Source organism: Embleya sp. NPDC005971 (genome assembly GCF_040629175.1).
Taxonomy (GTDB): Bacteria; Actinomycetota; Actinomycetes; order Streptomycetales; family Streptomycetaceae; genus Embleya.
In genome coordinates this window covers 1-56,360 of the sequence record NZ_JBEXUX010000014.1, presented here as the reverse complement: position 1 = coordinate 56,360, position 56,360 = coordinate 1, and the positions used below count along the sequence as shown (strand labels likewise).

The window sequence follows — 56,360 nt, the reverse complement described above, 5'->3', positions numbered from 1 at the left end:
GCGCGACGAAATCGAATCCGTCCGCCACGAACGCGCCGGCACCCTGCTCCGCGAAACCGACCTCCCCGTCCAATCCATAGCCGGCCGCCTCGGCTACACCGACGCCCGAGCCCTACGCCGAGCCTTCCACCGCTGGACCGGCCAAACCCCCGACGCCTACCGCCGCACCCCTACCCCACACACGTGACACTCCCTTTTCCATATGAAAAGTTCCACCATTCGAATACCGGCTTCACCAAGGGAAGTCCCCACGCAGGTGGAGGTGGGCGGATGGAGACGAGACACGATGAATGGAGCAGTCCGATGCCCCTGCCGTGAAGGTCGCCAGGTTCTCGCGCGACGGTTGGCCCGCAGCGGTCCAGGAGTTGCCGGCGGACCGATGGCAGGTCCGGCTCGGGTAGGTCACACCGGCCGCGAGGGGGCCGTACTGGCGCTGTACATCTCGTCGGCCGGTGCGATGTGGGTTTCCCGTGCTGCTCGGCTCCAGCCGCGGGTGTACTCGACCATCCATCGGCCGTCGGTGTCCTGCCAGACGCGGGTGATGGTGCCGAAGTGGTGGTTGCCGTCGCCGAGTTTGCGCCACAGGTTGTCGCCGATGGTCCACGGGGACGAGTGGGGCATGACCTCTCCAAGCCTGGGTGTGAGTGATGGTGGTCCTCGCCCGGCCGCCGTCGGGGGTACCTGCGGCCGGGCGAGGGAAGGCGGGCCCGGCGGTGATTCGCGCACCGCCGGGCCTGGTCACCCGACCCAGGGTGGGTGGCCGGGGCCGACCGGGCGGTGCGGCAGGACGCGCGGGCCTGGCCGGAGGCCGCGTGCGGTCCCGTACCGCTGCGGCCATGGGGCGGCTCCTCAGCCGCCCGAGTTCGAGATCCGGCCGAGCGGCGGAGCTGGGACCCGGTACAGCAGGTACGCCCGGATCTCGTGCTGGAGCGCGACCAGTTCGTCGGTTGTCATGTCCACTGGCTCGCGATCCGGGAACTTCACCCGCACCGGACGGTGGGAGTCGCCGGATGGGCCCACATGAACTCGATCGGGGGGATCTGTTGCCGCCATTTCCGTACTCCTTGGTCGCCGCAAGCGTGGTGACCAGGGAATCGCTTCCACCCCGGTTCGGTGAGGAGCCTGTATGTGGGCCTCTGAGTGGGCCAGACTGTTGGCCGGCAGCACGACATGTGCACTATGTCGGGGGCAACCATGCACCAGCACGAAACCGTCGGAACGCTCATCGCACGCGTGCGACGCGAGCAGGGCAGGACCCAGCAGCGTCTCGCCGATCTCCTGTGCCAGGCGTCCGGCGACGCCACGGTGACCAGGCACGAGGTCTCCCGGTGGGAGCGCGGCGTCCGGCTCCCCACCCGGTGGCTGCCGTGGATCTCGACCGTCCTCGGGATCAGCCTCGACGAACTCGAAGCCGCCGCCGCCCCGCTGCGAGGACGCCGTGGCCAAGCCGCGCCCCCGGTCCCGGGCTCGGCAACACCGTGGTGCACCGACGAGTGGAGCCGGGCCGATGCGGAAGCCGTGGCGCATGCCCTCACCGACAACCACGCCGACGCACTCGCCGCCCGGGTCGCCCACGAGTGGCTGCTCGCCGACACGCCGCAGGTGTACGAGATGCGCTCCGGCCGCCGCGTCGGAGCCGCCCTCGCCGACACCATCCGCCGGCGTGGTGACCATCTCCGACGCATGGACGACATCGTCGGCGGCACCGACCTCTACCCCGCCATCGCAGGCGAACTCGCCGACACCGTTCGCGTCCTCCGCGAGGGCTCCTACACGGAAGAGACCGGCCGCGCGTTGCTGACCGTCGGCGCCGAACTCGCCCAGCTCGCAGGCTGGGTGGCGTCCGACCTCGGCCTACACGCCCAGGCGGAACGCGACTACCTCGCCGGCGTCCGGCTCGCCCACGGGGCCGGCGACCGACCTCTCGCCGCGAACCTGCTGTCCACGCTGTCGTACCAGATGGCCAACACCGGCCGGGAAACCGAGGCCGTGCTGGTCGCCCGGTCCGCAGCGGCCGGAGGCAGGGGGGAGGCGACGGCCAGTGTGCGCGCGCTCCTCCTCGAACGGGTCGCGTGGGCGCACGCCCGAGCAGACCAGCCCCGCGAGTGCGACCGGGCGCTCGGAGCCGCCGACGACGCCTTCGAGCGCAGCGGGCCGGGCGAGGATCCCGAGTGGGTGTACTGGCTGAACCGCGACGAGATGAACGTCATGGCCGGCCGCTGCTACACCGAGTTGCGCAGGCCGCTACGTGCCGAGCCGCTGCTGCGGACCGCCGTCGACCGGTACGACACCACGCATATCAGGGAGATGTCCCTCTATCTGTCGTGGCTGGCGGAGGCGTACCTCCAGGCCCGCGAGGTCGACGAGGCGGCTCGCGTCGCGACGCGGGTACTCGACATCGCGGTCGGCATCGACTCGGCGCGCAGCAACGCCCGGCTGTCATTACTGGCCGGGCAACTCGCCTCGCACGAGTCCGCACCGGTGGTGCGCGAGTTCCGCGAGCGATTTGCAGAGAGCGTCGCGTAGTCGATCCGCCACACAGCGCCCGAACTGCCGAACGGCGGACGGCGGACGGCAGCAGTTCTTCACATCGGTTCGCCGAACCGCCGAGACCGCGAACGGCCCCCCAGACATCCTGACCCGCCATCAGGCGCTCTATCTCGTCGGCTACGACCCGGCGCCGGACGCCACGCCGTGGATACAGCATCAGCAGCGAGGCCGCCGTGCCAGGGATGGCTTGTCGACTGGCTCGACGCGCGCTCTGTGGCCTCCGTCGCCGTCCGTCAGGGCAATCCCGAGAGGAGGACCAACTTCATCGAACACACCCTCGTGGACAGCGACCCCGGGGAAACCGCGAATCTGAACTACCGGGCCTACTGGGTCGGTGAGTTGCCGCAACTGCACGGGGACGACGCGTTCCTGGCGGCGCCGGTGACCCCAGGGGCCTGGAGCGGGCGGCGCCTCCTCGCGCCCCTCGCCGGCCACCTCACACCAGGGTTGGGGTTCTCCGAGCTGTGCGTCCACACCCTGTGGTCGCTGTTCACCGTCCGCCCTCACCTCCTCCAGGCGGCGGGCGTCGACACGGACGTCCTGCGGGAACGGGTCGATGTCCTGTCGGATGGCGCGACGCTGTCCACACAGGCACGGCGCGAGCTGGACGCAGGTCCGGTACGCCATCCGCCTGTCGAAGACGTAGACCACAGGCAAGGGGCATGGGGTGGCTGACGAAGACCGCGCGGTGGCGAACTTCCTCTTCGAGGCGGGCACGTTGAAGCTGCACAAACGGACCGGGTGGTGGATCGCCGGCGTCAAGGATCCGGAGTCCGTGGCCGAGCACTCCTGGCGGGCCGCGCTCCTGGCCTCGATCATCGCCGAGTTGGAGGGTGCCGACCCGGCGAAGGCCGCACTCCTGTCGGTGTGGCACGACACCGGGGAGACGCGCACCGGCGACCTCGCGCACATCAGCCAGAAGTACGTCGGCAAAGGCGACGCCGAGCGGATCGCGGCCGACCAGTCCCAGGGCATGCCCGCCGGTCTGGGCGCGCTGATGCGGTCGATCATCGGCGAATACGAGGCCCGCGAAACGCCCGAGGCGATTTGCGCGGGCGACGCGGACAAGCTGGAGTGCCTGATCCAGGCCCTGGAATACCAGGACCAGGGACACAAGAACGTGGACCGGTGGATCGTGAACTCCCAGAAGCGAATCCGTACCGAGTCGGCGAGGCGCTTGGCCGAGGAATTGCTGAAGACCGGGACTCTCACCTGGCTTCGTGAGGCCATGGGCGAGTCGAAGTAGAGCGCGTGGCCGGCGCGCGCTCCGCCTGTGTGCGCGCCGGCTACCAGTCACGCCCACCGCGATGCCACCCTGGCGGCATGAACGAGCAGACCACCGACCCTCGCCGGCCCCAACACACCATCGGCTTCGGCGGCACCCACCACGCCACCCCCGCCGAGATCCGCGCCGAACTCCCGGACGACCTCCGCATGGACTTCGAAGAGGAGTACCAGGCCGCACTCGCCGCCGCGAACGCCGACGGCGACCTCCAGCCCCTCGCCGACATGCTCGGCCCCTGGCAGGCCGAGATCCGCATGCGACGCAGCCCCGACCGGCCGGAGACCGAATAGGCGCTCCGGCGGATCAACGTCGGCCCGGCCGTCGACACCCCGTCCCGGCCGACCTCGCGCAGGGCGAGGCCACCCGTGAGCCACGGCGACGAGTCCACCTGCACCGGCGGGCGCCGACTGCACGGACGAAGCCGGCCCACGTGAACAGCGCCCATGGCGACGTGGGCCCGCGCGACCTTGCCCCATCCTGCCTTCTGCGGCGTCTCCCGTTCACATCTCGGCGATCCGGTCGAGGAGTTGGCGGGCCCGCGGCTTGCCTGGTGCGAGTCGGCTCCGCATGAGCGGCGTGGCGCCGAGCGGCGGCGGGAGGCCGGCGCCTGACCGAAGTGCGACCTGGTCTTCACCGACCGGGTGCCGGTCCTTGCGCACCTGCGCCCCGGGCTCCCGTACGCCGCGCCGGCCAAGCCGTACGGGCCGGCTCGCTCCATGGTTTCCCGCGCCATCGGCGAGATCCTGCCGCTGCCGGCGGCGCGTGGCCTCGCCGTCCCCGACCGCCCAGGGCGCGGTTGTGCACCTTGGCGGGCGCGTTCGCCTGCGCGGAAGCCGAAGGGATCACCCTGCGGATCGACGGGACCGAGACCCAGGTCCGCCGGCCCAAGGCCAACCGGCCCGGACGGCGGGCCTTCGTCTCCGGCAAGAAGAAGCAGCACACCATCAAGGCCGACACCGTCAGCGACAGGCAGGGCCTGCCACGGCGATCTCCGCAGGGGTGGCGGGGCATCCGAAGCTCCGGCCAGGACAAGTTGATCCAGGGTCGCCCGTACACCCGGAGCCTCACTCATCCCGGTGCCGGCGCCCACCCTGAACCGACCCCGCGCAGCCCGACCTTGCCCTATCCGGGTCCATCCAGTGGGGTGAGCAGGACGATCGGGATCTCGCGGTCGGTCTTCCGCGCGTATTCGTCGTAGAGCGGGAAGATGTCCACCATCTGCGCCCAGAGAGACGCCCGCTCCGCCGAGGACGCGACGCGGGCGCGTGCGGTGAACCGGCGAGTGCCGACCTGCACGCCGACACTCGGTTCCGCCTCGAGGTTCATCAACCATGCCGGGTTCTCTGCGGCACCGCCCTTGGAGGCGACAACGACGTACTCGCCGCCCGAGGTGCCGTAGATCAGGCAGGTGCGGCGAGGCGTACCGGTCCGGCGTCCGGTCGTGGCGAGCACGAGAGTGTGCACGCCGTTGCTCTCGTGACCTTCGGTGCCGCCCGAGGCGAGATACGTGCGGGTGTGCTCGGCGACCCAGTCCCACTGCGAGTCGGTAGCACGGTCGAGGTCCTCGGCAATGGCCATGAGTGCTGTCCTTCCCCTACACGGAACGGTGCGGCCACACCGGCCACATCGCATCTGCCCCTGGGACGGAGCAGCCACGCCGATCTCGACATCCCAGCCACATCTTCCGTCGAGAACTTCCGGCCCGGCCCGGCGGCACCCGGGCCAAGGCCGTCCAACCGCCGATCCTCGCCGACCGACACGAGGTCGGACAACCCTCCCTGCCACAAACGACACGCACAGAAACCACCACCGTGCTCACCCCCGCAGCCGACCACCCTCCTGGCCGCACCTCGCTCCCGACGCGCCATCACCGCGCAACAGGAACCCGCCACGGGAACCGCGCAGATCGATGCGGGAGTTACCCCACAAAGTCGTTCCACGAGACCCGCCCGCTGAACATGCCCGCACAAAAACCGACCGACGCGGGCTCCGCCCTCGACTCGGATACGCCCGCGACAAGAACGCAATCGTGGTATCCCACCCTGGGCCGCCTCGACCGCACAGTGCGCGACCCCCGGAATGTGAGCCACGACCTGTCCGGCGCACGGAGCCTGGGTACGAGATCCGGCCCACCCGATCCGCATCGACTCGTCCGACCCCGATGACCGATGCGCAGCCGGCCGTTGTGCTGTCGGCCTCGTTCGGGGCAGATGGAACGCACCACCCCTGAAGCGTGCCGCAGCCGCCGGACGGACAACCATTGCCCGCCCGCGCCGCCGCAACCACAACGGGCTCGCGGCCGGGGACACCACCACCCAAGGCAGCCTCTCCCGCCACCTCCCGCCCGTCGAACAGCGTGCAGTCGGCCGTGGCCACCGAGGCGGCGCTGCCGCCGACAACGCACCCACCGAACCCACCAGGTCGGTCCCAAAACCAGCTACCGCAGATCAGCCCTGGCCGTCGTACTGGTCTGCGTCCGGGCCGCCTTCGACGTCGAACGTGCGCCTCGGGACGAACGTCTGGGATCGGAGCCGTTGGCGGGGTCTGGCTTGCGTTCGCCGATCCGGTCCTGCGGCCCGTGCTGCTGCCGACCGCCGTCGCGGCTGCGTTCCTGTTGCCGGTGGTGGCCCTGTTGGGCCCTGTCGACGCGCCGGCACGGTGGGACCGGGCCGCCGGGCTGGTGGCCGGAGCCTCGGGATGATCGCGGTCGCGTTGCTGATCACCCGCCGGGGCCAGGCCCGTCGTATCGGTGTGGGCGCGGCCCTGGGTTGTGCGTCGCCGCCGGCGGGATCGCCCTCGCCCCGACCGTCACCGTCGCCACGATCGGCGGGGTCGTCGTCCTCGGCGTCGGCTCCGGGATGTTCGCCTGCCATATCGGCCTGTTGGTCCTGACCGGCGTACCGGGCACCCACCTGTCCCGGATGCAGGCGCTGCTCACCCTCGTCCAGAGCGCGGCGCTGCTCGTGGCCAACAATGCCCTTGGCGCGCTCGCCGACGAGGCCGGCCCCACGACCGCGACCACACTGTCTGCCGTCATGGTCGGCGTCGCAGGCATCGTGGCCTCGCTCAATCGCCCGATGCGGCGCGCCCGCAACCGCCGCGACCGGGAGCAGAGTCGCCCGCCGGATGGCCGGCGCGCGGCACACCGAACACGCGGCCACACCTCGACCGCCGCCCCCTTGAGCGCCCTCACCGACAAGGCCGACCCGACCACCGCAGCGTCGCGGCGTCCGATACGGCGTGCCCGCTACCTGGTCGGTGTCGGCTCCGGCCAGGAGATGGCGTAGTGCTTGAGGTCGGGGTCCTCCTTGGTCAGTTGCATGCCGACGGCCGTCATCACGTATTGGGAGGCGACGTTGTCGCGTGCGGTGTCGCCTCGGACGCAGGTGACGCCCGCCTCCCGGGCGAAGCGCAGGAGTTCGCGCAGGGCCTCGGTCGCGTAGCCGTGGCCGCGCGCTTCCGGGGCCAAGCCGTAGCCGATGGTGACCGCGCCGCTCGCGTCGGGCGCCCCGTGGAAGCCGAGCCCACCGATCGCCCGCCCGTCGGTGCGGCGGCGAATCTCGTAATTGCCGAACGCGCCCGGATCACCGTCGTTCGCGCAGGTGTCCAGGAACCGCCGGCCGCCGGCCACGTCGCCGGGCGAGGGATAGCCGGCCGCCCAGCACGCGTCGTCGACCGGTGTGCCGGCCACCAGCCGCTCCACCTCCGGGACGGTCAGCGGATGCAACACGAGCCGAGTCGTTTCAAGATCTTTTTTCATGGGGGCCAGGAGTATCACGACAAATGGTCGAACCGCATGCGGATTTCCGGGCCCCGTCTCGTCACGCCTTCCGCGCCGCCAGCACCCACAGGCCGGCCGGGCCGGGTTCGTTGCGTTCGGGGACCAGACCCACCTCGGCACAGCGGTCGGCGAGCCAGGTCGGGGCGATCCGGAGCTTGGCGTAGCTGCCGACGTGTTGGGTCCAGGCGGTGCCGTCGTGGACGTGCAGAAGGTCGTAGACGAGGACCGTGTCGTCGTCCGGATACTCCAGGAAGCAGGTCAGGACGCGGTTGTCGGTGCTTCGCACCGGGATGAAACGGTCTATTCCGTGCAGCGTCTCGGTGAGATCCCGGTAGGTGACGACGAGCCGGCCGCCGGGTTCGAGGGCCTGCGCGATGTCGCCGAGCAGCGCCGTCACGTCGTCCTTCGAGGGCAGATGGGTGAGCGTGTCGCCCATGCACACGACGGCCGCGACCCCGCCCGGCGAGGTGAGCCCCGGCAGCACCTTGCGGATGTCCTCGTGCACCGGCTCGATCGCCGGCAATTCGGCTGCGTGCTCCGCGAGTTCGGAGAGGAGGAGGCGACTGGTGTCGACCGCGAAGACCCGGGTGAAGCCCAGCTCTGCCAGCGCCAGACTCTGATTGCCCGGCCCGCACCCCAGGTCCACCGAGATCGCGGACGTCCGCGTCGGCGCGATACCCAGCTCGGTCAGCAACTCGCCCTGCCCCGCGACGATCGGGGCCAGGTCGCCGCCCAACATCCAGGTGTAGTTCTCGGCGAGCAGCCGCTCGTAGTGTTCGGCAGCGGCGCTGGTCATACCGGTACTCCCGTTCGAACGTGCCAGGAAAACTTGGAAACCTACGCGGTCGCGACGAGCGACCCACGGGTCAACGCGGCCCGCTCCCGCACCACCGGCAGCGCAACGGTGGCGACGGCCGGTACGACCACCGGCACGACCACCGGAACCACCGTCGCCACAACCGCCTTGGATCGCACCACGAACCGCAGGAACAGGAACCGCGCGACCCCCGCCACACCGGAGGCGGTCAGATACACCGCCTGCTCCTTGAGCACGCCCGGAGCCGACTGCAGCGCATGCAGGGCCAACATCGCGCCGGTGGTGAAGAGGTAGGAGACGCCCGCCGAAAGCGCCGACTGCAGGTGGACCCGCCCCCGGGCCCGACCCGCGCCGAAGGTGAATCGGCTGTGCAGCTCGGTGGCCAGCAGTGTGAAGACCACGGTCACCATGGCGTTGGCGACGATGATGGACATGTGCCCGGACAGGGCCACGAGCACGGCGCTCGACGCGAGTCCGGTGCCACCGCCGAAGAAGACGAAACGCATGAACGCGGCTACTGTCCCCGACCTCGTTGCGGCGCTCATGGGTCCCCCGGTCCTCTTCTTCCACTGATCCACGTCTTCGGCTCCTTAAATCTAGGGGCGATCAAGCAGCACGGAATCAGTCGTGTGTAGGTACTCCTGTTACTGCTTGGGGAGGACCCGCCCCTAGGGGTACTACTCCCGGCGACGCACTCGGGGGGTTACGAAAGTACGTCCTCACGCCTATCCCGAGGATTACCTACGTCCCAGGGATCACCCCTGGCGACCTTGGGAGTCGGGGGTACCGGCGGCACCGCGCAAGGATCCGCGTCCTCCTCGGGGCCGTGATCGGCGGCCTGGTGGCCCCGTTACACGTCAGGGTTCGCCTCAGGGGTGCCCTCGACCGCAGCCGATCCGACCGTGCCGCCCTCGCCCGCGCCAACATCACCGTCGCCGTCGCCGTACGGACGCGTGATGATCTCCAGGTAGTGCCCGCTCGGATCGAGGAAGTAGGTACCCCGACCGCCGTAGTGATGATTGATCGCATCCGGTTCGCTCAGTCGCGGATCCGCGTAGTGCCGGACCCCCGCAGCCACCAAGCGTCCGAGGATCGCGTCGAACTCCGATTCGGAGACGAGGAATGCGTAGTGCTGCGCCGAGATCGTCTCCGGCGCGACGGTGGCGAAGTCCAATGTCACGCCGTTGGCGGTGGCCACCGGCAGGAACATCCCTGCGGGTGAGCCGACTTCGAGGCCCAGAAGCCCGGCGGTGAACTCGGCGGCGAGTTGCCGGTCCCGAGACAGGACGATGGTGTGATTCAACCGGATCGACACGGTGGAATGCCTCCAAGGCATCACCTGACACCTCGTGCGCCGCACCCGACCGGTGCCGACGTTCGATGCCGCCGTCGATCTTCGACGGGGAAGGGCCGGGTGTCAAGCGCGGGCCGGCGCCCGGGGCGTCTTGCACACCACCCGCAACGCACCGCCGACCCGGCCCCCGTGATCATCCCGATCCCACCGCCCCGAGAATTGGCAGGCGACGGTGCACGAGCCGCGCACCCGACGACGTACTCGCACGGAACGAGGACCCGGCATGCCCTTGAGCGACCTGCCCTTGACCGACCTGGAAGGTTTTCGGCCGGCAATTCGGCGACCGGACGACTTCGACGCCTTCTGGGCCCGCACGCTCGCCGAGGCCGACACGCACCCCCTCGACCCGACCTTCACGTCCGAGCCCGGCCCGCTGACCCAGGTGGAGGTGTACGACGTGTCCTTCGCGGGATACGCCGGCCAGCGCGTACACGCCTGGCTGCTCCTGCCCGCGCGGCGGGACGACCCGCTCCCCTGTGTCGTCGAATTCCCCGGCTACGGCGGCGGACGTGGCCTACCGCACGAGCAACTCCTGTACGCCGCAGCCGGGTTCGCACACCTCGTGGTGGACGTACGCGGCCAGGGCGGCGTGTGGCGCAGCGGGGACACCGGCGACGACGCCCCGGCGGGCGGCGGCTCCACGCATCCGGGCTTCATGACCCGCGGCATCACCGACCCGGACCTGTACTACTACCGCCGGGTGTTCGTCGACGCGGTACGCGCCGTCGCCGCGGCCCGCAGCCACCCGGCCGTCGACCCGACCAGGATCGCGATGGTCGGCGAGAGTCAGGGCGGCGGCATCGCCCTCGCCACGTCCGGCCTGGTCCCCGACCTGACCGCGGTCGTGGCCGAGGTCCCGTTCCTGTGCCACTTTCGCCGAGGCGCCGAGATCGCCGCGACCGGCCCATACGGCGAACTCGCCCGCTACCTAGCGGCCCACCGCGACCACACCGACGAAGTGTTCCGCACGCTGGGCTACTTCGACGCGGTCAACCACGTCACCCGGGCCACCGCACCGGCGTTGTTCAGCGCGGCGCTGATGGACACGACCTGCCCGCCGTCCACGGTGTTCACCGCCTACCACCACTACCCGGCGACCAAGCGCATGGAGGTCTACCCGTTCAACGGCCACGAGGGCGGCGGCGCGTTCCAGGACGGCGTACGGCTGAGCTACCTGCACACCGCCTTCGGCACCTGACCGCGAATCGGGCGCGGCGTCGAGAACCGAGCAGACCACCACGCCGCGCCCCGCCGCAGCCGTCGGCACCTGCTCAAACCAGCGCCAAATGCATGACGTGCAGCCCGACATATCCATGCTTCGGATGCTTGAAGCCCTCCGGCACGGTGCCGACCAGCTCGAACCCGAGGTCGCGATACAGCCGCACCGCGTACACATTCGTCTCGACCACGGCGTTGAACTGCATCGCCCGATACCCCTGCGCACGAGCCCACGCGATCGAGTACTCGCACAGGGCCCGCCCGACCCCGCGTCCCGAGTGGGCGGGGTCGACCATGTAGCTCGCACTGGCGATGTGCGAGCCGTTGCCCAGGTGATTGCGATTCATCTTCGCCGTGCCGAGCACCGCCCCGCTCTCCTCGACCGCGACCACGGTCCGCGACGGGGCGGCCAGGAACCACCACTCACGAGCTTCGTCCGCATCCAGGTCGAGCGGATACGTGAACGTCTCGCCGGCGGCGACGATCTCCCGAAAGAACGGCCGGACACCTGCCCAGTCACCCTCGGTGGCTTCCCTGATCAACATCGTCCCAGCTTGCCGGGCCACCGGCCCACTGCCAACCCGTTTGCGCAGGCCGGCCCGGCCGGCTACGGATCCACCGTGAAGATCACCGCTCGCCCCGCGTCCGCGGCACACCGATAAAAATCCCTCAATCCCGGCAAAAACCCCTGCGTGTAGGCGATATCGTCCTCGTCGGCCGCCCCGTCGTACTCCACGAACTCCAGCGCCCCGAACCGCTCCCGCACCCATTCGGCAGGCAACGGCGCCAACGCCGCGGCGACCGCCCGCACTTCGTCCGGAGCCACATAGGAAACGACATATTCGTCCCCTTCGTGCAACAGATACCCACCGAGAATCGCGTGCGACAACGGATACTCGCCACCGTCATAGGTCAACGTGCCGTCCGTCAGACACCGATGCAGCGCATCCCAGGCCTTGTCCACCTCCACCAACCACGCCGGCTCCCAGCGCTCCTCGACCTCCTCGACAACCGCCATCACCTCCGCGTCGTCCACAGCCGCCAGGAGCCGCGAGCCGTCCACTTCCGTCACCGCAAACAAGACACCCCGCCCGCCCATCACCCCTCCGTCCCCGACCCATCGAAGATTTCCCCCATCACACCACCCCCACCCGACACCACCACGATCGCGGTCTCCTACCCGGGCCGTACTCCGTACTCCTGGCCCGACGGGGGCGCGCCGTCTACGCTGCGGGCATGATGCGAAAGGCGCGTACGGCTCCGCGCGGTCCGTCGACCCCGGACAATCCCGGGCGTCCGCCCGGGCCCAGGTCGCCGGACAAGAACCCGCCGGCGCCGCCCGAGCATCCGCCACCGCCGGCGCCGTGACGATCGCCCGCGTGGCGTGGGATCGGCTGCCCGTCGCGGCGCGCGACGCGGTCAGCGGCCGGCTGGGCGCGGAGCCGGCGGTGGTGGACGCGGTCGGTGGGGCGAACTGCGGTGCCTCGGCGGTGCTTACCCTCCCCGACGGGCGGACCGTGTTCGTCAAGGCCCAGCGGGCACACGACGCCGCACCCGTCGGGGGCATCTCCGGTGCGGGGCCCGGCTGGTGGGGGTCGGCCTGGGGACCGGTCGACGAACTCGGCCAGGAGGAAAGGGTGAACGCCTTCCTGCCCGCCGGCTCGCCACGCGTGCTGTGGCGGTTGGAGGTCGCAGGATGGCACCTGCTGGCGTTCGAGGGGATCGTGGGTCGGCACGCCGACTACGCCCCGGGATCGCCGGACCTGCCCCTGGTCGTGCGCGCCCTTGCCGAGTTGGGCGGTTGTCCGGCACCGGAGTTGCGGTTGCCGAGTGCGTGGGACCGCTGGGGCTACTGGTGCGACCCGGACCAGGAGCCGCTGCTGTCCGGAACGTGCCTGCTGCACACCGACCCGGCCGCCTGCAACCTCCTGGTCGACGGCGTCCGAGCCCGCCTGGTGGACTGGGCCTGGCCCGCCCTCGGCCCCGCCTGGATCGATCCGGCCCTGTGGGGCCTGCGACTGGTCTCCGCCGGCGGCCACACGCCCGAACAGGCACGGTCCTGGGTGTCCCGAACCCCCGGATGGCGCTCGGCGACCCCGGACGGCGTCCGCACGTTCACCCGCGCCGAGGCGCGACGCTGGGAGGAATACGCGGCGGACGACGTCTGGGGCGCGGCCGAAATCGCCCAAGCCGCCCGCCACTGGGCGGACTTGTGGGCCTAGAGCGGGGCTTCGAGTCCCCGTCGGGTCAGCGGGTGGCGAATCGGGTCAGGGCGGCTTGGATTTCGCCGCGCATGGTGGGGCTGCCGAGGTGGCCGGCGTCGGAGATCGTGGTCAGGGTGGCGGCGGGCCAGGCTTTGGCCAGTTCCCACGCCGTGTCGAGGGGGCTGCTGAGGTCCAGGCGACCGTGGATGAGGACGCCGGGGATGTCGGCGAGGCGGTCGGCGTTGGCCAGGAGGATGCCTTCCGGGAGCCAGGCGCCGTGGGCGAAGTAGTGGGTGACGATGCGAACCAGGGCGGCGCGGGCGGCCGTGGGGCGGCCGGAGTACGCGTCGGGGCGGCCGTTCGGTTCGGTGCCGACGACCGCGTCCTCCCAGGTGCACCAGGCGTTGGTGGCACGCTCGCGGACCGCCGGGTCCGGGTCTTCGACCAGGCGGGCGTAGGCCGCGACGAGGTCGTCGCGTTCGGCGGGTGGGACGCCGTCGCGGAAGCGTTCCCATTCGGCGGGCAGGAAGCGGCCGACGCCGCGATACAGCCAGTCGATTTCCGAGCGGCGGGTCGTGGTGACGGCCGGGATGACGATCTCGGAGACACGTTCGGGGTGGCGCTGCGCGTACGCCAGGATCAGGGTCGAACCCCACGAGCCGCCGTACAGCAACCACCTTTCCACCCCAAGGTGTTCGCGTAGTCGTTCGATGTCCGCGAGTAGATGCTCGGTGGTATTGGACCGCATGTCCGTATCGGGGTCGCTCGCGTGCGGGGTGCTGCGCCCGCAGCCCCGTTGGTCGAAGAGCACGACGCGATAGCGCTGCGGATCGAACTGTTGCCGCATACCCGTCGAACAGCCGGATCCGGGCCCGCCGTGCACGACCAGGGCGGGCTTGCCGGCCGGGTTGCCGCAGGTCTCCCAGTACAGGTGGTTGCCGTCGCCGACGTCGAGCATTCCGTGCTCGTAGGGCTCGATGGGGGGATATGGCCGTGCGGAGGTCATGGGTGGCTCCTTGCGAGCAGGGATGTGTGTTCGGGTGCCTTCGAGCGGCAAAACCGCGCGAAGGCAGCGACCATGATCGCCCGTAGGCACCCGAGCCGGCGACACCGAGGCCCGATCCGGCGACCAACGCCCCTGCGAACAAGCCTTGTTCCGACTCGCCCGCAGGGCTACCGCCCGCCCGCGACGGCCCGCCCGCTACCGCCCCTCCACATACGAGTCGACCTTGAACCCGGTAGGCAACACTCCACCGTCGATGGTCCCGGCGAGTTGGCGTGCCTCGGCCTCGTTGAACGTCCCGGAGATCACCACCTCACCCGGAATCGCGGACCGCACACTCGGCGCCACCAGCAGCCTGCCGTCGCACACGATCGCGATGCGATCGGTGGGCAGTCGACCGCCGGCGGCCTCGGACGTGAGCCGGGTGAAGGTGACCTGACCCGAGTTCGTCCACTTGACGATCACGGTCCAGGCGAAGGTGCCCGCTTCCGTCGTCCTGGCCTCGGCCCCGGCGATGTCGGTCCTGGTGAGCACGGCCGGCCCCAGGACGTACTTTTCCGACAACTTGCCATCGCACACCACGACTTCCGCGCTCGGCGGATCGGCCTTCGGCGCCGCCGGGTCACCGCATTCGGGTCCGCCCGTGGGGGTGGTGCCGCTGCCCGGTCCCCCGGTCGCGGGCGGGAACGGCGTCACGCTGTTCACCGGACGCACGGTCAACTGCCCGACTCCGACGATCGCCGCGAGTCGTTGCCTGGTATCCGCGCCGAACTTGCTCGACGAGACCCGCGCCACCAACACGCCGTCCCGGACCGTCACGGTCTTCACCACCAGGCCGGCCGAGGTCGCGCGTTTGCGTATGGTCTCCGCGGCGGCGGTCAACTGCGGCGCCCCCAACGGAACTTCCGGCGTCAACGTGGCCTCGGCGAAGGCCGTGCCGGACGTCTCCTCGGCGGAATCGGAGCGGTCGCCCTCCTTGAATCGAACCGGATCCTCCGATGAGCAGCCCGCCGCGGCCGGCAGCACGGCGGCGGCGACCGTGGCGACGAGGAACCGGGCGAGTCGATTACGCGATGGCTGAGTCACCCGCACCACCATGCCGGCTCATCGATCCCCTCCGCAGCCGGCGGCAGCCCGGGATCGGGGCGGACGAGGGCCCCTCCCCCGCCGGTCAAGGGATGATCCGGCCCCAAAGGGGCAGTGGCACGGGATGTGGTCGCGGCCGTCTCCGCGCCGACGGCCGCATGAGTCGAGTCGACGCGCAAGGAGACAACCGTGCTGGATAACCGCAACCTTCGTGAGCTGATCCGCCGGTGGCGGGCCACCCCGGAGAGCACCATCGCCCTCTTCGACGAGGCCGACGACGCGATCCGGGCCACCCTCGCCACCAAGGAACGCGTGCTGTATCCGGCCGTCCGGGACGCCGAGGGGCACCGCAGCGGCTATGTCGACGACGCCATCGCGCAGGCCCGCCGGATCGAGGGCTTCCTCGACTCGGCCGAGCGACTCGGCCCGAACGGCTCCGGATTCCACGACGAGGCGCAGGACGCCGCGTCCGCGATGGACGGCCTCCTGGTACACGAGCAACGCGACCTGCTGCCCGCGCTCGACCACCTCTCCCAGGACCGGCGAGACCGGCTCGACCGCGAGTACCGCGACACCTGGGTGGAGACCTCCGCGAAAGTCGCCGCCGCCCGCGCGGCCCGCCCCCGGCCACACGACGGCGCGGCGGACGCCGGCCACTGAGCAGGTACTCCGCCCGTGCCCACCCCCGCGCCGGTCGCGAGGCCCCGCCGAATATTGACGGGCACGCTCGCGGCCGGCCCACTACCCTCACCCGCGTGAACCATCGTGAGCGCAAGCGACTGTCGGATCTGCTGGTGGGAGCGGCGGGCCTGGGCCGACTCGCCGAGGTGAGCGCCACGCTCCGGGCGGGCGCCGACCCGCAACAGGCCGACCGAGCCGGCACCACGCCGCTGTACGCGGCCTCCGTACACGGGGCCGCGGACGTGGTGCTGGTCCTCCTGAAGGCCGGCGCGACGCCCGACACCGAAAGCGGAACCGGCTCCGAGGGCACCCCGCTGTGCGCGGCGGCCTGCTGGGGACACACCGACACCGTCCGGGCGCTGCTCGCGCACGGCGCCGATCCCGATCTCCGCGAGGACCACGGCACCGGCCACGCCCCGATCGACTGGGCCGCCGGGGGCCCCTACCCGGAGACGGTGGCCGCCCTCCTGGCCGCCGGCGCGCGCCCGCCCCGAACCGGCTGAGCGAGCCCGACCGACCCGCGGGCGATCACAGCACGATCGGGCGATGGGCCGACGCCTCGTCCACGATCGCCTCGGCAACTCCGAGCAAGTCGTCGCCGGCCGACAACGGACCGTCCGCCTCGGCAGACCGGCCGAAGATCAGGTCGCTCACCGCCGGGTGCCGCACGTTCACGGTCAACACCAGGAGATACCAGTCTGGTTCGGCGTCGCCGGCCAGGATTCGCCGGACGATCTCCACCAGTTCCGCCCGGGTGATGTCGGGGACCCGGGGCCAGGCCGGTCGGGCCGCCTCCAGCGCGAACTCCGCGAGCGTGCGCGACCCGTGGTACTCGACGAAGGCCCCGATCGGATAGTCGTGCCCCGTCGCCGCCCGAAAGTCGGCCAACGCGGCCTCCACCGCGCCCGATCCGCCCCCGCCTCGAATCAGCTCACCGATCCGCTCGATCCCGGCGGCCACCTCGGCCAGTCGGCTCGGCTCGACCATCGGTGGCGCCAACTCCGCCCGCAGGCCCATTCCCCTCCTCATCCGACGCATCGCCCGCCCGACGCCGGCGCCGCACCGACGCCGCCGCATCCCGCCCGTCGCACTCAGCCGAGTTGCTTCTCCACCTCGCCGACCACCAGTTCGCACATCTCGTGCGTACGCAGCGCGTCGTCCAGGTCGGGAAAGACGCCGGTGCGGACCGCGTCCAGGAAGGTCAGCACCACCTGCTCGATCCCGCGTTGACGGGCGATCGGGGTCCAGTCGCCACGCCGGCGCGTGGTCGGGCGGCCCTGATGGTGGTCGACCACGTCGGCCAGGTTGTACACCTCGCGCGTGGCGTCCCGACCGGAAACCTCCAGGATCTCCTCGTTCGAGCCGCTGCGCAGGTTGAGCGTGCCGATCGCACTGAAGCCCGCGCCGGCCAGGTGCAGCACGAAGTGCTGGGCGAGCCCGTCCACCACCCGGGCCCGCACGTCGACGTGCTCGATCTCGCCCGGGGCCAGGAAGCGCAGCGTGTCGACCACGTGGATCAGGTCGTCGAAGACGACCGTACGCAACTCGCGTGCGGTGTCGACACGGTTGCGACGGATCGTGATCAGGTCGCGCGGCAGGGCACGGCTCTCCACGTACGCCGGCACATGGCGCCGGTTGAAGCCGACCATCAGGCCCACGCCGCGCGCCCGGGACAGCTCGATCAGGCGCGCACTCTCGTCCAGGGCGTACGCCAGTGGCTTGTCCACGTACGTGGGCACGCCCGCCTCGATCAGCCGGGTCACGATCTCCGGGTGCACCGAGGTCGCCGCGTGCACGAAGGCCGCGTCCAGGCCCTCGGCGAGCAGCCCGTCCAGGTCGGCGAACCGGTGCTCGACGGGCACCCGGTAGGTCTCCGCGACCCGGCGCAGCGTCGCCGGTGTGCGGGTGTACAGGCGCAGGTCCAGCTCCGGCAGGGTCGAGACGAGGGGCAGGTACGCCTTTTCCGCGATGTCGCCCAGACCTATGACGCCAACCTTCATCGGGCCACTCCTCCTGCCGGCGCCGCCGGGCCACTCGTCCGGTTCACGGCCCCGACAGCATATGCATCCCGGTTCGGCGGGGTCGTTCGGCGCCGACCGGGATCCGCACGTCGGGCCCGTCGCCGTGGCGGGCGATCTCGACCACGGCGGCCCGCTCGCCGGCGTCGAGCCGGACCACGACGTCGCCCGCGGCCACGTGGTAGCCGTCGCCGGCGACCACGACGGTGGTGCCCGGGTCGGCTTCGGCGCCCGACACGACCGGCGCGGAGGCGCGAGGCACGGACCCGACGGGTGCCGACGCGACGGGCGCGGCGGACGCGAATGCGACGAGTGCGGCGGCCGAGGCGAGCCCGGCGGCCAGTACACGACAGGGGTTCATCACGTTCGGACCAACGATCGGGGCGACCGAAGGCGACGGGCCGGCAACGACGCCCACCCGAATCGGCGACCGTCGCGGGGCGGGCCCCGGACCACTCGGATGGAATACCCCGAATGGCGGTCCGCATGCCGCCGAATGCCCGCCCGCAGGCCGGTCTGACTGGCAGTCAGCTCCCGTCGACACCACGTGAGTTGCCCGCCCGCCCGGGCGCCCGATCGGCCCGGGCCCCAGCCCGCGGGGCCGGGCGCGGTTGCGCTCCCCCGCCGGCTCGACTCTCCTGGAATCGAGTCCATCCACCGAACCCCGCCGACCCACACCCGACGTCGTCGAACGTCACCGAACCGCACCGCACAGCCGCTACGCCCGGCCCAGCCCCCATCCCGATCCGCCCCGGACGCGCGCCCCCGTCACGCGAGCCCGGGTTTCCGCCATGACCGGGGTCGATCCGCGAGATCGCGCGGCGCAGTCCCACCGCCACCCTCCGAAGTCGTCCCCTCGACCCGTGGCCGGGGTTCGGTGAACCTCCCGGCCATGGCAGCAGAGACCACCGAGCCCAGGGAGAGTCTCCGTGAGCGTGCCACGCACCGCCATCATCATGCCCGGCGTCGGCTCCTATGTGCCGGGCGCACTGCGCCAGCTCCAGGATCGCCCCGCCGTCCGGGACACCCTGGCCGAGGTCGACGACGCGGTCGGCGACGGGACCACGTTGTCCCCCTCGCGTCTGCTCGTCGATCCCCAGGCGCCGGACGCACACGAGTTGATGGACCGGCACGAGTTGTCCCTGCATCTGGCCATCTACGCCGGTGCGCTGGCCGCGTTCCGGCTGCTCGAAGGCGATTTCGGGATCCGTCCCGACGTGCTGCTCGGGCACAGCCTGGGCGAGATGGCGGCGTTGGCCGCAGCCGGGGTGTACACGGCGGGCGACGGCGCCCGGCTGTATCTGGCCCGGGCGGCGGCGTGCACGCTCCATACCAGTGATCCGGGTGGTCTGCTCACCCTGCGCCTGGCACCGAGGCACACGCTCGAACTGCTGTGTTCGGCGCAGTTGCCCGGTCTGGATCTGGCCTGCGACAACTCGGCCGAGCACACCGTGGTCTCCGGGCCGGACGAGTCGCTGGCCACGTTCGCGGCGCTGGCGGAGCGCAAGTCGGTCGTCTCCAGGGCGTTGACGGTGCGCACGTTGTTCCACAACCGGTTGCGCGAGTCGGCCGCCACCGAGTGGCGCCGGCTCGGGACGGACATCGAGTTCCGGGCGCCGCGTTATCCGGTGTTGTCGCCGTTGTTGGGCCGCGACTACGCCGACGAGCGCGAGCTGCGTGACGGGGTGGTGGGCCAACTGCGGCACCCGGTGCGTTATCGCAACGCGGTGACCACGTTGCGCGAACGCGGCATCGAGGTGTTCGTGGAGGCGGGCGCCCGCGATGTACTCGGTTCGTTCGCCCGTTCGGCCGATGCCCGGGTGCGCACCGCGGTGCCGGTCGCGGCCGGTGCCGATCTGACCCGGGTCGCCGGCGTCCTGCGGGCGAGTGGGCTGCTGCACGAGGACCTGGCCGCCCTCGCGGAGCCGTCCGACGTACCCACCGGCTGAACGACCCGCGCCCACCCACCGAGACCGCGACCCCAAGGAGACTCCGGCTTGCACGACGACGTCGACCCGGCGGACGAAGAGTTCGACGTGGGCGGACTGCTCGGCGCGGACTCGCGATTGTCGGTGCGTGCCCGATTGCGCCTGTTGCGTCGCGTACTGGAGCAGACCGCGGCCCCGATCTGCATCCTGGACCCGGAATTGCGTCATCTGTACGTGAATCCGGCGCTGGCGCGGATCGACGGCCGGCCGGCGAGCGAACACGTCGGGCTCGCCATCGCCGAGTCGTTTCCGGGGCTGGACGTGCCCGAGGACGTGCTGCGCGCGGTGCTCGCCGACGGGATCGCGCGCGAGGCGACGATCACCGGTGTGCGCGTCGTGGACGGCGTACCGCAGACCCGGTGGTGGCACGCGGCCTATCACCGACTCGACGACCGGGACGGCGTGTTCGGCATCGTCGGCATCCTGATGGAGGTCACCGAGTCCCGGCGCACCCGGCTCGCGCTGGATCAGGCGCATCGTCGGCTGGCGTTGTTGGATCGGGCCGCGTTGGAGATCGGCACCACGCTGGACATCGACACCACGTGCCGGGAGCTGGTGGATCTGTTGGTCCCGGTACTGGCGGACGTGGTCGGCGTGGAACTGGTGGAGCCGGCCGACCCGGATCAGCAGGTCGGTCGGCCGCGCCCGGCCCCGGACACCGTGCGGCTGCGCCGGGCGGCGTGGACCTCGATCCCGGAGCTGCGCTACCTCAGCGCGATGCTGGGTCGGCCGGGCGAGCACATCGACTACCAGCCGGGCGCGGACGTGGCGCGCGTGGTGCGGACCGGGTGCACGGTGGTGGACAACCGGCCCTCCGACGAGAGGTTGCGGGCGACCGCGCCGGACGCGTCCCGGGTGGCGGTCTACCGGGAGGCGGCGATGCATTCGGCGCTGCTGGTGCCGCTGATCGCGCGCGGCGAGGCGATCGGCACGCTGAGCCTGGTCCGGGCCGGCGATTCGCCGACCTTCACCGAGGACGACGTGGAGATGGCCCGCGACCTCGCGCACCGCGCGGCCACATGTGTGGACAACGCGCGGCGGTACTCGCGCGAGCACAGCGTCGCGCTCGCGCTCCAGCGGGCCCTGCTGGCCCGGCCCAAGGCGCCGCATCCGGACATCGAGCTGGCCACCCGCTATCTGCCGGCCGGGCGCAGCGTGGAGGTGGGCGGCGACTGGTTCGACGCGATCGCGCTGCCGCACGGGCGCACGTTGCTCGCGGTCGGCGATGTGATGGGGCACGGCGTGCAGGCCGCGGTGGACATGAGCCACTATCGGGCGCTGTTGCGGGTGTTGGCGGCGGGCGGGCTGTCGCCGGAGGAGATCCTGGCGCGGGCCGACCGGATGAGCGAGGAGGCGGGGCTGGAGCGGGTGGCCACGTGTCTGTTGGTACTGGTGGATCCGGGCGCGGGGGTGTCCACGTTCGCCAACGCCGGGCATCTGCCGCCGTTGCTGGTGGAGGCCGACGGCGGAACCCGGCTGGTGGAGCTGCCGACCGGTCCGCCGCTGGGCACCGGGTGTGGGGGGTACGCGGCATACGTGCGGCCGAACGTGCCCGGCTCGGTGTTGGTGCTGTACACCGACGGTCTGGTGGAGCGCCGGGACGAGGACATCGACGTGTCGTTGGCGCGGTTGGCGGCGCTGCGTCCGGTGCCGGCGGCGCCGTTGGAGGCGCTGGTGGACACGATCCTGGATCGCCTGGTGGTGCCGCCGGTGGAGGACGACATCGCGGTGATGGCCGCCCGGCAGGTGCCCGGCGCGGGGTGAGTGGGTGTGCCGGTAAACCCCGGGGCGGGCGCGTTCCACTCCGACGCCCGGCGTGATCCACCGTTCGGCGGCCAGCGGTGGCGAGGGGTTGAGCGGCTTTTTACGTTCCTTGTAGCGGGACTTCCCCTGTGACCCGTTCTGTCGGGTTCGGTTCCGCATGTCCATTGGAGGACGAAATGCGCTGTGCCCGTCTCGCAGTCGTCGGCACCATCGTGACTCTCAGTGTATGCGGCTCCGCCGGTGCGGCGTTCGCCGCCACGCCGATGCAGACCGATTCCGGTCGCCCCGGCGACACGGTGTTGTTGTCGGACGACAAGCACTGCACCGCGAACACGGCGACCGCTTCCTCGGACGCGTTCACGGCCACCGCCACCCTGACCCGGGAGGGCGACGAGGTCAAGGGCCAGGCCACGATCAAGGACGTGGCCACCGGCGACTACGAGGTCAAGGTGGTCTGCGGCGAGGGCCAGGAACTGATCGGCAGCCTGCACGTGATGGGCAGCGCGCCGACCACCGCGTCCACGGCCGGCTTCGGCGGCACCCAGGGCGCCGACCCGGCGCTGCTCGCGGTGGGCGGTCTGGTGCTCGCGGGCGCGGCCGGCACCGGCTTCGTCGCGCTGCGCCGCCGGACCTCGAACCCCGCCTGACCGATGGCCCGTTCCGCACCCGAGGCACCCGTGAGTGCCGCGGATCGGCAGCACCGACCCGGTGGCCGCCGCCTGTTCTGGGCGGCGGCCACCGGCGTGCTGGCGATCGGCGGCGCAGGGCTGCTGTACGCCGGGTACGACGCCGCCGCACCACCACCGCGCCCGCCCGCCGCGGCGGCGGTGCCGAGCACGCCGGCGGCGTCCGCCGCGGATCCCGCGGCTTCGGCGACCCCCGCGGGGCCCACCGATCCCGCCGCGTCCACGACGCCGCCCGCGGCGCCGCCCGAGCCGGCGCCGATGCGCGCGTCGATCCCGACCCGGATCCGGATCCCGGAGTTGGGCATCTCGGCTCCGTTGGCCCGGGTCGGCCTGGATCAGGCGGGCGGCATCGACGTGCCCGCGCAGGGGGATCGCAATCTGGCCGGCTGGTACCAGGGTGGCGTGACGCCAGGCGAGAAGGGCACCGCCGCGATCGCCGGGCACGTGGACACCGCCGCCGGTCCTGCGGTCTTCTATCCGCTGGGCGCGCTGCCGCGCGGCTCCCGGATCGAGATCGACCGCGCGGACGGCAGCGTCGCGGCGTTCGTGGTGGACGGGGTCGAGGCGTTCGCCCGGGACGACTTTCCCACCGCGCGGGTTTTCGGCGACGCGACCCGACCGGAGTTGCGGCTCCTCACCTGCGGCGGCACCTACAGCAAGAAGACGCACTATTCCGGCAACGTCGTGGTTTTCGCCCACCTCGTCCCGTAGGCCCGCCATATCGAGCCTATCCATCGTATTCGGCGGATCGAGCCGATTCGCGGCGCCCGGCCGCCGGAAATCGGGCGCGGCGATCATTCCTTGATCATCTCCGATGGTTGGTGATTTGGGTCTTGCGAATAAAAAGCGGAACTGGCAATAATCCGATTACCAATCCAAACGGCCCACCCGGCCGGGAGAGGAGACGTCATGATGCGTCTCGCCGATCGTCTGTTGAACCGACTGACCCAAAAGGCCACGGTCGAGGCAGGCTGTAGCAACACCTACTTCTGTGGTGGAGGCGTGCTCTTCCTGTATCAGTGCTGCAAGGACGAGGGCTGCACCACCACGCGCGTCGGCAACTGCTGACCTTCGGCCCCGGAGCCGTCGGCGGGCGGGGTTCGTCCGTCTCCGCCCGTCGCGGCCGTTGGTGATATTCCGCGATGCAATATCGCGCAGCGGGATTGCCCGCAGCGGGATTAATTATCGCGCCGTCATTATCGGGGCGGACCACCCACAAGGCGGCCGTCCCGAGGATCGCATCCACAACTGCGTTCGGCGTAGTACGACACGTATCTTCGGCACCCCGAATTGGCGAATGTGCGTGTAGCGCGACCTCGAAATCTGTTGGGCGATCCTGCCGGACTCGACGGCGGGCGGTGAACTTTCGCCGCCCGCCGTTTCCGCGCGCCAAAAAGGGGGACAACCGTGGGCTACATATACCTGGGCTCGGCCTGCCTGATCGGCCTCGTATTCGCCGTCGCCGCGGTCGCCAAGCTCCGCGATTTCGCCGGCTTCGTCGACTCCATACCGGGCCTGCTGCCGCTGCGGGCCGGGTCGACCCGGCCGGTCGGGTACGCGGTGGTCGCCGGGGAGATCTCGGTGCCCGTGCTCGTCCTGGTCCCGCCGACCCGAGGCGTCGGCTTCGCGGTCGCCGGCGTGTTGCTCGCCGGGTTCACCGCGGCCGTCGGCGCTGCGCTGCGCCGGGGTCGGCGCTCCTCCTGCCGCTGCTTCGGCGCCTCCGACGCGCCGCTGGGCCCGCGCCACCTGGTGCGCAACGGCATCCTGCTCGCCGCCTCGATCGCCGGCCTGTCCGCGACCGGCCTCGCCTCCCCCACCGACCTGCCGCCCGCGCTCGCCGGCAGCGCCGTCGCGGTGGTGGCCGGGCTGCTCGGCGCGCTCCTGCTCATCTCCCTGGACGACATCGTCGACCTGTTCGCGAGGAATGCCTGATGCCCATACTTGTCGCCGCCGTCGTGCTCATCGCTCTGGTGAGCGCGTTCAACCTGGTGCTCCTGCTCGGCGTGCTGCGCAGGCTGCGCGCACCACAACCGCAGACCGCGACCGCGTCCGGGCCGCCGATCGAACTGGGGCCGGGCAAGCGCCCCGGCGTGTTCACCGCCACCACGACCACCGGCGAACAGGTGGGCGACCTCGACGTCGGCGGGCTGGTCGGCTTCTTCTCCGCCGGGTGCGAGCCCTGCCACGTACAGGCACCGCGCTTCGCCGAGCGGGCCCGCTCGCTGGGTCGCGAGCGCACGCTGGCGGTGATCGCCGGGGACGACGCCGAGTTGCTCGCGCTGCTGACCCCGGTGGCCCGGGTGATCGTGGAGGAGTACGACGGCGTGGTCCAGGCCGCGTTCAGAAATGCCTGGACGCCGGCGATGTACCTGCTCGGCGCGGATCGGCGGGTGCTGGCGGCCGGCCTGAAGATGACGGATCTGCCCGCCGTCGGCGCGTCCGAGAACAGCCATCGGCCCAGCGAAGCGCACGCGTGAGCCCACGGATCGACGCCCGCGACCTGTTCGCCGCCGCCCGCGAGGCGATGTCGCTCACCCGGCACGCGGCCCCCGCCCAGGCGCTGGGGTCGCTGGCGGTGACGCTGGGGTCGGCGGGTGTGCCGATCACCATCGCGTGGCTGACCAAGCTGGTCATCGACCGACTCACCGACGGACACGGCGCGATCGGCGGCCTGGCCCTCGCGCTCGCGGTCACCGGACTGGTCGCCACCATGCTGCCGGGGATCGGCCGCTACCTGCGCGCCCAGATCGGCCGGGCCACCGGGGTGGTGGGCACCGACCGCCTGTTCGCGGCGGCCGAACGCCAGGTGGGCCTGCGCCGGTTCGAGGACCCGGCGTTCCTGGACCGCTTGCGCCTGGGACGCAGCAGCACCGCCGGCTTCGGCGTCCTGGTGGACGGCGCGAGCGGCACCGTGCAGGGCGCGCTGACGCTGCTCGGCTTCGTCGGCTCATTGCTGATCCTCAGCCCGACGATGACCGGGCTGGTCCTGCTCGCCGCAATCCCGGTGCTGGTCGCCGAACTGCGGTTGTCCCGACTGCGCGCCGGCATGCAGTGGGACTTCGAACAGGTGCACCGCCGGGAGTTCTTCTACGGCCGACTGCTCACCGACGTCGAAGCGGCCACCGAGATCCGGCTGTTCGGCATCGGCCCGTTCCTGCGCACCCGGATGATGCACGAGCGGCGCCGCGCCAATGCGGCCGAACGCCGAATGGACCTTCGCGAGTTCGGCACCCAGGCGGTGCTGGGCGCACTCGGCGCCGCGGTCGCCGGCGGCGGTCTGTGGTGGGCCGTCACCGCCGCCCGGCGCGGCACCCTCAGCGTCGGCGACGTGACCATGTTCGTGGCCGCGGTCGGCGGCATCCAGGCGGCCCTGGACCGACTGGTGTCCTCGATCGCCTCCGCGCACGGCCAACTCCTGAGCCTGACCCACTACGTCGCGGTGGTGCGCGCCGAACCCGATCTGGCCTCGGCCACCGAGAGCGCACCCGCGCCGGAGCCGGGCGTGGGCATCGAGTTCCACGACGTGTGGTTCCGCTACAGCGACGACCACCCCTGGGTGCTGGGCGGCGTCGACCTGCGCATCCCGCACGGTCGGGCGGTGGCCTTGGTGGGACTCAACGGGGCGGGCAAGAGCACGCTGGTCAAGCTCCTGTGCCGGATGTACGACCCGACCCGGGGGCGGATCACCTGGGACGGCGTGGATCTGCGCGACATCGCGCCGGCCGAACTGCGCGGGCGGATCAGCGCGGTGTTCCAGGACCACATGAACTACGACCTGACCGCCGCGGAGAACATCGCCATGGGCGACCCGGACAGCCTGGGCGACCGGGCCCGGATCGAGGCCGCCGCCGAACGCGCGGGCATCCACGACCGGCTCGCCGCCCTGCCACGCGGCTACGACACGCTGCTGACCCGGATGTTCTTCAGCGAGGCCGACAAGGAGGACCCGGACACCGGCGTGGTGCTCTCCGGCGGCCAGTGGCAACGCCTGGCCCTGGCGCGGGCGTTCGTCCGCGCCGGGCGGGAGCTGATGATATTGGACGAGCCCAGCTCGGGCCTGGACCCGCAGGCCGAGCACGAGGTGCACGCCCGAATGCGCGAACACCGCGAGGGTCGTACCAGTCTGCTCATCTCGCACCGGCTCGGCGCGGTGCGCGACGCGGACCTGATCGTGGTCCTGGACGGCGGTCGGATCATCGAACAGGGCTCGCACGAGGCACTGCTCGACGACGAGGGCCACTACGCGAGCCTGTTCCGGCTCCAGGCGGCCGGATATCGGGAGGCGACGTGAACCCGGCCCGGATCGCGCCTGTCGTGCTCGCGGGTGCGAGCGTGGGCGCGGCGGCACTGCTGTGGGTGCGCCGGCGCTACCTGGTGGCCACGGTCGAGGGTCCGAGCATGGAACCCACGCTCTTCCCGGGCGATCGCTTGTTGGTGCGTCGCACCGGGCGGGTGCGGGCCGGTCGGGTGGTGGTCGTCCGGGTCCCGCATCCGCCGGTGGTGGCCGGACTGCCGCCGGGGTTGCGGCGGTTGGACGCGGCCGTGCTCGCCGCGATCCCGGAACGCACCGATCTGGCCCCGGTGCCGCGGGGGCGGTTGATGGTCAAGCGTGCGGTGGCGGTGGCGGGTGATCCGGTGCCGGTGGACCGTTTCCCGGTGCTGCGCGACGCCGCCGGGGAAGCGGTGCCCGCCGGCGCGTTGGTCGTGCTGGGCGACAACGCCGCGTCGAGCTGGGACTCGCGCGCGTACGGTTTCGTGCACCGGGACCAGGTGGTCGGGGTGGCGGTGCGCCGGATCGCGCCGCCGGGCGGGCGACGAACTTCCCGCCGGGGGCTGGTGCGGGCGGCGCCGACGGGCGACGATGGCAGCGGGCCGGGAACGGGTGCGGCGCGGGGTGAACCACGAGCGGACTGATCCTCTCGACTTCGCAAAATGCAAGCGCCGTTTCCCTCCACATTTCGGTGCGGGATCGCGACAGGATCTTGGGCGTCCCAAAGCGAAAGGTTGTGTCCCACATGCCCACCTCCCACCGCCTGCGCGTACTCGCGCCGGCCGTGGCCGGAGTCGTCGCCGCCACCGGTCTGCTGTCCGGCTGTCTCGGCAACGACAAGGACGACAAGGGCAGCAAGGCTCCCGTCGTCTCTTCGACCGCATCATCCACGGGGAAGGCCACCACGAGCCCGACCGGCAAGCCGAGCGGCACCACGAAGCCGACCGGCAGCGCCACGGGCACGTCCACGGCCGACATCATCGACGCCTTCACGTACAAGACCGGCCAGTGCATCAACCAGGACGGCGCCAAGACCACGGACGTCTCCTGCGCGAAGCCGCACAGCGGCCAGGTCGGCAAGGCGTTCGACCTGCCGGCGTCGGTGACGCCGCTCACCGCGGGCTACGAGGACAAGGTCGGCGAACTGTGCGAGCAGTACATCGGCCCGCTGTTGGATCGGCAGCCCGCGTCGCCCAAGCTCGGCTTCTCGTACTCGTACCCGCTCGACATGGAGTCGTGGAACCACGGCAACCACCAGGCGGCGTGCATCATCGAGCGCGAGGACAAGCAGCCGCTGACCACGATCGTCAAGTAGCGTCGGCGTGACCTCGGCCCCCGTAGTCGCCTACGGGGGCCGATCACGTGTTTCGAACGGGTGCGGTCGAGCCGGCGGAGCCGAGCGGTCGAGGGGCCGCCGGGTCGGCTTCGGGTCGGGTCAACAGGCGCCCTTGTACAGGTACTTGCTCACGTCGGGCTGGTCCACGTTCTCCTTGGTGACGGCGACCAGGTCGGTGGAGATGTTCTTGGGGACCGGCTTCTTGTCGAGTGCGGCGACGGCCTGTTCGACGCCCTGGGAGCCGATGTCGAACGGCTTCTGCGCGATCAGGCCCTGAATCGAACCCTTGCGCAGCGCCTCGACCTGCTTCGGGGTGGCGTCGAAGGCGACCAGTTTGACCTGGCCCGCCTTGCCGGCCTGTTCGATGCCGGTGGCCGCGCCCTCGCCGCTGAACACGTTGGCCGCGAAGACGCCGACCAGGTCGCGATGCGAGGCGATCGTGGAGGTGACGATGGAAGCGGCCTTGGCCGGGTCGTCGTCGTTGTACTGCACGCCGAGGTAGGTGATGCCGGGGTGCTTCCTGATCTCCGTCTCGAAGCCCTTCAGGCGGGCGTCCGTGGTGGAGATGCCGGGCTTGACGCTGATCGCCGCGACCGTGCCCCGGTCCTGGAGCAGACCGGCCAGGGTCTGGGCGGCGAGCATGCCGCCGCGTTCGTTGTCGGAGGAGATCGCGGTCTCGCGGATCGAGCCGTCGTCGAGCTTGGTGTCCACCTCGATCACCTTCGCGCCCCGGGACTTGAGCTGCTGCTCGGGTTGGCGCAGGGCCTGGGTGTCGGTGGGAGCGATCAGTACGGCGTCCGGGCTCTTGGCGGCGACGGCGTTGACCACGGGGGTCTGCAGCGAGGCGTCCCACTTGTCCGCGCCGGTCACATCGAGCTTGACGCCGAGTTCCTTGGCCTTCTGCTGTGCGCCGCAGGCCATCGAGATGTAGAACTCGTCGCCCTTGACGCCCTGGACGAAGGTGATCTTGCGTCCGCCCCCGGAGCCGCCGTCGTCGCTGCACCCGCCGAGGGTGGCGACCGCGGTCAGGGCGATGGTCACGGCGACGTACGTCGGTGTCTTCATCGGGCAGTGCCTCCTGGCGGTGGTGGGGCGAAACGATCGGCCGTGCGGCGGGGGTGGGCCGGAGCGGGTGGCGGGTCGGATCGAGGCGGTCCGGGAACGGCCGCGGTGGTCAGCGGCGTTGCCGGCCGCGGCGGCGCAACTGGTCGGCGTACACGGCGGCGATCAGCACGGCGCCGACCGCGACGCTCTGCCAGAACGGCTGCACGCCCAGGATGACGAAGCCGTTCTGCAGGATGGCGGGGATGAAGACGCCGATCAGCGTGCCGACCACGGTGCCGATGCCGCCGAACAGGCTGGTGCCGCCCAGGACGACGGCCGCGATGGCACCGAGCGAGTCGTTGGCGTGGCCGCCGATCGTGGTGGTGGTGAAGCGGGCGAGGGACAACACCCCGGCGAGCCCGGCCAGGGTGCCGGACAGGGCGTAGACCTCGATCATGTGTCGATCGACGGCGATCCCGGCGCGCCGGGCCGCCTCGGCGTTGGAACCCACCGCGTAGGTACGCCGGCCGAAGCGGGTCGTGGCCAACACGAGCGCACCCAGCACGGTGACCACGAGCGCGATCACCACCAGCCATGGAACGCCCAGGAATCGGCCGTTGCCGATCGTGTCGGTGAACCGGGTGGGCACGCCCCGGACGTCTTGACCCTCCGTCAACACCTGGGCCAGGCCCAGCGCCATGCCCAGGCTGCCGAGCGTGACGATCAGCGCGGGCACCCGCGCCTTGGCGATCAGGAAGCCGTTGAACGCGCCCCAGCCGGCGCCGGCGGCGAGACCGGCGAGTACGCCGAGCAGGATCGCGCCCCAGCCGGCGTCCGGTCCGGCGACGGCGGTCATCGTCTTGGCCGCGGCGACGCCGGCGAAGACCAGGACCGAGCCGACCGACAGATCGATGCCGGCCATGATGATCACGAAGGTCATCCCGACGCCGACGATCAGCAACACCGCCGCGTCGGTGGCCACGTTGCGCAGGTTGAACGTGGTGGGGAACTGCTCGGGTCGCATGACGGAGAAGGCGGTCACCAGCACCATCAGGACCAGGAAGGTCCACCACGAGTTGCTCCGGGCGAGCCGGCGCCACACCACACGGCGGAGGAACGATCCGGCGTCCGGGGGGACTTGGCCGGCCTGCGGCACGGGCGCCGGGTGTTCCCGACCGCCGCGTGTCGCGGGTTGCCCGTCGGCTCGGTCGCCGTCCGGGTCCGGGTGCCCCGGTGGGGTGGCCGTCTTGTCGAGGTTCATGCCGGTGCTCCCTGCCCGTCGAGTCCGTCCAGGGCGCCGGTCATCGCGCCCACGAGGTCCTCCACCGTGGTGTCCGCGGCGGTCAGGCTCGCCACGCGTCGACCCAGCCGCAGCACCTCGACGCGGTCCGCGACCGACAACACCTCCGGCATGTTGTGGCTGATCAGCACGACCGCGATGCCGTTGTCCCGGACCCGGCGGATCACCTCCAGCACCCGACCGCGCTGGAGCACACCGAGCGCTGCGGTCGGCTCGTCCATGAAGATCACCTTGTCCGCCCAGGCGACCGCGCGGGCGATGGCCACACTCTGTCGCTGGCCGCCGGAGAGCGTCCCGATCGGGGCGTCGATGTCCTGCAACTCGACGCCGAGCCGGGCGAACGCCTCGATCGCCCGCTCGCGCATCGTGGCCTTGTCCAGTACGCCCAACCGCCCGGCCAGACCGCGGCGCAGCAGCTCGCGGCCCAGGAAGAGGTTGGCCGCGCCGTCCAGATCGGGCGCCAGGGCCAGGTCCTGGTAGACCGTCTCGATACCCAACTCCTGGGCGTCCGTGGGTCGTTCCATGCTCACCGGCCGGCCCTCGAAGAGGATCTCGCCCGCGTCCGGTCGTTCGGTGCCGGCCAGGGTCTTGGTGAGCGTGCTCTTGCCCGCGCCGTTGTCACCGATCAGCGCGACGACCTCGCCCGGGAAGACGGTGAAGTCGGCGCCGCGCAGGGCCTGGACCTGGCCGTACCGCTTGACCAGGCCCCGACCTTCGATCAGGGGTTGCACGTGCCCAACTCCTTCGGGTTGTCGGGTCGTTCACCGCGAGCCGGCTCGGCCGGGGCCGGGGCACCACGAGTTCGCACGTGTGTCAGGACGGAGGCGAGAGCGAACCGGGTCGCCGACCGTCTGACAACGGTGTCAGTACAGTGCTGGCCCGATGGGCGGGTGTCAAGGGTTTCGCGGATCTCGGGTTCGGCCCGGAACTCGCGCTGATCTGTTGGGGATTGCGGCGATTGGCCATAGTCGATCCGGCTCGGCGGCCGATCCGGGAAGCAGCCGGCGGGCGGGATGTCGACAGCTTGTCGACGGCCCGGTACGGTCCGTGTGACAACGATGTCAGAGGGAGTGTGCGGCACATGGCGGCTGAACCCCTGGGGGACTCCCCCGAACACGCGGCCTGGCTGGACGCGGAATGCGACCGACTGATCCGGTTCGCCCGGGGCGCCCGGCTGGCCGAGGGCGGGTTCGGCTGGCTGGACGACACCGGTCGGCCGGTCGCGGACGGGGTGGTGCACACGTGGGTGACGGCCCGGATGACGCACGTGTTCGCGTTGGCACGGTTGCGGGGGGTCGGCGGTGCGGGGCAGGGCGCGGGTGGGGGCGACGCCGGCGATGTCGGGCCGGACGAGGCGGCCGCGCTCGTGGCGCACGGAATCGCCGCGTTGACGGATCTGCTGCGGGACGGCGAGCACGGCGGCTGGCATCCGCTGGTGGACCGGTCCGGGCGGCCGGTGCCGGACGCCGAACGCCCGGACGGCAAGCGCATGTACGACCACGCGTTCGTCGTGCTGGCCGCCGCGAGCGCGTGCGCCGCCGGCCATCGCGGCGCGCCCGCCCTGCTCGCCGAGGCCCTGGACGTCGTCGAGCGCCGGTTCTGGGAGGCCGACCGGGGCGCCTGCGCCGAATCCTGGGACCGGGCCTGGACCACCGGCGAGGCGTACCGGGGCGCCAACAGCAACATGCACGCCGTGGAGGCGTTCCTGGCCGCCGCCGACGCCACCGGCGAACACCACTGGCGCACCCGCGCCCTGCGCATCGCCGAGCGGGTCGTGCACGACCACGCGCGGGCCGATCGATGGCGGCTGGTCGAGCACTTCGCCCCGGACTGGACGCCGCGGCGCGAGTACCACCACGACCGTCCCGCCGATCCGTTCCGCCCCTACGGCGCCACCGTCGGCCACGGCTTCGAGTGGTCCCGGCTGCTGCTCGCGCTGGCCGCGTCGTTGCCGGACCCGCCCGATTGGTTGCGTACCGACGCGGAGGCGCTGTTCGCGGCGGCGGTGCGCGAAGGCGGCCACGCGGACGGCCGGCCGGGCTTCGTGTACACGCTCGACTGGACCGGACGGCCGGTGGTACGCACCCGGATGCACTGGGTCCAGGCCGAGGCGATCGCGGCGGCGGCGGCACTGCGTCGGGCCACCGGGGTCGCCTACTACGATGACCTGTACCGAGCGTGGTGGGAGCATGCCGACGCAGTGTTCCTGGACCGGAAGCACGGTAGCTGGCATCACGAACTCGACCCCGACGCGCGGCCCTCGGCCACCGTCTGGCAGGGGAAACCCGACGTGTACCACGCGGTACAGGCCACCCTGCTGCCCCGGCTGGGGTCCGCACCGACCCTCGCCGAGGCATTGCGTCGAGCCGCCCGCCGAACCGACGACCGCCGCTGAACCGACCGACCCCGACTGCCGCTTCGCACCGCCGGCGTCCGCTCGGGGCCGGCCCCACTCCCCCGCTCCCGGTTCCGGGAGCACCGCACCCTGGGTGCCGGATGCGAACCCGGCCGCTCGAAAGGTAGGACCCCCGATGGCCGGCCCGACGATTCCGGAGCGCCCGCGCGGGCGCGGTCGTACCACGATGAAGGACGTGGCCGCCCTCGCCGGTGTCGGCATCAAGACCGTCTCGCGGGTGATAAACGGTGAGCCGAACGTCAGTGCCGGGAAACAGCAGGCGGTGTGGGCGGCCGTCGCGCAGACCGGATTCCGGCGCAACGACAGCGCGGCGCAGTTGCGCTCGGGGCACACCTCCAGCATCGGCCTGGTCCTGGAGGACGCCGCGGACCCGTTCTCCTCCGCCCTCACCCGATCCATCCAGGACATCGCCCACCAGCACGGCACGGTGTTGTTCAGCGCGTCGTCGGCGGAGGATCCGGACAAGGAGCGCGACCTCGTCCTGGCCCTGTGCGCACGGCGCCTGGACGGCCTGATCGTGGTCCCGGCCGGCGGCAGTCACCGCTACCTGCTGCCGGAGATCGAGGCCGGGATGGTGTGCGTGTTCATCGACCGCCCACCGGGCGACATCGAGGCGGACACCGTGCTCGTGGACAACGTCGGCGGGGCCCGGACCGGAGTCGAACACCTGATCCGGCACGGCCATCGACGGATCGCGTTCATCGGCGACCGGCTGGAGATCTTCACCGCCCGGGAAAGACTGCGCGGCCACCGCGAGGCGTTGACCGAGGCGGGCATCGAACCGGATCCGCGGCTGGTGTACAACGGGCCGCCGTACGGTGCGGAACTGCGGGCGTGGTTGCGGGCGATGCTCGGCGGGGCCGATCCGGCCACCGCGGTCTTCTGCGGCAACAGCCGATTCACCGTCGAGACGCTGCGCGAGATCCGCCGCTCGCCGGTGCAGCCCGCGCTGGTCGGCTTCGACGACTTCGAACTCGCGGACATGCTCACCCCGGCCGTCACCGTGGTCGCCCAGGACCCGTTCGGCATCGGACAGGCCGCCGCGCACCTGTTGTTCCGCCGCCTCGCGGGCGATGTGACCCCGGTACAGCACATCCACATGCGCACCCGGCTGATCCCGCGCGGCTCCGGCGAGGTCGGTCCGTGACCGGCGGTACGGGCGCCGCCGCCCGACCGGGCGCCGCCCCTCGGCACCACGAACCCACCAGGAGGGCCGCCGCATGATCACCGTGATCGGCGAGGCGTTGATCGACCTCGTATCCGTCCGGGGCGGCGATCCGGTCGCCCATCCCGGGGGCAGTCCGGCCAATGTCGCGGTGGGGCTGGGTCGACTCGGCGCGCCGGTGCATCTGATCACCCGTTACGGACCGGACCCGCACGGCGAGTTGCTCGCGGCGCACCTGGCGGCGAGCGCGGTCGAGGTGGCGCCGCAGAGCCGGTCGGCGGGTCGCACCAGCGTGGCCCGAGCCGACCTGGACTCGGCCGGAGCGGCGACCTACACCTTCGACATCGACTGGGAGTTGCCCGAGTCGGTCGGCGTCCCGACCGGATCCCGGTGCGTGCACACCGGTTCGATCGCGGCGACGCTGGCCCCGGGCGCGGACCCGGTGCGGCGCCTCCTGGCCGCCGAACACGCGAAGGGGGAGGCGGTGGTCTCCTACGATCCGAACTGCCGGCCGTCCCTGATGGGCGCCCCGGGGCCGGCCCGGGAGCGGATCGAGTCGCTGGTGGCCCTGTCGGATGTGGTCAAGGTCAGCGACGAGGACCTCGCCTGGCTCCATCCGACCCGGGACTTCGCCGACGTGGCGGATGCCTGGCTGGCGCTGGGGCCGGGCCTGGTGGTGGTCACCCGCGGCGCCGAGGGCTCGTACGGCGTGTGCGCCGCGGGGCGGGCTGCGGCGCCCGCCCGGGCGGTGCCGGTGGTGGACACGGTCGGCGCGGGCGACGCGTACACGGCCGGCCTCCTGGACGCGCTGCGCCGCCGGGACCTGTTGCACCCCGCCGGCATCCGAGGTCTCGACCCGGCGACGCTGGGCACGTTGCTCGCGGACGCGTCGGTGGTCGCGGCCCTCACCTGTTCCCGGGCGGGGGCGAACCCGCCCACGGCGGCCGAGCTGCGCGCGTATCGCCGCGCACACGGGCTCGCCGGCGGGACGGAATGAGACCGGGAAGCCGGGCCCGAGCAGGCCGGGGAGGCGTGGACCGAGGAGGCCGCGGTGGCGCGCGGAAGGGGCGACGAAGAATCGTTTTCGGTCACGGGTAGATGACGTCGTGACGAGACCGTGCCGGGGCGGGCGGCGGGAGCCCTACGGTAAACCCATGACTGTGTCGTCGGATGCCGACCGGCAGATCGCACTGATCGTCGAAGTCCAAGACCTGGCCCGGGAGTTGGGTATTCAGGTCTGGTTGCGGGGCGGATGGGCAATGGATTTCTACCTGGGGCGGATAACCAGGGAACATGCAGACGTCGACTGGTTCGCGTGGGCACAGGACGCCCCGGCGCTCACCGAAGCGTTCTCCGCGCGAGGATTCGTTCGCCTGGCTCGGGCGCCGGTCGAACAACAACTCGATTACGCGGCGGGTGGGGTGGAATTGGGCTTCGCGTTCCTGGCCCTCGATCCCGAGGGTCACGTGATCGTGGCCGGTGGGCCGTGGGCGGGCGCACGCTGGCCGGAGAGGATGCTGGAGACGCCGCCGGGCAGGTTGGGCGGGTTGTCCTGCCCGATCATCTCGCCCGAGGCGCAGGTCGAGATCAAGCTGATGATCCCCACGTGGATGCCGCATCGGCCGCGTCGGGCCAAGGATGTCGAGGACGTCGAACGATTGCTGGAGGCGATGACCGGATAGTGGGTACGGCCGGCTCGTCGTCGACCGGTGGGGTGCGACGAGCGGGGCGAGTGGGGGCGGTGGGGCGTCCGACGTGGGGTCGGGCGTTCGGAGGTGGCCGGCGTGGGGTCGGTGCCTCGGGGGTGTGATCGATACGACGATCCGTCCGGGCGTCCGCCCTCACTTCGTCGTGCCCACCGGCCGGCCGGATTTCGTGGGTCGTGCGCACCGATCGGCAGTCCGCCGGCGCCGCCGCCCGACTACCCGATCCGGTCGAGACGGGCCGACAGCCGGGCCGCCTGGCGCTCCAGGGTTCCGGGTGGGTTGCGGTGATGACCGGGGCTGTCCGGCAACAACATCAGCAGCCAGACGAAGGCGAACAGGGCCCGGAAGTCCCGCAGTCGTGCGATCTCGGGATCGCTCAACTCGAAGCAGGACAGGAAGAACGTCGTATCGGCCTCGGTGCCGTGCGGCCACATCGAGACGTGCTCGACCAGCTCCGCCAGTTCGAACGCCCGGTCGCTGCGGCCGGAGATCTCGAAGTCCACCAGGCGAACCCGCGCGCCGTCCCACAGGTAGTTGGCCAGGTTTCCGTCCGACAGGCCGAACACCGGCCGGATGCCCGGCCCCGGTTCCGCCGGCGTGTCCCGTTCCGCCAACCACGCGCGGCCGGCCTCGAAGGCCCGCGCCACCATCGGGTCGGGGCCGAGTTCCCGCCCGCCCGTACTCCACGCCCGCGCCTTGCCCTCGACCACGGGCGGATACCAGGTACAGGCCGGCAGGGCCAGGATCGTCTCCGTCGGAACCGCGTCGTGCAGCGTGCCGATCGCCTGTGCCAGCGCCCGCAGTTGCTCTTGGCCGAGGTCTCGTCCGCGCAGCGGCACACCCCCGAGTCGGGACATCACGACGACGGGCGGTTCGCCGTCGATGTCCTCGCGGATCGGCTCCGGTGCCAGGCCCGGTGCGTATCGGGCCAGCAGGCTCAGCGCCTGCCATTCGCGCAGCGGCTCGGCGCGCTCGCGCGAGCGAAATCGCTTGACCACCACGTCGTCACGGAACTCGATGTCGTGCGTACTCCACGTCTCGGTCATCGCGGCACGCTACTCCCCCGGCCCGGACGGCTCGGACGGGGCGCCGGGGTCGACCGGGAGGGGTGGGCCGAAGCGGACGGGGACGCCGGGGGAGTACAACACGCTGTCCGGTGCGCCGCCGACCCCGGGCAGGCCCGCGGCCGCGACCAGGTCTTCGTCCAGGTGCAGCAACTCGGCGCGGCGCAGCGGCCAGCGCGGGTGTGCGTTGGGCAGGTAGAGGGTGCGGCCGGCGACTCGGGTGTGCAGGCCCCAGCGTGCGGTGAGGAAGTGTTCGAGCGGGCTCGGGTCGGTCACGGGTGCGCCGACGCGCACCTCGACCGTGCCGCCCCTGGGGACGCCCTCCGGGCGATGTCGCCGCGTCGTGTAGCGCACCCGGTCGCCGGTGTGCTCGATGCGCATCCTGGCCCACCGGTACGGGAGTCGCAGCGTGGCCCGGGCGGTCAGCACCGGCAGCAGGCGGGCCGCCTCCAGCGAGCGGAACACCACGCCGCGCCGGCCGGCCCCGTCCACCGAGTACAGCCGCACGTTGGTCTCCGGGAAAGTGCCGAGCCACGGCACGCCCGGTAGCCGCAGGAAGGCGACGCCCACCATCCGGAACGGCACCAGGCCGACGTAGGTGACGCCGTCCAGGACGTCCGGCCGGGTGCCCGCCGGGAGCAGTGGGGCGACCGCGGCGGGCGGCACGGCCCAGTGCAGGAAGGTGAGTTCGCTCCAGCGCTGGGTGAGCAGCACGTGCGAAATGCCGCGCGGGGACAACGGTGTGACGGTTTCGGTGCTCATCCGGTCATGGTGTCCCATCCCGCACGGCGGCGCGTCCGTTCCCGGGCTCGGTCGTTCGGGCCCGGGGACCGGGCGGGGCTGTGCGGGGTCCCGCGGGGTTGCGGGTCCGGGGCGGGCGAGCCGGTGTCTGGGCGGTGATCAGGGCCTCGCCGACGGGTGAGCGGTAGTACAGGACCGAGCGGCCGGAGCGGCGGCGCAGGACCAGGTTGGCGTCCAGCAGGATCTTGAGGTGGCGGCCGACCGAGCCGAGGCCCTGGCCGGTCAGCGCGACCAGTTGGGTGGTGCTCTTGGGGGTGTCCAGGCGGATCAACACGCCGGCCCGGGCCGGGCCGAGGAGGCGGGCCAGCGGGTCGGGGCCGGCCGGGCGGTGCGCGTCGGCCAGGGTGCCCGAGCAGGGGTAGACCACCGCGTAGTGCCGCTCCCCCGCCCAGGCCACCCAGCCGCGTCCGAGCGTGACCGGCACGAACGACAGTCGGGCACCGCCGAGTTCGCGCGGCGGGTAGTCGTAGGTGTTGATCCGCAGTCGGCTCGCGCCCAGCCAGCGCATGCCCGGACGCAGGTCGTCCAGGGCCGCCGCCCAGCCGCCCCGGCCGAGTTGACCGGTGCGGGCGACGATGTCGGCCTCGATGATCCGCCGCCGCCGCGGCCAGTCCGGTCGGACCACCCGGGTCCACACCCAGTCCAGGATGTCCGCGGCGCGCGGGCCGAGTTCGGGGCCGTCCAGCGCGGCGGGCAGTGGACCGCCCATCGACACCTCCAGGTCGGCCCGGGCGTCCGGGTCCGACGTGGCCCGGATACCGGCCAGTTCCGCCGCGAAGGCCGCTTCGCCGGTCGCCGGCGGGGGTGTGAGGAAGTCCGCGTTCCAACTGCCGCCGAAGCCGATCCGCAGCAGCAGTGCGGTGATCGGGTCCTCGGCCAGCCGGGCCCGGTAGGCGGGCAGGTGTGCGTCCAGCCAGATCCCCTCGCCGGGATGCGCGGCCGTACCGCGTTGCAGCGTCTTGAGCGTCGCGGTGACCTCGGCCAGCGGCGAGACCGCGAATCGGCTGCCGGCCAGGGTGTCCGCGTCGATCTGCCACCACCCCATGGTTTCGCCTCCCGGCGAAACAGTAACGCCCGCGCCCTGCCGGGCTCGAAGCTCTGGCCATGCGCACCTACCGAGAGCTCTTCCGCGCGCCGGAGTACACCCCGCTGTTCGCCGCGTCCTCCGCGCAACTGGCCGCAACCAACGTCGCCGGACTGGCGTTGGGCACCCTCGTCTACGACCGGACCGGTTCGCCGCTGCTGGCCGCGCTGGGCATGTTCGGCGGTTCGCTCGCGCAGGTGATCGGGGCGACCGCGCTGATGTCGGCGGCGGACCGGTTGCCGCCGCGGGCCGCGATGACGGTGATCGGGTTGATCTTCGCCGCGGGCACCGCCGCGGTGGCGATCCCGGGGCTGCCGCTGTGGGCGCTGTTCGCGATCGTGCTGGGCGAGGGCGCGGTGGCCGCGGTGGGCGGCGGCGTGCGCTACGGGTTGCTCAACGAGATCCTGCCCAGGAGCGGTTTCCTGCTCGGGCGGTCCGTGCTCAACATGAGCAACGGGGTGCTCCAGATCGTCGGCTTCTCGCTCGGCGCCGTGCTGGTCACCGTGTTGTCCGCGCGCGGCACGCTCCTGGTGGCCGCCGGGTTGTACCTGCTCGCGGCGATCGTGGCCCGATTCGGCCTGGCCCGGCGGGCGCCGCGGGCGGCCGGTCGGCCGTCGGTCGCCGAGACCTGGCGCAACAACACGGTGTTGTGGTCGGTCAAGCCGCGCCGCTACATCTATCTCGCGCTGTGGGTGCCCAACGGTCTGATCGTCGGCTGCGAGTCGTTGTTCATCCCGCTCGCGCCGGACCACGCGGGGCTGCTCTTCGCGTTCGCGGCCGTGGGCATGCTCGCCGGGGACGTGGTGGGCGGGCGGTTCGTGCCCGCGCCGTGGCGACGCCGGCTCGGGGCGCCGATGTTGCTGCTCCTGGCCACGCCGTACCTGTTGTTCGCGGTGCATCCGCCGCTGCCGTTCGCGCTGGGTGTGGTCGCGGTGGCGTCGATCGGCTATTCGGCGACGTTGTTGTTCCAGGAGCGGTTGATGGCGATGACGCCGGACGAGCTGAGCGGGCAGGCGCTGGGGCTGCACTCGTCGGGGATGGTCGCGATGCAGGGCATCGGCGCGTCGATCGCGGGCGGAATCGCCCAGGTCACCTCGCCGACGACGGCGATCACGGTGCTGGCCGCGGCGTCCGTCGCGGTCACCCTGACCCTGGCGGCGGGGCTGCGGGCGCACCCGGCACCGGTGCTTCGGGAGGCGTGAGCGGGGGTGCGAAGCCCCGGTCGGGTTGGGATCGGGTCGGGAGTGGGCGCTCCGGGCGATGTCGGTGCCGTTCGAGAGGATGTGCGCATGACCGACACCCCGGCGCCGGCCGCCGTTCTCGCCGACTTCGACGCGTACACCCAGGCCGTCGAGGCCGTGACCGCCGCCGCGCGGGCCTACTACGGCGGCGCCGACTCGACCGTGGACGACGACACGTACGACCGGTTGTTGCGCGGGATCGGCGCGTACGAGCAGGAGCACCCGGACCGGGTGCTCGCCGAATCGCCGGTCGGCAAGGTCGCGGCCGGCGCGCTGCCGGGCGGGGACGTGCCGCACACGGTGCCGATGCTCAGCCTGGACAACGTGTTCGACCCCGAGGGGCTCGCCGCGTGGGCCGCGTCGCTGGAGCGCCGGATCAAGCGGCCGGTCGCGGCGCTGACGGTGGAGCCGAAGATGGACGGCCTGGCGGTGGCGGTGCGCTACCGCGACGGCCGACTGGACCGGCTGGTCACTCGCGGTGACGGCATCGCCGGCGAGGATGTCTCGCACGCGATCGGCACCATCGTCGGCCTGCCGGAGCGGTTGAGCGAGCCGGTGTCGATCGAGGTGCGTGGCGAAGTCCTGCTGACGGCAGAGCAGTTCGAGACGGCCAACGAGATCCGCCGGGAGCACGGCGCGAGCGTGTTCGCCAACCCGCGTGGTGGTGCGGCCGGCACGCTGCGGGCCAAGGATCGGCCGTATGTGATCCCGATGACCTTCTTCGGCTATGTCGCGCTGCCCCTGGCAGACGACGAGAGCACGTTCGCCGAGGAGTTGCGGACGGCCGACCACTCCGCGGTGATGGCCCGGGTCGAGGCGCTCGGCGTGCTCACCACCGGGCGCACCTCGGCACGGCTGCGGGTGTGTACGAGCATCGAGGAGGTGCAGGCCGCGGTCGACGAGATCGCCGCGGCGCGGGCCGAATTGCCGTTCGGCATCGACGGCGTGGTGATCAAGGCCGACGCGGCGCTCGACCAGGCCGACGCGGGCAGCGGAACCCGCGCGCCGCGCTGGGCGATCGCGTACAAGCTGGCCGCCGTGCACAAGATCACCCGACTCACCGGCGTGGACTGGGCGGTGGGCCGCACCGGCGTGATCGCGCCGCGCGCGATCCTGGACCCGGTGGAGATCGACGGCAGCATCGTCGGCTTCGCCACACTGCACAACCCGGCCGACATCGAGCGGCGCGGGCTGATGATCGGCGATCAGGTCAGCGTCTACAAGGCCGGCGACATCATCCCGCGCGTCGAGGCGCCGCTGGTGCACCTGCGCACCGGCGCCGAGACGCCGATCGAGTTTCCGACCGAATGCCCGCAGTGCGGCGGCGAGTTGGACACCAGCCAGCAGCGTTGGCGGTGCACGCAGGGCCGCGCGTGTGGTCTCCAGGCCGGGATCCTGTACGCGGTGGGCCGCGACCAACTCGACATCGAGGGCATCGGCGGCCGGATCGTCGCCCAGTTGATCGCCGCCGGCGCGGTCACCGACGTGGCCGACCTGTTCACGCTCACCCGCGAGCAGTTCCTGGCCCTGGACCGGGTGGACAAGATCGCCGACCGGCTGCTGGCAGGCATCGAGGAAGCCCGGGCGAAGCCGCTCAGTCGGGTGTTGTGCGCGCTCGGCGTACGGCTGACCGGTCGGTCGATGTCCCGGCGGATCGCCCGGCACTTCGGCACGATGGAGGCGATCCGCGCGGCGGACGTGGAGGCGATGGCACAGGTCGAGGGCATCGGCCCCGGCAAGGCGGCCGTGATCGTCGCCGAGTTGGTCGAACTGGGCGAGGTGATCGACAAGTTGGTCGCGGCCGGGGTGAACATGAGCGAGCCGGGGGCGGGCGCGAGCGAGCCGGCCGGCGCCGCTGCCGCCGAGCAGGCGGGTGACGCGGCGGCGGTCGAGGCCGGCCCGCTGACCGGGAAGTCGGTGGTGGTCACCGGTTCGATGACCGGGAAACTCGCCGCGCTGTCCCGCAACGAGATGAACGAACTGATCGAGCGCGCGGGCGGCATCGCGTCCTCGGCCGTGTCCGCGAAGACCGCCCTGGTGGTCGCCGGCGAGAAGGCGGGGGCGAAGCGCGCGAAGGCGGAGAAGCTCGGGGTGCAAATCATGGATCCGGAGGAATTCGCGCTCCTGGTGGGCGCGTTGCTGCCCGGCTGAGTGGCGGGGTGCGGCCGGCGACCGGAGGCCGAACCGGTCGCCGGCCGCACCCACCCGGGAGGTGTCCGGACGATCCATAGCAGATCGACAATCGCCCCGAGAGGGAAACGGGCGATATCGGTGTGCGACGCGTCGGACGCTGGCATCGTCGCGTTCGGGAGCCGGTGGTGGTCGAGCAGGTCCGCAACATGCGGAAACCCCTTGGCCGCACCACCCTTCGACGACGAATGGAGTCCCCCATGGTCGAGGCACATCCCCCGCGAATACCGCTGCCGTTCGCTCTCGACCGCAATCCGCACGCGCCCGATGCGGAATGCCGGCTGCTGGACTGGGCGCGACGGCACCACCTGCTCGACCGTCCCGGCGCCGAGAGGCGGCTGCTCGGAGCCCGACTCGGTGACCTCGCCGCCTACACCCACCCCGATGCCGCACCCGATCTGCTGTGCCTGTACGCGCAGTTCATCGCCTGGCAGTTCCTCACCCACGACCGCTACGCCGAACCCGAGGAACACCCCGCGCACCCGGGCGAGCACCTGATCGACCAGATCGAGTCGGTCTTCCACACCGGCCGGGCGGAGTCGACCGCGGCGGCGATGGCGCACGCCCTCGCGGAGGTGCTGGGGCGGGTCTATCCGGCGATGAGCGCACAGTGGCGGGAGCGCTTCGTCACCGAGTCCGTACAGACGCTGCATCGGGTGGCCCACCCACCGGCGGGCGCGGTGCCCGCGGCCCGGGAACACGCGTGTGGCGTGGACGCGTACATCCGCTATCGGCGGCTGGCCGGGGGCCAGTTCCCGTGCCTGTTGCTCGACGAGTTCATCGCGGGCGGCGAGCTTCCGACGGCGATCCGGGACGGCGCGGCATACGACGACATCCGCAACGCCGAGGCGGACGTGGTGTCCTGGACCAGCGACTACTACGCGTCCCGGGACAGTGCCGGACCGGACTCGCCGGCCGACCTGGTCGGTGTGCTGGCGTACACCGAGCATGTCGGGCGCGAGCACGCGGAGGCGGCGGTGGCGATTCGGATCCAGGATCGGGTGGCCGACTTCATGACGGCCCGGCGCGCCCTCCAGGGCGGCCTCGGCGGTGCGGCCTCGACCGATCCGGACACCGAACTCCTGCTGCGGCGCTGCGTTTCGGCGATGCACCACCGGATGGCCGGCACGGAGGCGTGGGCATGGGAGAACGTCCGCAGCGTCGCCCGCCGCCCCGGGGCCGGCCGGGGACGCATCGTCGGGGGCGGGCTGCCCGTGCCGGAATACGTCGCGGACCTGCTCGACGTGCGCGGCCGGCCACGCGGTTGGGACGGCGGCGCCGCAGGCCATCGTTGGCCGTGATCGGCCCGATGGTCGGCCGATTCGACCTCGTCCGTCGGATGGGTGGGTGGGCGATCGGCCCGGGTCAGCCGGGCCGGGACGGGAAGAGGTCGAGGCGGTGGGCCAAGGCGGCGGCCTCGGTGCGGGAGCCGACGTCGAGTTTGGCCAGGATGTTGGAGACGTGGGCGCCGGCGGTCTTCGTCGCGATGAAGAGCCGTTCGGCGATCGGGCGATTGCCCAGGCCCTGGGCGACCAGCGCCAACACCTCGAACTCGCGCGCGGTCAGGCCGAGTCGGCCGCGCGCGTCGACCGATTCGGGTGCGGCGGGGCCCGGCTCCGGGGTCAGGTTCAACCGGCCGCGTCGGGCCAGTTGCTCGAACTGCACGCGCAGCGGGTGGGCGCCGAGTCGGTCGGCCAGCCGGTGGCCCTCGCGGGCGTACGCGGTGGCCGACTCCCGGTCGCCGGTCGTCAGGGCATCCGCCGCGCTGCCCAGGAGCGCGTCGGCGAGCGCGTACGGCTGCTCGATCGCCCGCCAGGCCGCGACCGCGTCGGCCCACGAGCCGAGGCCGGCCTCGGCCTCGAAGGTGCGGCGGTGCGCGTACTGGACCCGGCCCGACGTCGGCAGTTCGCGGCCGAGCGCGAGCAGTTCGGCCAGTCGCGCGTCGATCGCGGCGCGCCCGGCCGGATCGCGGACGGCCTGCGCGCGGCGAAGTCGTTGCACGCGCCACGCCACCACGAGCAGCGGCCACCCGTAGCGCCGGCTGCGGGTGAGGTCGTGCTCGGTCAACACGTGGTCGAGTACCCGGTGGGCCTCGGCCAGGTCGCCGCGCGCGTACCCGAGTCGGCAGGCCAGTACGTCCGGTTCCAGGCAGGTCTCCTGCGTATGCGGCGACCCCAGTGCGTCCCGGGCCTCACGCAGCGCGTCCGCCGCGACGTCGTGGGCGCCGCCGGCCGCCGCCGGTTCGGCCCGCACGACGCACAACCAGGCCCGATACACCGGCGGCGGATCCAGCGCGATGGCGTCGGTCAGGATCTCCACCGCCTCGCTCCAGTGGCCGAGCGCGACCAGCGGTTCGGCCAGGTTCGCGGCCAGCAGCGTGCCGCGCGAGCGGGCCAGGCCCAGGGTGCGCGCGGTGGCCATGCCGCGGCGGGCCACCTCGGCGGCGGCCCGATGTTCCCCCGCGGCCTGGAGCGCGTCGGCCTGCCCGGCGAGCGCGGCGAGCAGATCGTCGTCGCACCCCTCGGCGCGGGCGATCCGCGCGGCCTGCTCGTACAGCTCGACCGCCGCCGCCACCTGGCCCGTTCGCGCGGTCAGCATCGCCGACGTGGTCAACGCGCGGGCCCGCACCGAGCCGTCGGCGAGCGCCTCGCCGACCCGCAACGCGTCTCGGGCGTGCTCGCGCGCGACCTCGTCCCGGCCCCGGGCCGCGAGGGTGTCGGCGAGGGACGCGAGCAGCCGACCTCGGATCGGGCCGGGCCGGTCGCCGGATGTCAGGCGTAGCGCGCGTTCCAGGTCGGGCAGTGCGTCCCGGCCGGTGCGCGCGCGGGCGGCGGCTCGGCTCGCCAGGGCCCGCGCGGTTCGTTCGGGCTCCCGCGCGGGGTCCAAGTCGCGCAGGGCGGCGGTCAGGAGCTGCTCGGCCCGATCGGCCGCGCCGCCGTGCACGGCCGCGTCGGCGGCGAGTTCGAGCACCCCGATCCGGTCCGTGCCCAGTTCGCCGGCCGGATCCGGCACCGCGTCCCACAGGTCCAGGACACGTTCCGACATGGCCAGCCGCTCCGCGTAGGCGTAGGCCGTGCCGGCGGCGACCGCCGCGTGCCAGGCGGGCGCGAAGGCCCGGGCCCGGTCGCCGGCCGCGTACCGGTGCGCGGCGAGTTCGGCGGCGGCGCGGCCCTCGGGGGCCAACGCCGGTTCGGCGGCCAGTACCCGCGCGCACCGTGTGTGCAGCCGGATGCGCTCCCCGGGCAGCAGGTCGCCGTACACCGCGTCGCGAATCAGCGTGTGCCGGAAGGCGTATCCGTCGCCGGTGGCGATCAGCAGGCGCGCGTCGATCACCGGGCGCAGCGCGTCCTCCAGCGCGACCTCGTCGAACTCGGTGACCGTGCGCAGGAGCGCGTGACCGAGCGCGCTGCCGGCGACGGCGGCGGCACGCAACACCCGCCGACCCGGGTCCGGGATCGAGCGCACCTCCGCCAGCAGCAACTCCTTTAGCGGGGCCGGGGTTTGCGCGTCGGTACCGGCGAGGGCCTCGACGAACAGCGGGTTGCCCTCGCTGCGGCGGAACACCCGTTCCAGATGCCGGGGGTCGGGCACCCGGCCGATCAGGTCGGCGAGTTGGCGGGCCACGTCGGCACGGGCGAGCGGGGCCAGGTCGAGGGTCTCGGTGTTGGCGAGGCGGGCGAGCAGCGCGGGGAGCGCGGCGAACGGCGCGTCGGCGTGCGGGGCGAGCGGACGGTGGGTGCCCAGGAGGAGTACGCCGGGCTGGTCGAGATTGCGGGCCAGGAACGCGAGCAGCTCACAGGTGGACCGATCGGCCCAGTGCAGGTCTTCCAGAACGAGCAGCAACGGCCGCCCCTCGGCGGCGCGTTCGAGCAGGATCAGCACCTCCTCGAAAAGCCGGGCCCGACCGAGATCGGGGTCGACCTCGGGGGTCGGCTCGCCCAACTCGGGCAACAACCGGGCCAGTCCGCGTCGGCCGCCGGACGGGAGCAGCGCGGCGGCGGCCGACGTGCCGAGATCACGGGTCAACCTGCGCAGCACGGTCACGAAGGGGCCGAAGGGCAGGTTGTCCGGCCCCATGTCGAGGCAGCCGCCGCGCAACACCCGGGCCCGGGACGACCCGAGGCCGGCGGCGAACTCCGCGACCAGCCGCGACTTGCCCAGCCCCGCGTCCCCGCGCACGAGCAGCATCCCGGCGCCTTCCGCGCCCACCCGCAGCCAGGCCCGCGCCAGCACGGCCGACTCCCGCTCGCGCCCGACCAGCGCCGCCGCACACCCCTCGTCCGTGTCCACGGGGCAAGCATGGCAGCCCCGCGTGGGCGGCCCGGGGGCGGACGCACCACGAAGCGCACGCGTCGACTCGGGGCGGGGACGGGGTGGTCGGGCGGCGATATGGGGAGGTCGGCCGGGGCTGATCGGGGAGTTTGCCCGATGTGCGGCGGGCCGCCGGCAGGCGAGGGTGGGCGGTGTTCGAACGGGTCGATTCCGGGAGGGGTTTGCATGGATGCGGGGTCGCGGGTGTCGGTCGACGGTGGGGTGGCGCGGGGGATTCTCGGGCGCTCGATGGTGGCGACCATCGTCACCGCGTGCGGTGCGATGGCGAGTTTCTACCTGTTGTTGTCGGTGGTCCCGTTGTACGTGGCACAGGGCTCGCCCGGTTCGGCCGGGGCGGCCGGTCTGGTCACCGGCGCGCTGATGGCGTCCACCGTGGCGGCCGAACTCGCGGTGCCGGCGCTGCTGGCCCGGTTCGGGTATCGCACGGTGTTCGTGCTCGGGCTGTTGTTGCTGGGGTTGCCGACGATGGCCCTGGCGGTGTCCGCGTCGTTGCCCCTGGTGGTCGGGGTCTGTGTGTTGCGTGGTGGTGGGCTCGGCATCCTGATGGTGGTGGGTACCGCGTTGGCGGCGGAGTTGGTGCCGCCGGAACGACGGGGCGAGGGCCTGGGGCTGTATGGCGCGGCGGTCGGCGTGCCCGCGATCCTGGGTCTGCCGGCGGGGCTGTGGCTGAGCGAACACTTGGGCTACACCTGGGTGTTCGCGTTGGCGACGGTGTTGTCACTGGCTGCGGTGGGCAGTGCCCTCGCGTTGCCGACGCATCGGCCGGCGGTCTCGACGGCGCGGGGCGGGGTGTTGGGCGGCCTGCGGATCGGCGGCTTGGCCCGGCCGGCGATCACCTTCGCGGCGTGCACGTTCGCGGCGGGGGTGATCGTGACCTTCCTGCCGTTGGCGGCCTCGTCACGGGAGTTGCCGTTGATCACGGCGGCGCTGTTGGTGCAGTCCGGGGCCACCCCGATGGCGCGCTGGTGGGCCGGGTGGTTCGGCGATCGGCACGGGCACGCGCGGCTGTTCGCGCCCTCGATCGCGGCCACCGCGCTGGGCACCGCGTTGTTGGCCCGTCCGGGCGCACCGGTCGCCGTCCTGGTCGGCGCGGCGGTGTTCGGGTCGGGTTTCGGCGTGGCGCAGAACGTGACCCAGTCGCTGATGTTCGCGCGCGTCCCGGAACGCGAGTTCGGCCGGGTCAGCGCGCTGTGGAACCTCGCGTTCGACGCGGGCATGGGGATCGGCGCGGTCGGCTTCGGCGTGCTGATCGGCGCGGCGGGCTACCCGGTGGGCTTCCTGGGCACCGCCGCCCTCGTCCTGGCCGGTCTGGTCCTGGTCGCGGTGGACCGGCGCGGTCCCGCCGACGCCCCGCGACCGTCGCCCGCGCCGTGTCCCCCGGCGTGCGGTGTGGGACAGGGGCGCGAGTCGGGGGACACCGGCGCGTAACGCCGCCGGTGTCGGGTAGTGTTGCCGCCGCGCCCAACCCTGGGCGGACCGGGTTCGAATTCGAGGAGGTGGCACCGATTACCGCTGTTTCAGGTCGGGTGCTCTCCTTCCACGACCGTGCGGTCCACTTGGCATAGGTGAGTCCGCGAGAGCACCCTTCGGCATCCGAAAGGCTCTCATGTCGATTCCCGCATTGCCCGGCCGCACCTCCGCGATCGTCGCCAGGCTTCGTACCGCCGGTTGTGTGTTCGCCGAGGACGAGGCCGAACTGCTCGTCGCCGGCGCGACCGACCCGGCCGAACTCACCGTCATGGTGGATCGCCGCGTCGCCGGTCTGCCCCTGGAACACGTGCTCGGTTGGGCCGAGTTCCGCGGTCTGCGGATCGCCGTCGACCCCGGGGTGTTCGTCCCGCGGCGGCGCACGGAGTTCCTGGTCGGGCAGGCCGTCGCGGCGGCGCGTCCCGGAGCCGTCGTGGTCGACCTGTGCTGCGGCTCGGGCGCGCTGGGCGCGGCCCTGGTCGCCGAGGTGGACCGGGTCGAGTTGTACGCCGCCGACATCGACCCGGCGGCGGTGCGCTGCGCGCGGCGCAACATCGCCGCCGACCGGGTCTTCGAGGGCGACCTCTTCGCACCGCTGCCCGCATCGTTGCGCGGGCGGATCGACGTACTGGTCGCCAACACGCCCTACGTGCCGACCGAGGAGCTGCAACTGCTGCCCTCGGAGGCCCGGATCCACGAACCCCGGGTGGCCCTCGACGGCGGCGCCGACGGGTTGGACATCCAGCGCCGGGTCACCGCGGCGGCGCCGCACTGGCTCGCCCCCGGCGGCCGACTGCTGGTCGAGACGAGCGAGCGCCAGGCACCGCAGGCGATGGCGGTCTTTCGCGACGCGGGTCTGCTTCCGCAGGTCGTCGAGTCCGAGGAGTGGTACGCCACCGTGGTGATCGGCACCCGGCCCATCGCCTAGTCCGCGCGGCCGGGAACCGGGGGCGTAGCTCTCCCCGCTCCCGGCCGCACCGTCCGCCGTCGACGTCGCCGGTTCACTCCGGGTCGTCGAGCGGGCAGTCCATGCCGGTGTCGATCTCCTCGACCTCCGCGTCGGCGTCCGCGTGCTCCCCCGCCGCAGCCGCCCGCGCGCTCGCGCAGACCACGCCCAGGCCGTCCTGGATCGCGCGCCCGATCTCGGCCAGCGCGGCCACCTGGGCCGGGGTCAGCACCCGGAACAGGTACTGCCGCACCGTGGCCGCGTGGGTCGGCTCGGCCGCCCCCAGCGCGGCCAGGCCCTCGTCGGTCAGATGCGCGACCCAGCCCCGGCGGTCCCCCTCGACCGGGCGACGGGAGACCCAGCCGGACTTCTCCAGCGCGGTCACCGCGTGGGAGACCCGGCTGGTCGAGGACAACGACGCGGCGGCCAGGTCGCTCATCCGCATCCGCCGATCCGGCGACTCGGCGAGCAGGCCCAGGATCTCGAAGTACGTCATCGGCATGCCCGTCTCGCGGCGCATCCGCCGGTCCAGATGGGCCGCGAGTTCCCTGGTCCCGGTGAAGTACGACCGCCAGATCTCTTGCTCGGAGGCGGTCAGCGGAGCGTCGTCGTTCATGACGCCAGCATAAGGGTTGTTGAAGGATCAACTTGTAGGTGCTATGTTTCTGAGCGTTCAACAACCACCGGGCACCCCACCGCACGGCATACCGCCGCACACCACTGCGCACCCACCCAAGGAGCTCCCCATGACCACCTCCGTCGAGACCATCCCCGGCTACGTCGCAGGCGCCTGGACCATCGACCAGGTCCACTCGGACGTCTCGTTCTCCGTTCGTCACCTGGGCGTGGCCAAGGTCCGCGGTCGCTTCGACGACTTCGCCGGCTCGATCGTCACCGCCGAGAACCCGCTCGAGTCCTCGGTCACCGCCACCATCGAGACCGCCTCGGTCAACAGCAACAACAAGATGCGCGACGACCACATCCGCAACGAGGACTTCCTCGACACGGACACGTTCCCGCAGCTCACCTTCGTATCCACCGGCATCCGCGCCGAGTCCTCGGTGGTCTACCTGGTCGACGGCGACCTCACGCTGCGCGGCGTGACCAAGCAGGTCACCCTCGAACTCGAACTCAACGGCTTCGGCACCGGCTTCGACGGCAGCCCGGTCGCGGGCTTCACCGCCACCACCGAGATCAGCCGCGGCGACTTCGGCGTCACCGGCGGCCCGGCCGGCGCGGCGGTCGGCGACAAGATCACCATCGTCCTGGAGATCGAGGCCAAGCAGGCGTGACCCCCGCGTGCGCCCCGGCTCCGGTCCGCCGACGCCCCGACTCCGGTCGGACGTCGGCGGACCGTTGCGTTGTCGGGGTCCGCCCACACGCTTCGGAGTGCCGCGCGAGACCGGTTGACCTCAAGTTTCCTTGAAGTTCCATACTCCTCTCCAGGGGGCGCTCGGTCCTCGGCAACAACCTCTGGCAACGGGAGAGTTCCAATGAGCACCGAATCGGCCGACCTCGCCGCCATCCAACTACTCGTCGCGGATGCCGTGCGGCTCCAGAACGACGTCGACACGTTCATCCCGCTGCACACCGCACACGTGAACATCGTCAACTTCGGCGGCCGGCGGGTCTCGGGCCGGGACACGCTGACCGAGGCGATGCGCGGGGCGATGGCCTCGCCGCTGGCCGATGTGGCCACCACCGCCGAGATCCAGGACGTGCACTTCGTGCGCCCGGACGTGGCGATCGTGGCGTGCCTCAAGCGGGTCTTCGACCGGCGCGAGGATGTCGACCGCGAGGATTCGGCGACCCCCGCCCTGCCCGCGTCCTCCGGGCAACTCACCTATGTCATGGTCAAGGAGGACGACGGCTGGCGCATCGCGTCGGCCCAGACGACGCCGATCCTGAGCTGAGGAACCCCGATGGCATCCACCGAGGACATCGTTCGACTGGTCCGCGACACGCTCGGCGCGGAGCAGATCGTCGGCGCCTACCTGCACGGCTCCGCGGTGCTCGGTGGACTGCGGCCACGCAGTGACGTGGACGTGCTGGTCGTCGTCCGCCGGGCCACCACGGCCGTGCGGCGACGGGCACTGGTCGAGGGCCTGCTCGCGATCTCCGGCGAGCGGGCCCTCGGCGGCCCCGCCCGGCCCGTGGAGTTGACCGTGGTCGTGCAATCCGAGGTCCGGCCGTGGCGCTATCCGCCGCGCTGCGAGTTCCAATACGGCGAATGGCTGCGCACCGAGTACGAGCGCGGCACGACGCCGGCACCGGAGCCGAGCCCGGACCTGGCACCGCTGCTCACGATGGTGTTGCTCGGCCGGGCCGCTCTGGTGGGACCGCCGCCGGACGAGGTGCTCGACCCGGTCCCGCACGCGGACCTGCGGCGCGCGATCGTGGCCGGCGTACCGGAGTTGCTCGCCGAGGCGGAGACCGACACCCGCAACGTGCTGCTCACCCTGGCACGGATCCGGACGACGCTGGAGACCGGGACGATCCACTCCAAGGACGCCGCGGCCGATTGGGTGCTCGCACGGCTGCCGGTCGAGCATCGGCCCGTGCTCGCTCGCGCGCGGGCCGGCTATCTCGGCGCCGAGGACGAGGACTGGCAGGAGTGGTTGCCGCAGGTACGGGCGCACACCGCGTACGCCGCGACGGCGATCGCGCGGTCGGCCGCGCGCGAGGGCCATGACCTCGGGCAGTAGGCTCGGGCGATCCCGCTCGAACGGGTGAGCGGGTACGGTCGGCCACGAAGGGCGGAACACGTGTCGAAGGCGAGCTTCTCCGGGGTCCATCACGTCGCGCTGAACGTCCGCGACCTGGACGCGTCGATCCGGTGGTACTCCGAAGTCCTGGATTTCGTACCGGTGTTCCCGTGGGACACGGACGACTTCGACCGGCGGATCATGCGCCACCCCGGCGGTGTGGTGGTCGCGCTCACCCGGCACCGGCACGCCGACGCCGGCGCGGCGTTCAACGAACGCACGACCGGCCTCGACCACCTGGCCTTCACGGTGGACACCCGCGCCGAGCTGGAGGCGTGGGAGGCCCGGCTGACCGAGGCCGGCGTCACCCACTCGGGAATCCGGGTCACCCCCTCGACCGGCTTCACCCTGATCGCCTTCCGCGACCCGAACGACATCCAGTTGGAGATGTACCTCGCGTAGCCCCCGGGAGTAGCGCGGGCGCGGCTGGGGTGCGGGCGCGGTCCGGGGCCGGTGTGGTCAGTCGGTCGGTGTGTCCGTCGCCTGCTCGGCCGCCGGCTCGGCTGCGTGGTCGGCCGCCGGCTCCGTCCCGGGCCCGGTGGGTGCGTCGGGAGCCAGGTGGCGGGCGAAGAAGGTCTCGATGCGTTGCCACGCGTCGGCGGCGGCGACCGGTTCGGGGCCGATGCCCAGGATGCGGCGCAGCACCGGGCGCAGCAGCGGCGCCGCGTTGTCGGCCTCGTTGAGGAACGAGTGGCCCGCGTCCGGATACAGCTCGACGTCGTGCTCGACGCCGGCGCGACGCAGCGCCGCCTCCAGCTTGACGGCGGCGCCGCCGAAGGCCTTGTCCCGGCCGCCGTACGAGGCGACGATCGGGCACGCGCCGCGCAGCGCGACGTCCGGATCGCGGGGCAACTGGGCGTAGTTGGCCGCCGCCACGTCATAGGTGCCCTGCCCGGCGAGCACCAGCGCGAAGCCGCCGCCCATGCAGAAGCCGATCACCCCGATCCGGCCGGTGCACTCCGTCGCGGCCGACAACCACTGCCGGGCCGCCTCGATGTCGGCGTACGGCCGACCGCGCCCGGTCGATACCGCGCGCATCATCGAGATCAGGCATCGGTTCGGGCTGCGACCGTGATAGAGGTCCGGCATCAGCGCCAGGTAGCCGGTCTCGGCCATCCGGTCCGCGTGCCGGCGGTTGACCGCGTCCGGGCCCGTGCCCTCGTACAGGACGACCACACCCGGCCACGGGCCCTTGCCCTTCGGGCGGGCGAGATAGCCGGTGAGTCCCCGGCCGGTCTCGTCACGAAGCAACATCGCCGACAGATCAACGGTTTCGCCCATGGCGACGACCGTAGGCGATGCCGGCGTGCCGCGGCAGAGGCTTTCCCGTCACGCCACCCACGCGTGGTGTCGGCGTCGGTGGAGCCGGCGGGTCGGCGATCGACGCCCCGGCTCAACCCGCCGTGGACGCGGTCTCGGGCGCCGTCTTCGCCGCCGCCCCCGCAGCGGACGCGTTCGCGCGCGGTGCTCGGATGCCGAGCACCGCGCAGGCCGCCGCCACCGACGGGGCGACCAACGGCCGCAGGTCCTCGTACCCCTCCAGCGCCGCCAGCGGAACGGTCAGCGCCGCCAACGCCGCGATCGCGCGCACATCGCCGGCCGAGTCGTGCGCGCTCCCACGGGCCAGCGCCTGCTGGGTGCGCTGTCGACACACCATCACCCGCTCGCCCAGCACCGGCTGGGTCTTGAAGGTCCGGTCGAACATGAGGATGATCAGCCGGCGGCGATCGGCCGCGTACAACTCGCCCATCGCGAGCAACAACTCGCGGGTGGCCGCAGGCGAGAAGGACTGGCCCTCGGCCCGGTCCAGGATCGCCTCCAGCTCGACGATGGCCGGCTCGACCAGGTCGGCGAGGATCTCTTCCTTGGTCCGGAAGTAGTAGTACAGGGCCGCCTTGGTCACGCCCATCGTGTCGGCGATGTCCTGGAGCGTGGTGGCGCCGTAGGTCTTCTCTGCGAACAGGGTCGACGCGGTCTCGCGGACCCTGCGCCGGGTGTCGCCTCGTTGGCCGGTCACGTGCGACTCCTTCCCCACTGCAGGCGCTGCGTGTGCCGTCCGACGCCTATATCTACTGTACGGCCAGTAGAAAGTACGCCCTACGTAGTACGTGTGTCCACACCTTCGGAAGGACATACGTGGGGCTTGCGGCCCGGCATAATTTCTACTGTCCGGCTAGTAGAACAGCTCGGCCGTTCGGGCATGTGACCAGCTCACAACTGCCATACCTCTGCTTGCGCCTGCCCATACCCGACCGCCCCCACCCATTTCGGATCCCACCCGGTGCCGGCGACACGTGTCGCCCCGGGGCGATCCCGCACGTCCTGCCCTCACGTCCCGACTCGCACGAGCCTGGAGACTCCTTCATGGCCACATTCCTGTACCGACTCGGTCGGGCCGCCTTCCGGCGGCGACGCCTGGTCGTCCTGCTCTGGGTGGCGATCCTCGCCCTGGTCGGATTCGGCGCCTCGACGGCGTCCTCCCCGGCTGCCAAACCCTTCTCGGTTCCCGGCATCGAGGCGCAGAAGGCCGTCGACCTGCTGGAGGCCCGCACGCCCGAGGCCGCCGCCGGCGGTGCCAGCGCGCGGATCGTCTTCCGCGCGCCCGCCGGCCAGCAGATCGACTCCGCCAAGAACAAGGCGGCCGTCCTACAGGTGGTCGGCGCGCTCAAGGGCACCGACCAGGTGGCCAGTGCCGCCGACCCGTTCGAGGCGGGCACGGTCAGCAAGGACCACACCACCGCGTATGCGGCCGTGGCCTACCAGGACCCGGCCGACACGCTGCACGACAAGACCCGCGACACGCTCACGCACGCGGCCCAGCAGGGACGCGCGGCCGGCCTGACCGTCGAGGTCGGCGGCGACGCGCTCCAGGACGATTCCGGCCCGGGCAACGGCGAGATCGTCGGCGTCCTGATCGCGGCCGTGGTCCTGGCGATCACCTTCGGCGCGATGATCGCGGCGGGTCTGCCGCTGCTCACCGCGCTGCTGGGGGTCGCGGTCGGCGTCGGCAGCATCACCGCCCTCGCGGGTGTGTTCGACCTCTCCCCCACCACCTCGACCCTGGCGATGATGCTCGGCCTGGCGGTCGGCATCGACTACGCGCTGTTCGTGGTCTCGCGCTATCGCAGCGAGTTGACCCTGGGCCGCGAACCCGAGGACGCCGCCGGCCGGGCGGTGGGCACCGCAGGTTCGGCGGTGGTCTTCGCCGGCCTCACCGTGGTGGTCGCGCTGGCCGGTCTGGCCGTGGTCAACATCCCGATGTTGACCGAGATGGGCCTGGCCGCGGCCGGCACCGTCGCGGTCGCGGTACTGGTCGCACTGACCTTCGTGCCGGCCATCCTGGGCTTCGCGGGCAAGCGCATATTCGGCCGCAAGGACCGCAAGCGCTTCGCCCAGCGCGACGCCGAGATCGCCGCCGGCGGCACCGGCCACCGACGGGGCTCGGAGAAGCCGAACATGGGCACCCGGTGGGCGCGGTTCGTGCTGCGCCGTCCGGTCAAGGTGCTGGTGGTCGCGGTACTGGGTCTGGGCGCGCTGGCGCTGCCCGCCGCGAGCATGGAGCTGGGCCTGCCGGACGACAGCGTGAAGTCGACCGACACCACCCAGCGTCGTGGCTACGACCTGCTGACCGAGAGCTTCGGCCCCGGCTTCAACGGGCCGCTCCTGGTCGTGGTGGACGCCGCGAAGAACAACAACGGCAGGGCCGCGGCGGCCGAGGTCACCAACGCGCTGGGCAAGGTCAAGGGCATCGCCTCGATCGCTCCCGCCACCTTCAACAAGGCGGAGAACACGGCGATCATCGAGATCACGCCGAGTTCGAAGCCGAGCAGCAACGCCACCAAGGACCTGGTGCACGCGATCCGCGCCACGGCGGACCAGACCAAGGCCCGCACCGGTGCCGAGACGCTGGTCGGCGGCGGTCCGGCGCTGAACATCGACTTCTCGCAGCGTCTGAACGACGCGCTGCTGCCGTACCTGGCGCTGGTCGTCGGCCTCGCGATCCTGCTGCTGATGGCGGTGTTCCGGTCGGTCCTGGTGCCGCTCAAGGCGGCCGGCGGCTTCCTGCTCTCGGTGGTCGCCTCGCTCGGCGCGGTGGTCGCGGTGTTCCAGTGGGGCTGGTTCGGCAGCCTGATCGGGGTGGACCAGACCGGGCCGATCATGAGCATGATGCCGATCTTCCTGGTGGGCATCGTGTTCGGACTCGCGATGGACTACGAGGTCTTCCTGGTCACCGGGATGCGCGAGGCGTACGTGCACGGCGAGAGCCCGAGGCAGGCCGTGGTCAGCGGGTTCAAGCACGGTGCGCGGGTGGTCACGGCCGCCGCGTTGATCATGATCGGGGTGTTCGCCGGCTTCATCGGGGCGCCCGATTCGATGGTCAAGATGATCGGCTTCGGTCTCGCCTCCGCCGTCCTGTTCGACGCGTTCGTGGTCCGGATGACGATCGTGCCGGCCGTACTGGCGCTGCTCGGCAAGTCCGCGTGGTGGCTGCCGGCGTGGCTGAACAAGCTCATCCCGAACGTGGACGTCGAGGGCGAGGGGCTGCGCAAGTACCTGGGCGACGACGCCGCCGCCGCGAAGGCGCAGGCGAACCCGTTCGACCCGACGGACCGCGGTGGGCGCGACGTCGACCCGGATCGGGACGCGGTTCGCGTCTGATCGCAACGCACGACCGAGACGGGGTGTGCCCCGGGCGAAAGCCCGGCTCGCCGGGTGGATGGCATTCGATGCCTGCAAGACGGTGGACGAGCTGATCGCCGCGCTGCGCGCGGGAGTCGGGCGCTTCCATGTGGAGAGC

The 56,360-nt window shown here is 71.9% G+C and carries 57 protein-coding genes (1 of these 57 running past the window's edge); 34 read left to right on the top strand and 23 right to left on the bottom strand.

All coding sequences use genetic code 11. From position 1 onward, the window contains the following. Positions 1-187: the 3' portion of a helix-turn-helix domain-containing protein gene (locus ABZ374_RS15040; protein WP_360310868.1), read on the top strand. Its footprint begins 806 nt before the window's first position; 187 of the gene's 993 nt are visible here — the last part of the coding sequence; the start codon falls outside the window, past its left edge; its stop codon occupies positions 185-187. A 215-nt stretch (positions 188-402) separates the two neighbouring features. Here ABZ374_RS15040 and ABZ374_RS15035 read toward each other — a convergent pair whose 3' ends face one another. Beyond that, complete coding sequence (locus tag ABZ374_RS15035; RefSeq protein ID WP_360310866.1) at positions 403-621, bottom strand: hypothetical protein; 219 nt, start codon at positions 619-621, stop codon at positions 403-405. 573 nt (positions 622-1,194) lie between these two features. Between ABZ374_RS15035 and ABZ374_RS15030 the strand changes: the two genes are divergently transcribed. The 4 genes from ABZ374_RS15030 to ABZ374_RS15015 all read left to right on the top strand — a co-directional run bounded on the left by ABZ374_RS15030 (position 1,195) and on the right by ABZ374_RS15015 (position 4,125). Then, positions 1,195-2,526: a helix-turn-helix transcriptional regulator gene (locus ABZ374_RS15030; protein ID WP_360310864.1), complete on the top strand. Its 1,332-nt coding sequence runs from the start codon at positions 1,195-1,197 to the stop codon at positions 2,524-2,526. Positions 2,527-2,763: 237 nt separating this feature from the next. Next, positions 2,764-3,225, top strand: a complete 462-nt coding sequence (locus tag ABZ374_RS15025; protein ID WP_360310862.1) for a hypothetical protein — start codon at positions 2,764-2,766, stop codon at positions 3,223-3,225. Next, positions 3,218-3,796, top strand: coding sequence for an HD domain-containing protein (locus ABZ374_RS15020; protein ID WP_360310860.1), 579 nt, complete (start codon positions 3,218-3,220; stop codon positions 3,794-3,796). The genes ABZ374_RS15025 and ABZ374_RS15020 overlap by 8 nt, the downstream gene beginning before the upstream one ends. A 77-nt stretch (positions 3,797-3,873) precedes the next feature. Beyond that, complete coding sequence (locus tag ABZ374_RS15015; protein WP_360310858.1) at positions 3,874-4,125, top strand: DUF6247 family protein; 252 nt, start codon at positions 3,874-3,876, stop codon at positions 4,123-4,125. Between the two features lie 832 nt (positions 4,126-4,957). Here the strand turns inward: ABZ374_RS15015 and ABZ374_RS15010 are convergent. After that, complete coding sequence (locus ABZ374_RS15010; protein ID WP_360310856.1) at positions 4,958-5,413, bottom strand: nitroreductase family deazaflavin-dependent oxidoreductase; 456 nt, start codon at positions 5,411-5,413, stop codon at positions 4,958-4,960. 1,190 nt (positions 5,414-6,603) lie between these two features. Between ABZ374_RS15010 and ABZ374_RS15005 the strand changes: the two genes are divergently transcribed. Beyond that, positions 6,604-7,122: a hypothetical protein gene (locus tag ABZ374_RS15005; RefSeq protein WP_360310854.1), complete on the top strand. Its 519-nt coding sequence runs from the start codon at positions 6,604-6,606 to the stop codon at positions 7,120-7,122. Here the strand turns inward: ABZ374_RS15005 and ABZ374_RS15000 are convergent. From ABZ374_RS15000 to ABZ374_RS14985, 4 genes are all read right to left on the bottom strand, one after another. After that, positions 7,083-7,595, bottom strand: a complete 513-nt coding sequence (locus ABZ374_RS15000) for a GNAT family N-acetyltransferase (RefSeq protein WP_360310852.1) — start codon at positions 7,593-7,595, stop codon at positions 7,083-7,085. The two genes, ABZ374_RS15005 and ABZ374_RS15000, sit on opposite strands and share 40 nt — an antisense overlap. Positions 7,596-7,656: 61 nt before the next feature. Beyond that, positions 7,657-8,412: a class I SAM-dependent methyltransferase gene (locus tag ABZ374_RS14995; protein ID WP_360310850.1), complete on the bottom strand. Its 756-nt coding sequence runs from the start codon at positions 8,410-8,412 to the stop codon at positions 7,657-7,659. Between the two features lie 41 nt (positions 8,413-8,453). Next, the gene (locus ABZ374_RS14990) at positions 8,454-8,978 is read right to left on the bottom strand and encodes a hypothetical protein (RefSeq protein ID WP_360310848.1); all 525 of its coding nucleotides are present in this window, start codon (positions 8,976-8,978) and stop codon (positions 8,454-8,456) included. 305 nt (positions 8,979-9,283) lie between these two features. Next, positions 9,284-9,748 carry a VOC family protein gene (locus ABZ374_RS14985; protein WP_360311055.1) on the bottom strand — a complete coding sequence of 155 codons (465 nt, stop codon included), beginning with the start codon at positions 9,746-9,748 and terminating at the stop codon, positions 9,284-9,286. A 262-nt stretch (positions 9,749-10,010) separates the two neighbouring features. Between ABZ374_RS14985 and ABZ374_RS14980 the strand changes: the two genes are divergently transcribed. After that, on the top strand, positions 10,011-10,985 hold the full coding sequence (locus ABZ374_RS14980) for an acetylxylan esterase (RefSeq protein ID WP_360310846.1): 975 nt from the start codon (positions 10,011-10,013) through the stop codon (positions 10,983-10,985). 73 nt (positions 10,986-11,058) lie between these two features. On the opposite strand, the gene ABZ374_RS14975 is transcribed toward ABZ374_RS14980, so the two are convergent. Together ABZ374_RS14975 and ABZ374_RS14970 are read right to left on the bottom strand one after the other, a co-directional pair. Continuing rightward, positions 11,059-11,550 (bottom strand): GNAT family N-acetyltransferase, encoded by a 492-nt coding sequence (locus ABZ374_RS14975; protein ID WP_360310844.1) that lies wholly within the window; start codon positions 11,548-11,550, stop codon positions 11,059-11,061. A 62-nt stretch (positions 11,551-11,612) separates the two neighbouring features. Beyond that, on the bottom strand, positions 11,613-12,104 hold the full coding sequence (locus ABZ374_RS14970; RefSeq protein ID WP_360310842.1) for a DUF1877 family protein: 492 nt from the start codon (positions 12,102-12,104) through the stop codon (positions 11,613-11,615). 265 nt (positions 12,105-12,369) lie between these two features. Here ABZ374_RS14970 and ABZ374_RS14965 point away from each other — a divergent pair, with 265 nt between their 5' ends. After that, positions 12,370-13,227: an aminoglycoside phosphotransferase gene (locus ABZ374_RS14965; protein ID WP_360310840.1), complete on the top strand. Its 858-nt coding sequence runs from the start codon at positions 12,370-12,372 to the stop codon at positions 13,225-13,227. A 25-nt stretch (positions 13,228-13,252) separates the two neighbouring features. Here the strand turns inward: ABZ374_RS14965 and pip are convergent, their stop codons facing one another. Together pip and ABZ374_RS14955 are read right to left on the bottom strand one after the other, a co-directional pair. Further along, entirely contained in the window at positions 13,253-14,215 is a 963-nt protein-coding gene (gene pip, locus ABZ374_RS14960; RefSeq protein ID WP_360310838.1) for a prolyl aminopeptidase, read from the bottom strand. A 195-nt stretch (positions 14,216-14,410) separates the two neighbouring features. After that, the gene (locus ABZ374_RS14955) at positions 14,411-15,298 is read right to left on the bottom strand and encodes a hypothetical protein (protein WP_360310836.1); all 888 of its coding nucleotides are present in this window, start codon (positions 15,296-15,298) and stop codon (positions 14,411-14,413) included. Positions 15,299-15,487: 189 nt separating this feature from the next. On the opposite strand from ABZ374_RS14955, the gene ABZ374_RS14950 reads away from it, so the two are divergent. Then, positions 15,488-15,958 carry a hypothetical protein gene (locus ABZ374_RS14950; RefSeq protein ID WP_360310834.1) on the top strand — a complete coding sequence of 157 codons (471 nt, stop codon included), beginning with the start codon at positions 15,488-15,490 and terminating at the stop codon, positions 15,956-15,958. 95 nt (positions 15,959-16,053) lie between these two features. After that, positions 16,054-16,482 (top strand): ankyrin repeat domain-containing protein, encoded by a 429-nt coding sequence (locus ABZ374_RS14945; RefSeq protein ID WP_360310832.1) that lies wholly within the window; start codon positions 16,054-16,056, stop codon positions 16,480-16,482. A gap of 25 nt (positions 16,483-16,507) precedes the next feature. On the opposite strand, the gene ABZ374_RS14940 is transcribed toward ABZ374_RS14945, so the two are convergent. The 3 genes from ABZ374_RS14940 to ABZ374_RS14930 form a co-directional block, all read right to left on the bottom strand. Next, entirely contained in the window at positions 16,508-16,996 is a 489-nt protein-coding gene (locus tag ABZ374_RS14940; protein ID WP_360310830.1) for a hypothetical protein, read from the bottom strand. Between the two features lie 74 nt (positions 16,997-17,070). After that, positions 17,071-17,979, bottom strand: coding sequence for a Gfo/Idh/MocA family oxidoreductase (locus tag ABZ374_RS14935; protein WP_360310828.1), 909 nt, complete (start codon positions 17,977-17,979; stop codon positions 17,071-17,073). A gap of 43 nt (positions 17,980-18,022) precedes the next feature. Next, positions 18,023-18,361 (bottom strand): hypothetical protein, encoded by a 339-nt coding sequence (locus ABZ374_RS14930; RefSeq protein WP_360310826.1) that lies wholly within the window; start codon positions 18,359-18,361, stop codon positions 18,023-18,025. Positions 18,362-18,926: 565 nt separating this feature from the next. On the opposite strand from ABZ374_RS14930, the gene ABZ374_RS14925 reads away from it, so the two are divergent. The 10 genes from ABZ374_RS14925 (at position 18,927) to ABZ374_RS14880 (ending at position 28,020) form a co-directional block, all read left to right on the top strand. Then, a complete protein-coding gene (locus ABZ374_RS14925) occupies positions 18,927-19,946 on the top strand; it encodes an acyltransferase domain-containing protein (RefSeq protein ID WP_360310824.1) in 1,020 nt (339 codons plus the stop codon). A gap of 48 nt (positions 19,947-19,994) precedes the next feature. Further along, positions 19,995-21,749 (top strand): SpoIIE family protein phosphatase, encoded by a 1,755-nt coding sequence (locus ABZ374_RS14920; protein WP_360310822.1) that lies wholly within the window; start codon positions 19,995-19,997, stop codon positions 21,747-21,749. A 212-nt stretch (positions 21,750-21,961) separates the two neighbouring features. Beyond that, entirely contained in the window at positions 21,962-22,396 is a 435-nt protein-coding gene (locus ABZ374_RS14915; protein ID WP_360310820.1) for a hypothetical protein, read from the top strand. A 30-nt stretch (positions 22,397-22,426) separates the two neighbouring features. Further along, positions 22,427-23,146 (top strand): class F sortase, encoded by a 720-nt coding sequence (locus ABZ374_RS14910; protein ID WP_360310818.1) that lies wholly within the window; start codon positions 22,427-22,429, stop codon positions 23,144-23,146. A gap of 222 nt (positions 23,147-23,368) precedes the next feature. Next, entirely contained in the window at positions 23,369-23,503 is a 135-nt protein-coding gene (locus ABZ374_RS14905) for a hypothetical protein (RefSeq protein ID WP_281174555.1), read from the top strand. A gap of 339 nt (positions 23,504-23,842) precedes the next feature. Beyond that, a complete protein-coding gene (locus tag ABZ374_RS14900) occupies positions 23,843-24,367 on the top strand; it encodes a MauE/DoxX family redox-associated membrane protein (RefSeq protein ID WP_360310816.1) in 525 nt (174 codons plus the stop codon). Beyond that, a complete protein-coding gene (locus ABZ374_RS14895; RefSeq protein WP_360310814.1) occupies positions 24,367-24,912 on the top strand; it encodes a hypothetical protein in 546 nt (181 codons plus the stop codon). Before ABZ374_RS14900 ends, ABZ374_RS14895 begins: the two co-directional genes overlap by 1 nt. Next, positions 24,909-26,726 (top strand): ABC transporter ATP-binding protein, encoded by a 1,818-nt coding sequence (locus tag ABZ374_RS14890; protein ID WP_360310812.1) that lies wholly within the window; start codon positions 24,909-24,911, stop codon positions 26,724-26,726. The genes ABZ374_RS14895 and ABZ374_RS14890 overlap by 4 nt, the downstream gene beginning before the upstream one ends. Then, complete coding sequence (lepB, locus tag ABZ374_RS14885) at positions 26,723-27,349, top strand: signal peptidase I (protein ID WP_360310810.1); 627 nt, start codon at positions 26,723-26,725, stop codon at positions 27,347-27,349. The genes ABZ374_RS14890 and lepB overlap by 4 nt, the downstream gene beginning before the upstream one ends. Before the next feature lie 101 nt (positions 27,350-27,450). Then, positions 27,451-28,020 (top strand): septum formation family protein, encoded by a 570-nt coding sequence (locus ABZ374_RS14880; RefSeq protein ID WP_360310808.1) that lies wholly within the window; start codon positions 27,451-27,453, stop codon positions 28,018-28,020. A gap of 120 nt (positions 28,021-28,140) precedes the next feature. Here ABZ374_RS14880 and ABZ374_RS14875 read toward each other — a convergent pair whose 3' ends face one another. The 3 genes from ABZ374_RS14875 to ABZ374_RS14865 form a co-directional block, all read right to left on the bottom strand. After that, the gene (locus tag ABZ374_RS14875; protein WP_360310806.1) at positions 28,141-29,106 is read right to left on the bottom strand and encodes an ABC transporter substrate-binding protein; all 966 of its coding nucleotides are present in this window, start codon (positions 29,104-29,106) and stop codon (positions 28,141-28,143) included. 109 nt (positions 29,107-29,215) lie between these two features. Next, the gene (locus ABZ374_RS14870; protein ID WP_360310804.1) at positions 29,216-30,346 is read right to left on the bottom strand and encodes an ABC transporter permease; all 1,131 of its coding nucleotides are present in this window, start codon (positions 30,344-30,346) and stop codon (positions 29,216-29,218) included. Further along, positions 30,343-31,116: an ATP-binding cassette domain-containing protein gene (locus tag ABZ374_RS14865; protein WP_360310802.1), complete on the bottom strand. Its 774-nt coding sequence runs from the start codon at positions 31,114-31,116 to the stop codon at positions 30,343-30,345. The genes ABZ374_RS14870 and ABZ374_RS14865 overlap by 4 nt, the downstream gene beginning before the upstream one ends. 350 nt (positions 31,117-31,466) lie before the next feature. Here ABZ374_RS14865 and ABZ374_RS14860 point away from each other — a divergent pair, with 350 nt between their 5' ends. The 4 genes from ABZ374_RS14860 to ABZ374_RS14845 all read left to right on the top strand — a co-directional run bounded on the left by ABZ374_RS14860 (position 31,467) and on the right by ABZ374_RS14845 (position 35,648). Next, a complete protein-coding gene (locus tag ABZ374_RS14860; RefSeq protein ID WP_360310800.1) occupies positions 31,467-32,780 on the top strand; it encodes an AGE family epimerase/isomerase in 1,314 nt (437 codons plus the stop codon). A gap of 136 nt (positions 32,781-32,916) precedes the next feature. Then, a complete protein-coding gene (locus tag ABZ374_RS14855; RefSeq protein WP_360310798.1) occupies positions 32,917-33,948 on the top strand; it encodes a LacI family DNA-binding transcriptional regulator in 1,032 nt (343 codons plus the stop codon). A 73-nt stretch (positions 33,949-34,021) separates the two neighbouring features. Further along, positions 34,022-34,963, top strand: coding sequence for a carbohydrate kinase (locus tag ABZ374_RS14850; protein WP_360310796.1), 942 nt, complete (start codon positions 34,022-34,024; stop codon positions 34,961-34,963). Between the two features lie 157 nt (positions 34,964-35,120). After that, positions 35,121-35,648, top strand: coding sequence for an aminoglycoside adenylyltransferase (locus ABZ374_RS14845; RefSeq protein WP_360310794.1), 528 nt, complete (start codon positions 35,121-35,123; stop codon positions 35,646-35,648). A 239-nt stretch (positions 35,649-35,887) separates the two neighbouring features. Here ABZ374_RS14845 and ABZ374_RS14840 read toward each other — a convergent pair whose 3' ends face one another. From ABZ374_RS14840 to ABZ374_RS14830, 3 genes are read right to left on the bottom strand one after another with little or no spacing between them, the layout of a single operon-like run. Then, positions 35,888-36,718, bottom strand: a complete 831-nt coding sequence (locus ABZ374_RS14840; protein WP_360310792.1) for a phosphotransferase — start codon at positions 36,716-36,718, stop codon at positions 35,888-35,890. A 9-nt stretch (positions 36,719-36,727) separates the two neighbouring features. After that, positions 36,728-37,498 (bottom strand): DUF2071 domain-containing protein, encoded by a 771-nt coding sequence (locus tag ABZ374_RS14835; RefSeq protein WP_360310790.1) that lies wholly within the window; start codon positions 37,496-37,498, stop codon positions 36,728-36,730. Between the two features lie 4 nt (positions 37,499-37,502). After that, the gene (locus ABZ374_RS14830) at positions 37,503-38,582 is read right to left on the bottom strand and encodes a winged helix-turn-helix domain-containing protein (protein ID WP_360310788.1); all 1,080 of its coding nucleotides are present in this window, start codon (positions 38,580-38,582) and stop codon (positions 37,503-37,505) included. Between the two features lie 59 nt (positions 38,583-38,641). Between ABZ374_RS14830 and ABZ374_RS14825 the strand changes: the two genes are divergently transcribed. From ABZ374_RS14825 to ABZ374_RS14815, 3 genes are all read left to right on the top strand, one after another. Next, positions 38,642-39,823 carry an MFS transporter gene (locus ABZ374_RS14825; protein WP_360310786.1) on the top strand — a complete coding sequence of 394 codons (1,182 nt, stop codon included), beginning with the start codon at positions 38,642-38,644 and terminating at the stop codon, positions 39,821-39,823. Positions 39,824-39,910: 87 nt separating this feature from the next. Continuing rightward, entirely contained in the window at positions 39,911-42,013 is a 2,103-nt protein-coding gene (gene ligA / locus ABZ374_RS14820; protein WP_360310784.1) for an NAD-dependent DNA ligase LigA, read from the top strand. 239 nt (positions 42,014-42,252) lie between these two features. Next, positions 42,253-43,353: a hypothetical protein gene (locus tag ABZ374_RS14815; protein WP_360310782.1), complete on the top strand. Its 1,101-nt coding sequence runs from the start codon at positions 42,253-42,255 to the stop codon at positions 43,351-43,353. A gap of 64 nt (positions 43,354-43,417) precedes the next feature. Here the strand turns inward: ABZ374_RS14815 and ABZ374_RS14810 are convergent, their stop codons facing one another. Further along, complete coding sequence (locus ABZ374_RS14810) at positions 43,418-46,342, bottom strand: AAA family ATPase (protein WP_360310780.1); 2,925 nt, start codon at positions 46,340-46,342, stop codon at positions 43,418-43,420. A 207-nt stretch (positions 46,343-46,549) separates the two neighbouring features. Between ABZ374_RS14810 and ABZ374_RS14805 the strand changes: the two genes are divergently transcribed. Together ABZ374_RS14805 and ABZ374_RS14800 are read left to right on the top strand one after the other, a co-directional pair. Then, positions 46,550-47,812 (top strand): MFS transporter, encoded by a 1,263-nt coding sequence (locus tag ABZ374_RS14805; protein WP_360310778.1) that lies wholly within the window; start codon positions 46,550-46,552, stop codon positions 47,810-47,812. Positions 47,813-47,990: 178 nt separating this feature from the next. Further along, positions 47,991-48,779, top strand: coding sequence for a putative protein N(5)-glutamine methyltransferase (locus tag ABZ374_RS14800; protein ID WP_360310776.1), 789 nt, complete (start codon positions 47,991-47,993; stop codon positions 48,777-48,779). A gap of 73 nt (positions 48,780-48,852) precedes the next feature. Here the strand turns inward: ABZ374_RS14800 and ABZ374_RS14795 are convergent, their stop codons facing one another. Next, on the bottom strand, positions 48,853-49,413 hold the full coding sequence (locus ABZ374_RS14795; RefSeq protein WP_360310774.1) for a MarR family transcriptional regulator: 561 nt from the start codon (positions 49,411-49,413) through the stop codon (positions 48,853-48,855). A 130-nt stretch (positions 49,414-49,543) separates the two neighbouring features. Between ABZ374_RS14795 and ABZ374_RS14790 the strand changes: the two genes are divergently transcribed. From ABZ374_RS14790 to ABZ374_RS14775, 4 genes are all read left to right on the top strand, one after another. Further along, a complete protein-coding gene (locus tag ABZ374_RS14790) occupies positions 49,544-50,089 on the top strand; it encodes a YceI family protein (protein WP_360310772.1) in 546 nt (181 codons plus the stop codon). 201 nt (positions 50,090-50,290) lie between these two features. After that, the gene (locus tag ABZ374_RS14785) at positions 50,291-50,710 is read left to right on the top strand and encodes an SgcJ/EcaC family oxidoreductase (RefSeq protein ID WP_360310770.1); all 420 of its coding nucleotides are present in this window, start codon (positions 50,291-50,293) and stop codon (positions 50,708-50,710) included. A 9-nt stretch (positions 50,711-50,719) separates the two neighbouring features. Further along, positions 50,720-51,502, top strand: coding sequence for an aminoglycoside adenylyltransferase family protein (locus tag ABZ374_RS14780; RefSeq protein WP_360310768.1), 783 nt, complete (start codon positions 50,720-50,722; stop codon positions 51,500-51,502). A 60-nt stretch (positions 51,503-51,562) separates the two neighbouring features. Continuing rightward, positions 51,563-51,964, top strand: a complete 402-nt coding sequence (locus tag ABZ374_RS14775; protein WP_360310766.1) for a VOC family protein — start codon at positions 51,563-51,565, stop codon at positions 51,962-51,964. 57 nt (positions 51,965-52,021) lie between these two features. Here ABZ374_RS14775 and ABZ374_RS14770 read toward each other — a convergent pair whose 3' ends face one another. Further along, positions 52,022-52,843: a dienelactone hydrolase family protein gene (locus ABZ374_RS14770; protein ID WP_360310764.1), complete on the bottom strand. Its 822-nt coding sequence runs from the start codon at positions 52,841-52,843 to the stop codon at positions 52,022-52,024. A 112-nt stretch (positions 52,844-52,955) separates the two neighbouring features. Continuing rightward, positions 52,956-53,579: a TetR/AcrR family transcriptional regulator gene (locus tag ABZ374_RS14765; RefSeq protein WP_360310762.1), complete on the bottom strand. Its 624-nt coding sequence runs from the start codon at positions 53,577-53,579 to the stop codon at positions 52,956-52,958. A 347-nt stretch (positions 53,580-53,926) separates the two neighbouring features. Here ABZ374_RS14765 and ABZ374_RS14760 point away from each other — a divergent pair, with 347 nt between their 5' ends. Then, complete coding sequence (locus ABZ374_RS14760; protein ID WP_360310760.1) at positions 53,927-56,221, top strand: MMPL family transporter; 2,295 nt, start codon at positions 53,927-53,929, stop codon at positions 56,219-56,221. The last annotated feature ends 139 nt before the right edge of the window (positions 56,222-56,360 follow it).

Coding starts and splice junctions, on each gene's coding strand:
- ABZ374_RS15035 (WP_360310866.1), bottom strand. CDS start 621: ATGCCCCACTCGTCCCCGTGGACCATCGGCGACAACCTGTGGCGCAAA.
- ABZ374_RS15030 (WP_360310864.1), top strand. CDS start 1,195: ATGCACCAGCACGAAACCGTCGGAACGCTCATCGCACGCGTGCGACGC.
- ABZ374_RS15015 (WP_360310858.1), top strand. CDS start 3,874: ATGAACGAGCAGACCACCGACCCTCGCCGGCCCCAACACACCATCGGC.
- ABZ374_RS15010 (WP_360310856.1), bottom strand. CDS start 5,413: ATGGCCATTGCCGAGGACCTCGACCGTGCTACCGACTCGCAGTGGGAC.
- ABZ374_RS15000 (WP_360310852.1), bottom strand. CDS start 7,595: ATGAAAAAAGATCTTGAAACGACTCGGCTCGTGTTGCATCCGCTGACC.
- ABZ374_RS14995 (WP_360310850.1), bottom strand. CDS start 8,412: ATGACCAGCGCCGCTGCCGAACACTACGAGCGGCTGCTCGCCGAGAAC.
- ABZ374_RS14990 (WP_360310848.1), bottom strand. CDS start 8,978: ATGAGCGCCGCAACGAGGTCGGGGACAGTAGCCGCGTTCATGCGTTTC.
- ABZ374_RS14980 (WP_360310846.1), top strand. CDS start 10,011: ATGCCCTTGAGCGACCTGCCCTTGACCGACCTGGAAGGTTTTCGGCCG.
- ABZ374_RS14975 (WP_360310844.1), bottom strand. CDS start 11,550: ATGTTGATCAGGGAAGCCACCGAGGGTGACTGGGCAGGTGTCCGGCCG.
- ABZ374_RS14970 (WP_360310842.1), bottom strand. CDS start 12,104: ATGGGCGGGCGGGGTGTCTTGTTTGCGGTGACGGAAGTGGACGGCTCG.
- pip (WP_360310838.1), bottom strand. CDS start 14,215: ATGACCTCCGCACGGCCATATCCCCCCATCGAGCCCTACGAGCACGGA.
- ABZ374_RS14940 (WP_360310830.1), bottom strand. CDS start 16,996: ATGGGCCTGCGGGCGGAGTTGGCGCCACCGATGGTCGAGCCGAGCCGA.
- ABZ374_RS14935 (WP_360310828.1), bottom strand. CDS start 17,979: ATGAAGGTTGGCGTCATAGGTCTGGGCGACATCGCGGAAAAGGCGTAC.
- ABZ374_RS14895 (WP_360310814.1), top strand. CDS start 24,367: ATGCCCATACTTGTCGCCGCCGTCGTGCTCATCGCTCTGGTGAGCGCG.
- ABZ374_RS14880 (WP_360310808.1), top strand. CDS start 27,451: ATGCCCACCTCCCACCGCCTGCGCGTACTCGCGCCGGCCGTGGCCGGA.
- ABZ374_RS14875 (WP_360310806.1), bottom strand. CDS start 29,106: ATGAAGACACCGACGTACGTCGCCGTGACCATCGCCCTGACCGCGGTC.
- ABZ374_RS14870 (WP_360310804.1), bottom strand. CDS start 30,346: ATGAACCTCGACAAGACGGCCACCCCACCGGGGCACCCGGACCCGGAC.
- ABZ374_RS14860 (WP_360310800.1), top strand. CDS start 31,467: ATGGCGGCTGAACCCCTGGGGGACTCCCCCGAACACGCGGCCTGGCTG.
- ABZ374_RS14855 (WP_360310798.1), top strand. CDS start 32,917: ATGGCCGGCCCGACGATTCCGGAGCGCCCGCGCGGGCGCGGTCGTACC.
- ABZ374_RS14850 (WP_360310796.1), top strand. CDS start 34,022: ATGATCACCGTGATCGGCGAGGCGTTGATCGACCTCGTATCCGTCCGG.
- ABZ374_RS14845 (WP_360310794.1), top strand. CDS start 35,121: ATGACTGTGTCGTCGGATGCCGACCGGCAGATCGCACTGATCGTCGAA.
- ABZ374_RS14840 (WP_360310792.1), bottom strand. CDS start 36,718: ATGACCGAGACGTGGAGTACGCACGACATCGAGTTCCGTGACGACGTG.
- ABZ374_RS14835 (WP_360310790.1), bottom strand. CDS start 37,498: ATGAGCACCGAAACCGTCACACCGTTGTCCCCGCGCGGCATTTCGCAC.
- ABZ374_RS14830 (WP_360310788.1), bottom strand. CDS start 38,582: ATGGGGTGGTGGCAGATCGACGCGGACACCCTGGCCGGCAGCCGATTC.
- ABZ374_RS14825 (WP_360310786.1), top strand. CDS start 38,642: ATGCGCACCTACCGAGAGCTCTTCCGCGCGCCGGAGTACACCCCGCTG.
- ligA (WP_360310784.1), top strand. CDS start 39,911: ATGACCGACACCCCGGCGCCGGCCGCCGTTCTCGCCGACTTCGACGCG.
- ABZ374_RS14815 (WP_360310782.1), top strand. CDS start 42,253: ATGGTCGAGGCACATCCCCCGCGAATACCGCTGCCGTTCGCTCTCGAC.
- ABZ374_RS14805 (WP_360310778.1), top strand. CDS start 46,550: ATGGATGCGGGGTCGCGGGTGTCGGTCGACGGTGGGGTGGCGCGGGGG.
- ABZ374_RS14800 (WP_360310776.1), top strand. CDS start 47,991: ATGTCGATTCCCGCATTGCCCGGCCGCACCTCCGCGATCGTCGCCAGG.
- ABZ374_RS14795 (WP_360310774.1), bottom strand. CDS start 49,413: ATGAACGACGACGCTCCGCTGACCGCCTCCGAGCAAGAGATCTGGCGG.
- ABZ374_RS14790 (WP_360310772.1), top strand. CDS start 49,544: ATGACCACCTCCGTCGAGACCATCCCCGGCTACGTCGCAGGCGCCTGG.
- ABZ374_RS14785 (WP_360310770.1), top strand. CDS start 50,291: ATGAGCACCGAATCGGCCGACCTCGCCGCCATCCAACTACTCGTCGCG.
- ABZ374_RS14780 (WP_360310768.1), top strand. CDS start 50,720: ATGGCATCCACCGAGGACATCGTTCGACTGGTCCGCGACACGCTCGGC.
- ABZ374_RS14770 (WP_360310764.1), bottom strand. CDS start 52,843: ATGGGCGAAACCGTTGATCTGTCGGCGATGTTGCTTCGTGACGAGACC.
- ABZ374_RS14760 (WP_360310760.1), top strand. CDS start 53,927: ATGGCCACATTCCTGTACCGACTCGGTCGGGCCGCCTTCCGGCGGCGA.